General features: G+C 71.8%; 36 protein-coding genes and 1 pseudogene (1 of these 37 cut by a window edge). 20 read left to right on the forward strand and 17 right to left on the reverse strand.

The window, feature by feature from the left end; all coding sequences use genetic code 11:
• Together L3Q67_RS34155 and L3Q67_RS34160 are read left to right on the forward strand one after the other, a co-directional pair.
• Positions 1-476, forward strand: partial view of a PI-PLC domain-containing protein gene (locus tag L3Q67_RS34155; protein ID WP_499185532.1) — the 3' portion only. Its footprint begins 307 nt before the window's first position; only the last 476 of its 783 coding nucleotides appear in the window; the start codon falls outside the window, past its left edge; its stop codon occupies positions 474-476.
• Complete coding sequence (locus tag L3Q67_RS34160; RefSeq protein WP_499185533.1) at positions 461-601, forward strand: hypothetical protein; 141 nt, start codon at positions 461-463, stop codon at positions 599-601. Before L3Q67_RS34155 ends, L3Q67_RS34160 begins: the two co-directional genes overlap by 16 nt.
• 88 nt (positions 602-689) lie before the next feature.
• On the opposite strand, the gene L3Q67_RS34165 is transcribed toward L3Q67_RS34160, so the two are convergent.
• Positions 690-1,322 (reverse strand): transglycosylase family protein, encoded by a 633-nt coding sequence (locus L3Q67_RS34165; protein ID WP_499191714.1) that lies wholly within the window; start codon positions 1,320-1,322, stop codon positions 690-692.
• Positions 1,323-1,533: 211 nt separating this feature from the next.
• Here L3Q67_RS34165 and L3Q67_RS34170 point away from each other — a divergent pair, with 211 nt between their 5' ends.
• The 4 genes from L3Q67_RS34170 to L3Q67_RS34185 all read left to right on the forward strand — a co-directional run bounded on the left by L3Q67_RS34170 (position 1,534) and on the right by L3Q67_RS34185 (position 5,084).
• A complete protein-coding gene (locus L3Q67_RS34170) occupies positions 1,534-2,958 on the forward strand; it encodes an MFS transporter (RefSeq protein WP_499185534.1) in 1,425 nt (474 codons plus the stop codon).
• A 150-nt stretch (positions 2,959-3,108) separates the two neighbouring features.
• A complete protein-coding gene (locus L3Q67_RS34175; RefSeq protein WP_499191715.1) occupies positions 3,109-3,750 on the forward strand; it encodes a thymidine kinase in 642 nt (213 codons plus the stop codon).
• Between the two features lie 225 nt (positions 3,751-3,975).
• On the forward strand, positions 3,976-4,323 hold the full coding sequence (locus L3Q67_RS34180; protein WP_113691811.1) for an RNA polymerase-binding protein RbpA: 348 nt from the start codon (positions 3,976-3,978) through the stop codon (positions 4,321-4,323).
• Positions 4,324-4,463: 140 nt separating this feature from the next.
• Positions 4,464-5,084, forward strand: a complete 621-nt coding sequence (locus tag L3Q67_RS34185) for a carbonic anhydrase (RefSeq protein ID WP_499185535.1) — start codon at positions 4,464-4,466, stop codon at positions 5,082-5,084.
• A 383-nt stretch (positions 5,085-5,467) separates the two neighbouring features.
• Here L3Q67_RS34185 and L3Q67_RS34190 read toward each other — a convergent pair whose 3' ends face one another.
• The 3 genes from L3Q67_RS34190 to L3Q67_RS34200 are packed head-to-tail and all read right to left on the reverse strand — an operon-like array spanning position 5,468 to position 9,440.
• Entirely contained in the window at positions 5,468-6,241 is a 774-nt protein-coding gene (locus tag L3Q67_RS34190; protein ID WP_499185536.1) for a polyprenol monophosphomannose synthase, read from the reverse strand.
• 3 nt (positions 6,242-6,244) lie between these two features.
• On the reverse strand, positions 6,245-7,831 hold the full coding sequence (lnt, locus tag L3Q67_RS34195; protein ID WP_499185537.1) for an apolipoprotein N-acyltransferase: 1,587 nt from the start codon (positions 7,829-7,831) through the stop codon (positions 6,245-6,247).
• Between the two features lie 4 nt (positions 7,832-7,835).
• Positions 7,836-9,440, reverse strand: a complete 1,605-nt coding sequence (locus L3Q67_RS34200) for an amidohydrolase (protein WP_499185538.1) — start codon at positions 9,438-9,440, stop codon at positions 7,836-7,838.
• A 132-nt stretch (positions 9,441-9,572) separates the two neighbouring features.
• On the opposite strand from L3Q67_RS34200, the gene L3Q67_RS34205 reads away from it, so the two are divergent.
• Positions 9,573-10,973: a KamA family radical SAM protein gene (locus L3Q67_RS34205; protein WP_499185539.1), complete on the forward strand. Its 1,401-nt coding sequence runs from the start codon at positions 9,573-9,575 to the stop codon at positions 10,971-10,973.
• A gap of 79 nt (positions 10,974-11,052) precedes the next feature.
• On the opposite strand, the gene L3Q67_RS34210 is transcribed toward L3Q67_RS34205, so the two are convergent.
• The 5 genes from L3Q67_RS34210 to L3Q67_RS34230 all read right to left on the reverse strand — a co-directional run bounded on the left by L3Q67_RS34210 (position 11,053) and on the right by L3Q67_RS34230 (position 14,115).
• Positions 11,053-11,508, reverse strand: a complete 456-nt coding sequence (locus L3Q67_RS34210) for a hypothetical protein (protein ID WP_499185540.1) — start codon at positions 11,506-11,508, stop codon at positions 11,053-11,055.
• A 104-nt stretch (positions 11,509-11,612) separates the two neighbouring features.
• Complete coding sequence (locus tag L3Q67_RS34215; protein WP_499185541.1) at positions 11,613-12,806, reverse strand: RNA polymerase sigma factor; 1,194 nt, start codon at positions 12,804-12,806, stop codon at positions 11,613-11,615.
• A 6-nt stretch (positions 12,807-12,812) separates the two neighbouring features.
• On the reverse strand, positions 12,813-13,166 hold the full coding sequence (locus L3Q67_RS34220) for a YciI family protein (protein ID WP_499185542.1): 354 nt from the start codon (positions 13,164-13,166) through the stop codon (positions 12,813-12,815).
• Positions 13,167-13,273: 107 nt separating this feature from the next.
• Positions 13,274-13,570, reverse strand: coding sequence for a hypothetical protein (locus L3Q67_RS34225; protein WP_499185543.1), 297 nt, complete (start codon positions 13,568-13,570; stop codon positions 13,274-13,276).
• 41 nt (positions 13,571-13,611) lie between these two features.
• The gene (locus L3Q67_RS34230) at positions 13,612-14,115 is read right to left on the reverse strand and encodes a nucleoside 2-deoxyribosyltransferase domain-containing protein (protein WP_499185544.1); all 504 of its coding nucleotides are present in this window, start codon (positions 14,113-14,115) and stop codon (positions 13,612-13,614) included.
• 150 nt (positions 14,116-14,265) lie between these two features.
• Between L3Q67_RS34230 and L3Q67_RS34235 the strand changes: the two genes are divergently transcribed.
• The gene (locus L3Q67_RS34235; RefSeq protein ID WP_499185545.1) at positions 14,266-14,835 is read left to right on the forward strand and encodes a ClpP family protease; all 570 of its coding nucleotides are present in this window, start codon (positions 14,266-14,268) and stop codon (positions 14,833-14,835) included.
• A gap of 27 nt (positions 14,836-14,862) precedes the next feature.
• Here L3Q67_RS34235 and L3Q67_RS34240 read toward each other — a convergent pair whose 3' ends face one another.
• On the reverse strand, positions 14,863-16,461 hold the full coding sequence (locus L3Q67_RS34240; protein WP_499185546.1) for an MFS transporter: 1,599 nt from the start codon (positions 16,459-16,461) through the stop codon (positions 14,863-14,865).
• 31 nt (positions 16,462-16,492) lie between these two features.
• Positions 16,493-16,945 carry a MarR family winged helix-turn-helix transcriptional regulator gene (locus L3Q67_RS34245; RefSeq protein WP_499185547.1) on the reverse strand — a complete coding sequence of 151 codons (453 nt, stop codon included), beginning with the start codon at positions 16,943-16,945 and terminating at the stop codon, positions 16,493-16,495.
• A 111-nt stretch (positions 16,946-17,056) separates the two neighbouring features.
• On the opposite strand from L3Q67_RS34245, the gene L3Q67_RS34250 reads away from it, so the two are divergent.
• From L3Q67_RS34250 to L3Q67_RS34260, 3 genes and pseudogenes are all read left to right on the forward strand, one after another.
• Positions 17,057-24,325, forward strand: coding sequence for a type I polyketide synthase (locus L3Q67_RS34250; RefSeq protein ID WP_499185548.1), 7,269 nt, complete (start codon positions 17,057-17,059; stop codon positions 24,323-24,325).
• A gap of 134 nt (positions 24,326-24,459) precedes the next feature.
• Positions 24,460-24,804: a hypothetical protein gene (locus L3Q67_RS34255; protein WP_499185549.1), complete on the forward strand. Its 345-nt coding sequence runs from the start codon at positions 24,460-24,462 to the stop codon at positions 24,802-24,804.
• Between the two features lie 42 nt (positions 24,805-24,846).
• Positions 24,847-25,483: pseudogene (locus L3Q67_RS34260) on the forward strand (LLM class flavin-dependent oxidoreductase); the annotation flags it as partial.
• A 39-nt stretch (positions 25,484-25,522) separates the two neighbouring features.
• Here L3Q67_RS34260 and L3Q67_RS34265 read toward each other — a convergent pair.
• The gene (locus tag L3Q67_RS34265) at positions 25,523-26,284 is read right to left on the reverse strand and encodes a class I SAM-dependent methyltransferase (protein ID WP_499185550.1); all 762 of its coding nucleotides are present in this window, start codon (positions 26,282-26,284) and stop codon (positions 25,523-25,525) included.
• Between the two features lie 121 nt (positions 26,285-26,405).
• Here L3Q67_RS34265 and L3Q67_RS34270 point away from each other — a divergent pair, with 121 nt between their 5' ends.
• From L3Q67_RS34270 to L3Q67_RS34280, 3 genes are read left to right on the forward strand one after another with little or no spacing between them, the layout of a single operon-like run.
• Positions 26,406-28,961: an ABC transporter permease family protein gene (locus L3Q67_RS34270; protein WP_499185551.1), complete on the forward strand. Its 2,556-nt coding sequence runs from the start codon at positions 26,406-26,408 to the stop codon at positions 28,959-28,961.
• On the forward strand, positions 28,954-29,622 hold the full coding sequence (locus tag L3Q67_RS34275; protein ID WP_499185552.1) for an ABC transporter ATP-binding protein: 669 nt from the start codon (positions 28,954-28,956) through the stop codon (positions 29,620-29,622). Before L3Q67_RS34270 ends, L3Q67_RS34275 begins: the two co-directional genes overlap by 8 nt.
• Complete coding sequence (locus L3Q67_RS34280) at positions 29,619-30,278, forward strand: ABC transporter ATP-binding protein (RefSeq protein WP_499185553.1); 660 nt, start codon at positions 29,619-29,621, stop codon at positions 30,276-30,278. Before L3Q67_RS34275 ends, L3Q67_RS34280 begins: the two co-directional genes overlap by 4 nt.
• A gap of 147 nt (positions 30,279-30,425) precedes the next feature.
• Here the strand turns inward: L3Q67_RS34280 and L3Q67_RS34285 are convergent, their stop codons facing one another.
• Genes L3Q67_RS34285 through L3Q67_RS34295 form a run of 3 tightly spaced genes read right to left on the reverse strand, consistent with a single transcriptional unit; the run spans position 30,426 to position 41,383 of the window.
• Positions 30,426-32,114 carry a fatty acyl-AMP ligase gene (locus L3Q67_RS34285; RefSeq protein WP_499185554.1) on the reverse strand — a complete coding sequence of 563 codons (1,689 nt, stop codon included), beginning with the start codon at positions 32,112-32,114 and terminating at the stop codon, positions 30,426-30,428.
• On the reverse strand, positions 32,107-32,319 hold the full coding sequence (locus tag L3Q67_RS34290) for an MbtH family protein (protein WP_209667183.1): 213 nt from the start codon (positions 32,317-32,319) through the stop codon (positions 32,107-32,109). The genes L3Q67_RS34285 and L3Q67_RS34290 overlap by 8 nt, the downstream gene beginning before the upstream one ends.
• A gap of 19 nt (positions 32,320-32,338) precedes the next feature.
• Positions 32,339-41,383, reverse strand: coding sequence for an amino acid adenylation domain-containing protein (locus tag L3Q67_RS34295; protein ID WP_499185555.1), 9,045 nt, complete (start codon positions 41,381-41,383; stop codon positions 32,339-32,341).
• Between the two features lie 239 nt (positions 41,384-41,622).
• Here L3Q67_RS34295 and L3Q67_RS34300 point away from each other — a divergent pair, with 239 nt between their 5' ends.
• From L3Q67_RS34300 to L3Q67_RS34320, 5 genes are read left to right on the forward strand one after another with little or no spacing between them, the layout of a single operon-like run.
• Positions 41,623-42,405: an aspartate/glutamate racemase family protein gene (locus tag L3Q67_RS34300; RefSeq protein ID WP_499185556.1), complete on the forward strand. Its 783-nt coding sequence runs from the start codon at positions 41,623-41,625 to the stop codon at positions 42,403-42,405.
• Positions 42,341-44,818 carry a non-ribosomal peptide synthetase gene (locus tag L3Q67_RS34305; RefSeq protein WP_499185557.1) on the forward strand — a complete coding sequence of 826 codons (2,478 nt, stop codon included), beginning with the start codon at positions 42,341-42,343 and terminating at the stop codon, positions 44,816-44,818. Before L3Q67_RS34300 ends, L3Q67_RS34305 begins: the two co-directional genes overlap by 65 nt.
• Positions 44,815-52,113: a non-ribosomal peptide synthetase gene (locus L3Q67_RS34310; RefSeq protein ID WP_499185558.1), complete on the forward strand. Its 7,299-nt coding sequence runs from the start codon at positions 44,815-44,817 to the stop codon at positions 52,111-52,113. Before L3Q67_RS34305 ends, L3Q67_RS34310 begins: the two co-directional genes overlap by 4 nt.
• A 1-nt stretch (position 52,114) precedes the next feature.
• Positions 52,115-53,389: an MFS transporter gene (locus tag L3Q67_RS34315; protein WP_499185559.1), complete on the forward strand. Its 1,275-nt coding sequence runs from the start codon at positions 52,115-52,117 to the stop codon at positions 53,387-53,389.
• 19 nt (positions 53,390-53,408) lie between these two features.
• Positions 53,409-54,479 (forward strand): SGNH/GDSL hydrolase family protein, encoded by a 1,071-nt coding sequence (locus tag L3Q67_RS34320; protein ID WP_499185560.1) that lies wholly within the window; start codon positions 53,409-53,411, stop codon positions 54,477-54,479.
• Here the strand turns inward: L3Q67_RS34320 and L3Q67_RS34325 are convergent.
• Positions 54,476-54,811 carry a winged helix-turn-helix transcriptional regulator gene (locus tag L3Q67_RS34325; protein WP_499185561.1) on the reverse strand — a complete coding sequence of 112 codons (336 nt, stop codon included), beginning with the start codon at positions 54,809-54,811 and terminating at the stop codon, positions 54,476-54,478. The genes L3Q67_RS34320 and L3Q67_RS34325 overlap by 4 nt on opposite strands.
• A 68-nt stretch (positions 54,812-54,879) precedes the next feature.
• Here L3Q67_RS34325 and L3Q67_RS34330 point away from each other — a divergent pair, with 68 nt between their 5' ends.
• On the forward strand, positions 54,880-55,734 hold the full coding sequence (locus L3Q67_RS34330; RefSeq protein WP_499185562.1) for an NAD(P)-dependent oxidoreductase: 855 nt from the start codon (positions 54,880-54,882) through the stop codon (positions 55,732-55,734).
• Between the two features lie 425 nt (positions 55,735-56,159).
• Here L3Q67_RS34330 and L3Q67_RS34335 read toward each other — a convergent pair whose 3' ends face one another.
• Positions 56,160-57,632, reverse strand: a complete 1,473-nt coding sequence (locus L3Q67_RS34335; RefSeq protein ID WP_499185563.1) for an MFS transporter — start codon at positions 57,630-57,632, stop codon at positions 56,160-56,162.
• Positions 57,633-57,671 lie beyond the last annotated feature (39 nt).

The raw sequence follows: 57,671 nt of genomic DNA on the forward strand, positions 1-57,671 counted from the left end.
TGGAGGAGTTGCCGGAGACGCGGTTCAACGTCGATCTGAAGACCGACGCGGTGGTGGAGCCGTTCGTGCGGGTGCTTCAGCGGATGGACGCGTTCGACCGGGTGGCCGCGGCGTCCTTCTCGGACGCGCGGCTGGCCAGGGTGCGGCGGCTGGCGGGGCCGCGGTTGCTGACGGCGCTGGGGCCGCGGTCGGCGGGGGTGTTGTGGGCGAACGGCTGGCTGCCGTTCCTGCGGCTGGGGTTCCTGAGCCGGGGTGCGATGGCGCAGGTGCCGGTGCGGCAGGGGCGGTTGACGGTGGTGGACCGCTCGTTCGTGCGGGCGGCGGGGTATGCCGGGGTCGAGGTGCACTGCTGGACCATCGACGACGCCGAGGAGATGCGGGCGTTGCTGGACCTCGGGGTGAAGGGGCTGGTGACCGACCGGCCCGATGTGCTGCGTGAGGTGCTGGTCGACCGTGGCGTGTGGGAACCGGCTTAGAGGACTTTGCGGAGTCGTTCGGCGAAGTCGGCGGGGTGGGTGGTCAGGCCGACGTGCCCGCCGGGGAAGTGCTCGAGTCCGGTGCCGAGGTGCTCGGCCAGGTGGTAGGTCAGCTCGCCGAGTGAGCGGAGGCGATCAGGGCTTCCCTGCCAGCCAGTCCGGCCATGGCTTCGGCGATGCGGATGGTCTTCTCGTCGGCCGCGAGCAGGGCGGTCAGCGTGGTGGCTTGCCTTCCCAGGCGGCGTCCCAGGTCTTCGGGCCGAGCAGGCCGGAGTCCTTGATGCCGTTGGCGCGCTGGAGGTCGAGCACGGCCTGCTTGGTCTTGTCGAGGTAGCAGCCGGTGCCGGTGAAGCCGTAGCCGAAGTTGTTCATCCGCAGCTGGAAGGTCTTCAGCGGCTCGGCGCAGTCGCCGTAGTCGTAGACCACGCCCGGCCACGGCGGTTTGACGTTGGGGTCGGGCGCGGGTGGCGGGGTGCCGGAGCCGCCCATGTAGGCGGATTCGGCGTAGGTGGGCTTGCGCTTGCTCTTGGCGTCGGCGTCGGCCTTGAGCCCGAGCTTGGTGGCGCACTCCCACGGCTGCCAGCCGCGCATGCGGTAGAGGTAGAGCGCGCGGTAGTCCTGTTCGGCGGGGGCGGCCTGGTCGGGGCGGCCCGCTCCCCCGACGCTGCGCCAGGTGGGCAGGTCGAACTGGTAGGCGCCGTAGTAGCCGTTGCCGGTGTTGGTCTCGTAGCGGTCGCCGGACTCGCACATGCGCAGCTTGGCCCAGGAGTTCGCGGGCGGGTCGGCGGCGGCGGACGGGCTCAGTGCCGGCTGCAACGCGAGCACCGCGGCGACGAGCACGGCCATCCGGCGAATCGGTCTGCCCATGCGCTGAACAGTAGGTATCGACGCTGCGTAACCACAAGCGTCACAGCCGGAACACCAGCCACTCGTGCACCCATCGGGTTACCCCGTCGCGATCCGGACACATTCCCCGGATCCCGCCCGCGCCCGGTGACGGGAGGCCATAGCCTGCCCGCGAAACGACCCCTTCGCACGCCTGGAGTCCCCGCAAGCCATGAGCACGACCTCCCCGGACACCACGCCGGCCGATCCGGTCCGCGACCGGCGCCGCGAGCAGCGCGGCTGGTACTTCTACGACTGGGCCAACTCGGCTTTCTACACCACGGTGATGGCGGTGTTCGGCTCGATCTACATGAGCTCGGTGGCCGCCGCCGACGCCAGGACCGACCTCACGCGCAACGGCCCGACGCCGTGCGTGGACGCGGGCGGAGCCGAGTCGACGCTGGTCAACTGCGACATCAGCCTGCTGGGGCTGACCTTCCCGGCGGGTTCGCTGTGGGGTTACCTGCTGTCGGTGGCCACGGTGGTCCAGGTGGTGGTGCTGCCGGTCAGCGGCGCGATCGCCGACCGCAGCCAGTACAAGAAGCGGTTCCTGGCCGGGTTCGCCTTCCTCGGCGCGGTGTCCTCGGCGCTGCTGTTCTTCATGGCGGGCACGAACTGGCAGATCGGGATCTTGTTCTTCATCCTGGCCAACATCGGCTACGGCGCCTCGATCGCGATCTACTACTCGTTCCTGCCGGGCATCGCCACCCCCGACGAGCGGGACGCGGTCTCGACCAAGGGCTGGGCGTTCGGCTACCTCGGTGGCGGGGTGGCGCTGGGCCTGCAGCTGGCGTTCTACCTCAACCACGAGGCGCTGGGCGTCGAGGAGCCGATGGCGGTGCGGATCTGCTTCCTCACCACGGGCCTGTGGTGGGCGGTGTTCACGCTGATCCCGATGTTGTGGCTGCGGGAGACCCCGCCGGCGCACCGCGAGCCGGACGGCCGGTCGGTGCTCACCGCGGGCTTCGCCGAGCTGCGGCACACCTTCCGCTCGGCCAAGGCGTTCCCGCTGACGCTGGCGTTCCTGGGCAGCTACCTGATCTACACCGACGGCATCTCCACGGTGGTGACGATCTCGGCGCAGTACGGCAAGGAGGAGCTCAAGCACCCGACCGAGGTGCTGATCGTGACGATCCTGGTGATCCAGTTCGTGGCGTACTTCGGCGGCATGGCGCACGGGCTGCTGGCGCGGCGGATCGGGGCGAAGAAGACGATCATCGTCAGCCTCGCCGCGTGGATCGTGGTGCTGGGCGGGGCGTACTTCGTCCAGGCCGGGCAGGCGGTGCAGTTCTACCTGGTCGCGGTGGGGATCGGGCTGGTGCTGGGTGGGACGAACGCGTTGTCGCGCTCGTTGTTCAGCCAGATGATTCCGGCGGGCAAGGAGGCCCAGTACTACGCGCTGTACGAGGTCGGCGAGCGCGGCACCTCGTGGCTGGGCCCGCTCGTGTTCGCCGCGGTCGGCCAGGCGACCGGGTCGTTCCGGCTCGGTGTGCTGGCTCTGGTGGCGTTCTTCGTGGTCGGGATCGTGCTCGTGGCGCTGATCCCGGTGCGCCGGGCGATCGCGGCGGCGGGAAACCGCGAGCCCGCGATCGTGTGAACGAGCCGACCGATAGGGTCGAATTTTGTGACTGTGCCATCAACGCCCGTGCCGGCGCCCGACCCGACCGACGCTCTCTCGTCGGTGCCGGTGGCCGGGTTCCGGCGGAACACCCCGGCCGCGGGGAAGCTGAAGTTCTGCTACGGCCCGATGGACTGCGGCAAGTCCACCCTGGCCCTGCAGATCGACCACAACCACGCGCGGCAGGGCAGGCGCGGACTGCTGCTGGTGCGCCACGACCGCTCCGGGGCGCCGCAGATCTCCAGCCGCATCGGGATCACCCGGCGGGCGGTGGAGGTGGGTGAGCGGACCGATCTGCGGTTACTGGTGCGGGATCAGTGGGTACAGGGACAGCACGTGGACTACCTCATCGTCGATGAGGCCCAGTTCCTGTCGCCGGAACAGGTCGAACAGCTCGCCGAGCTGGCCGACGACGCGCAGCTGGACGTCTACTGCTTCGGGATCGCCACGGATTTCCGGAGCCTGCTGTTCCCAGGTGCCCGGCGGCTGTTCGAACTGGCCGACGAGCTGCAGCCGGTCCAGGTGGAGGTGTTGTGCTGGTGCGGGCTGCCGGGCCGGTTCAACGCCAGGGTGGCCGACGGGGAGGTGCTGCGTGCCGGGGACACCGTGTTCGTCGCGGATACCGATCAGCCGAAAGTTGAAAATTCACCCTCGGCACACGATCATCCCGACGCGATCACTGTGCGTTACCAAGTATTGTGCCGCCGCCACTTCCGGCACGGGGAACTGGGCCCGCGTGCCGGTGAGCACGGCCAGCTACGGCTGACCTGAATGGCACCAACCTAGCCCAATCGGGGGATATCCCCAGAAAGAAGGCCGAATGCGCGTCACATCGGCGCGCCGGCCGACTCCCTTGAGAGTAAGCCGTTGACGACGGGTGACCCACCTCATCGTGAGCGACGACATGCCAGTCCGGGAATCCTGCGGACCGGTCCGTCGTTGCATAGGGTGAGCATCGCCCAGGCTCCACCCGGAGCCGACTGAAAGGACCCCATCATGGCCGATCGTGTACTCCGAGGAAGCCGGCTGGGAGCCGTCAGCTACGAGACCGACCGGAACCACGACCTGGCGCCGCGGCGCGCGGTGCGTTACTCGTGTCCGAAGGGGCACGAGTTCGAGGTTCCGTTCTCCGACGACGCCGAGATCCCCTCGGTGTGGGAGTGCCGTCTGCACGGCAGCGAATCCGAGATCGTCGACGGCGGACAGCCCGAGCAGAAGCAGGTCAAGCCCCCGCGCACGCACTGGGACATGCTCTTGGAGCGCCGGTCCATCCCGGAGCTGGAGGACCTGCTCAACGAGCGGCTCGAAGAGCTGAAGGGACGGCGGACCACCCGTTCGGCCTGATCCCCCGCCGGTCTCCGGACCTCCCCACCACCGAAAGCCCCCGTGTCCTCCCGCCACGGGGGCTTTTCGCTGCGCTCGTGTGGGTGAGGTCACCGCGTCCTGACCTGAGGGAGGGCACCGGTTGGGGAAGAATTCCGCGCATGACCGAGAACGCCCTGAGCCCCGACGAAGCCTTGGCCATGCTGCTCGACGGAAACCGCCGGTTCGTCGACGGGACGCGTGAACACCCCCACCAGGACGCGGACTACCGGACCGCGATCGCACCGGCGCAGCACCCGTTCGCGGTGCTGTTCGGCTGCTCCGACTCGCGGCTGGCCGCGGAGATCATCTTCGACCGCGGCCTGGGTGACCTGTTCGTGGTGCGCACCGCGGGACACGTGCTCGGGCCGGAGGTGCTGGGCAGCATCGAATACGGCGTCGAGGTGCTGGGCGCGCCGCTGGTCGCGGTGCTCGGGCACGACTCGTGCGGGGCGATCGCGGCCGCGCAGCAGGCGATGGACTCCGGCTCGCGCCCCACGGGCTTCACCCGTGATGTGGTGGAGCGGGTGATGCTGAGCGTGCTGGCCGCGCGGGACGGTCTCACCGACGGCGACACGGCCGTCGAGGAGCACACCCGCTACACGGTGGACCTGCTGGTGGACCGCTCGCACGCGATCGCCAAGCGGGTGGCCGACGGCTCCTGCGCGGTGGTGGGCCTGACTTACCGGCTCGGCGAAGGCAGCGCTCGCGTCATCGCCAGTAAGGGTTTGAAGACGGACTGAGTCCGCCCCGGTTTTTGATTGTGACTATGGCGAAGACCCCGATGTCAAGGCGGGAAAGATGCCTTGACATCGGGGTCTTCGCCGTGTTTTTGGCTGGGGACCGGGGCGGGGTGGGGGGTCTGGGCGGGTGTCCTGGTGAGGTGCCCGGCCGCTGGTCGCGTTGGTGGTGGCGGATGCCGTGAAAGCCACATTCACGGCACTGCCCGGGGTCCCAGGGGGCCGCGAGTGTGGGGCTCGGGTGCGCGAGTGTGGGGTTCGGCTGCCTGAGTGCGGGACACGCCGGGATGCGGCGACGGCCGGGCGAGTCCCACGTTCCTGCAGCCGAACCCCACGTTCAGGTAGCCGAACCCCACGTTCAGGTAGCTGAACCCCGCATTCAGAGGTCAGGCGCGGCGGCGGCTGAAGAGGCCCCGTAGTTGCTGCCAGCGGTGCTTGACGCCCCAGATGCCCACGCGCAGGATCGCCTCGAACACGATCGAGCTGCTCATCTTCGAGTCGCCGATTTCGCGTTCGGTGAAGGTGATGGGTACCTCGACCACTTCGAAGCCCTGCTCGGCGGTGCGCCACGCCAGGTCGATCTGGAAGCAGTACCCGGCCGAGGCGATCTCGTCGAGCGGGAGCTTCTGCAGCACCTCGCGGCGGTAGGCGCGGAACCCGGCGGTGATGTCCTTGATGCCCGCGCCCAGGCAGATCCCGGCGTAGACGTTGGCCAGCTTCGAGAGCAGCTGGCGCCGGAACGGCCAGTTCACCACGTGGCCGCCGGGCACGTACCGCGAGCCGAGCACCAGGTCGGCCTCGCCCAGGGCCTCGAGCACGCGCGGGAGGTCTTCCGGGGCGTGCGAGCCGTCGGCGTCCATCTCCACGATGGTGTTGTAGTCGCGCTCCAGGCCCCAGCCGAAGCCCGCGACGTAGGCCGCGCCCAGCCCGGCCTTCTCCGTGCGGTGCAGCACCCGCACCCGCTCGTCCTTCTCGGCCAGCTCGTCGGCCAGCTCACCGGTGCCGTCCGGGCTGCCGTCGTCGACGACCAGCGCGTGTACCCCGGGCAGGGCCGTGTGCAACCGGGTCAGGAGCGGTGCCAGGTTCTCCCGTTCGTTGTAGGTCGGGATCACCACCAGCACCGGTTCGATCGGCTGTGCCCCCCGTGGCGCCTGCGCCATCCGCTAGTCCTCCGTGTTTCCGCTTGTCCCGGCGTCGGCACGCCGGGTCCGTAGCCGGACGATGCCGCCGGCCAGCACCCCTGCCACCGCCAGCCCGGTCACCCCGGTGTCCGGCCACGCTCCGAGTTGATCCGACAGCGTAGTCTGCCGCCGCAGCGGCACGCGCTCGACCAACGAGGCCGCGGTGAACAGGCTGGTCGAGCGCGTAACGCCACCGTCGGGTCCGACGATAGCGCTCACCCCGCTGGTGGCCGGCACCACGACCGCCCGGCCGTGTTCCACCGCACGCAACCGCGACATCGCCAGCTGCTGGTAGCTCATCTCGCTGAACCCGTACCAGGCGTTGTTGGTCGGGGTGAACAGCACTTCGGCACCGGCGAGCACCGCTTCGCGCGCCGGGTGGTCGAAGGCGACCTCGTAGCAGATGGTGGTGCCGAAGATCAGGCCGCGGCTGTGCAGCGCGGGTGGTTCGCCCGTGCCGGGCAGCATGTCGCCGGTGTCGTCGACGAACGGGGTGACCAGCCGGGCGAGGTCGCGGGCGGGCACGTACTCGCCGAAGGGCACCAGCTGCTGCTTGGAGTACCGCTCCCCCGGCCCGGTCTCCGGGTCCCACACGATCATCGAGTTCTGGGCGTCGCCGCCGGCGGTGCGGTAGACCGCGCCGACGAGCATCGGCACGCCGAACTCGCGGGCGAGCCGGTCGAGTTCGGGGTCGCGGCGGCCTTCGACGACGTCGGTGGCGGTCTCCGGCCACACCACCACGTCGGGCTTGGGCACGCGTCCGGCGCGGATGTCGGCGAGCAGGCGTTCGCTCTGCAGCAGGTGGTTCTCCCGCAGCTCGCGGCGGCGGCCCTGCAGCGCCAGCCCGACGTTCGGCGCGTTGCCCTGCACGATCGCGACGGTCACCGAGCCCTGCTGGGCGTCCGTGCCGATGGACGGCCACACCGCGAGCCCGGCCACCAGCGGCAGTACCGCGGCCAGCACGGCGGTCACCACCAGCCCGCGGCTCCGGGCGCGGATCAGCGCGGCGAGACCGAACCCGGTCAGCACCACCGCGAAGCCCACCAGTGGTGCGCCGCCGATCGACGCGAGCGACAGGTAGGCGCCTTCGGGCTGGGTGAAGGCCACCCGGCCCCAGGCGAACCCGCCCATCGGCCACACCGACCGCGGCAGCTCGATCGCGATGACCACCAGCGCCATCCACACCGGCGCGCCGGGCAGTCGCGCCACCCAGGTGTTCAGCCCCCCGCACACGCCGATGAACGCGGCCAGCACCGCGGAGACCCCCAGCCACGGGTACACGCCGAAGTCGTCGCCGAGGAAGTCGTTGAGCCAGGTGAACAGCGGGACGAACCAGCCGAGGCCGAACACGAAGCCGTAGCCGAACCCGCCCCAGAACCGGCGGCCGTGCGCGATGAGCGCCCAGCCGGCGAAGGCCAGGGGCGCCAGCCACCACAGCGGCCGGGGCGCGAAGCTGAGGTAGAGCAGCACCCCGGAGGCGGCCGCGCCCAGCAGGCGCAGCAACCAGGGCCGCCACGCGCGGCGTGCCCGGCCCGGGACCGGCTCGGCGGCGGTCGCTGTCACGGTCATGACCTTAGGCACCGGAGGTGAAGTCGTCGTGGATGATCCGTCCCGCGCGGACGGTCCGCAGGCAGCGCGGCAGTGCCGCCCCGGGGTCCAGCGGCGGCAGTGACGGCACGCCGGAGCGCGGATCGGTGGACCAGCGCTGCACCCGGGAGTCGGCGGCCGGGGCGACGAGTTCACCGGCCGCCCAGAACGCGTAGTGCGCGGGCGCGCCGGGCTGCAGCGTGCCGCTGACGCCGTCGTTGACCCCGGCGGCCCGGTGCCCGCCGCGGGTGTGGGCGTTGAAGGCGGCCCTGGCCGAGAGCCCGGAGCCCGGCGTCCGGTGGTGCACGGCCGCGCGGACCGCCGCCCACGGGTCGACCGCGGTGACCGGGCAGTCCGAGCCGAACGCCAGCGGCACGCCCTTGGCGGCGAGCATCGAGAACGGGTTGAGCGCGGCGGCCCGCTCACCGAGGCGGCGGGAGTACATGCCGTGCTCGCCACCCCAGCACGCGTCGAACAGCGGCTGGACCGACGCGGCGATGCCCCAGCCCGCCAGTGCCTCGGCCTGCTCGGCGGTGACCATCTCGAGGTGTTCGAGGCGGTGCCTGCGCCCGCTCAGCGCGCGCCTGCCCACCTCCTGCTCGGCCAGTTCGAACCCGCGCACCACCTCGGCCGCCGCGGCGTCGCCGATGACGTGGAAACCTGCCTGCAGCCCGGCTTCGGTGGCCGCGACCAGGTGGGCGGCGATGCTCGCGGCGTCCTGGTAGAGCGAGCCGCGGCCGGGGTCGTCGGCGTAGGGCTCGTGCAGGGCGGCGGTGTGCGAACCCAGCGCGCCGTCGACGAACAGGTCACCGGCCAGCCCGCGGGCGCCGACGCGGCGGGCGACCTCGACCGCGCCGGGTTCGCCCCAGTAGCCGACGACCTCGGGCAGTCCGGGCTCGGCCGAGAGCGCGAGCAGGTCGGCGAGGTCCTGTTCGCCGGAGATGTCCGGGCCCGCGCATTCGTGGACGCTGACGATGCCGCGGGCCGCGGCGGTGCGCAGGAACGCCTCCTGCGCGCGGCGGCGCTGCTCGCCGGTGATGTGCTCGCGCATGGCCTGGCGGGCGTGGTGGTGCGCGGCGCGGGTCAGCGGCCCGGCGCCGGACCAGCCGTCGGCTTCCTTCGCCGCGGGCACCAGGTCGATCAGCGCGGTGGAGACCAGCGCGGAGTGCACGTCGACGCGGCTGAGGTAGACCGGAGCGCCCCCGGCGGCTTCGTCCAGCTCGGCCCGGCTCGGCAGGCGCGGGTTCGTCCAGTCCGATTCGTCCCAGCCGTGCGCGATGAGGACCTCACCGGGCCGGACGGCGCCGCGGATCGCGGCGAGCAGCTCGCCGGCGTCGTGCACCGCGCTCAGGTCGAGGCCGTCGAGGTGCAGGCCGGTGGCGGTGCTGTGCACGTGCGCGTCGACGAAGGCGGGGGCGACGAAGGCGCCGTCGAGCCGGACGAGTTCGGCGTCCGGGTGCAGTGCCCGGCCGGGGCCGTCCTGGCCCACCCAGACCACGGTGCCGTCGGTGACCGCCATCGCGGTGGCGTCGGGTGAGCCCGGTGTGTGGATCCGTCCGCCGAGCAGGAGCGTCGTGCTGCTTTCCGTCACGGACCCAGAGTCTGCCCGGTGCGCCGACCAGGCGAACACCCAGGGAACCACCCAGCGCGCGACAGGATATTTTACGTTTGATTGAGCATATGACAGGATAATTTAACGTGTTTCCGACGACGAGGAGTACAAGTGACTGCGACCCAGGAACCTGTGGCCCCCGCCGATGCAGCTGACGCCGCTGTCGAGCAGCCCTACGCCTACGCCCGCGAGGAGCTGGTCGAGCCCGACTGGCGGCGCTTCCCCGGCTGGCGGGACGTGACCGATGCCGAGTGGCGCGATCCGCAGTGGCAGCGGGTCAAGTGCGTGCGCAACGTCAAGCAGCTGCGCCTGCTGATGGGCGACCTGCTCGAAGACCGCTTCTACGAGGACCTGCTCGCCGACCAGCGCGAGATGGCCACCATGTCGATGCTGCTGCCACCGCAGATGCTCAACACCATGGCGCCGCACGCCGGGGTCGACCCGGCGAAGTTCACCGAGGCCTTCTACGCCGACCCGATCCGGCGCTACATGCTCCCGGTGCGCAGCGACCGGCACCCGGTGTGGCCCTCGCACCCGCATTCGGAACGCGACTCCCTGCACGAGGCGGAGATGTGGGTGGTCGAGGGCCTGACCCACCGCTACCCCACCAAGGTCCTCGCCGAGCTGCTGTCCACCTGCCCTCAGTACTGCGGGCACTGCACCCGGATGGACCTCGTCGGCAACTCCACCGAGCTGATCGACAAGCACAAGCTCACGCTCAAGCCGGTCGACCGGCAGGACGCGATGATCGGCTACCTCAAGCGCACCCCGGGCGTGCGGGACGTGGTGGTCTCCGGTGGTGACGTGGCCAACGTGCCGTGGCACCAGCTCGAGTCGTTCCTGATGCGGTTGCTCGACATCGAGACCGTGCGCGACGTGCGGCTGGCCACCAAGGCGCTGGCCGCGCTGCCCCAGCACTGGCTCGCGCCCAAGGTGGTCGAAGGCCTGCAGCGGGTCGCGCTCACCGCGCAGCGGCGCGGGGTCAACCTGGCGATCCACACCCACGTCAACCACGCGCAGTCGGTGACCCCGCTGGTCGCCGAGGCCGCCCGGACCGCGCTGGACGTCGGCGTGCGGGACGTGCGCAACCAGGGCGTGCTCATGCGGGGTGTCAACGCCACCCCCGCGCAGCTGCTCGACCTGTGCTTCGCGTTGCAGGGCGAGGCGAACATCCTGCCGTACTACTTCTACATGTGCGACATGATCCCCAACGCCGAGCACTGGCGGGTCTCGGTCGCCGAGGCGCAGGAGCTGCAGCACGCGATCATGGGTTATCTCCCCGGTTACGCGACCCCGCGCATCGTCTGCGACGTGCCCTACGTCGGGAAGCGCTGGGTGCACCAGCTCGCGGACTACGACCGCGAGAAGGGCATCTCGTACTGGACCAAGAACTACCGCACCGGCATCGAACTCACCGACGCCGAGGCCCTGCGGCGGCGCTACCCCTACTACGACCCGATCGACACCCTGCCCGAAGCCGGCCGTCGCTGGTGGACCGAGCAGCACGCCTGACCCCGGACTCTCGCGATACCGGGCATACGCAACGGGCGGCTTCCGTGGGGAAGCCGCCCGTTGCGTGTTTTCGGTCCGCTCAGGCGCGAATGGTGATGCAGGCGTAGTCGCCGTTGTACGGCCTGCCCGCGGCGGTCGACACGCCCACGCACAGCAGGGAGTTGGGCTTGAAGAAGCCGTTGCCGGGACCGAAGTACCAGTCGACGTACGGCGCGGGGCCGCAGCCGGCGCGCTGCTCGTTCTCCCAGTGCCTGCCGCCGGTGTCGACACCGAACAGCTTGAAGGTGATGTCGCAGTAGATCATCGGCGGCCCGGTGAACACGCCCTGCGCGCGGTCCACGTGGCTGCCCACCCCGGCCACGTTGATGCACAGCTCGTGCGCGAGAAGCGGTCCGCTGGTGAACGCGCACCCGCGCGAGTCCAGCGTGCCGACGTCGGTCGCCGAAGCGGTGGTCGCTCCGGTCAGGGACATGGCCGCCGCGGCCGCGAGCGCGCCCAGTGCGGCGCCGAGCTTGCGTAGCGTTCCGGCTCTCATGGGACCTCCAGGAATGGGTTGGTTCGTTGAAGGTAGAACCACCGGGCGGTTAATTGCCCACCATTCATCGACGCGTGAAAGGCACTACCAGCACCGGAGTCCGGTCAGTCGCCCGGGATCAGGCTCGCTCGCCGCGCTCGCAGGAAGGCCCGTTCGGTGTCGTTGGTGGCCAGGCCGAGCGCCTCGTCGTAGGCGGTGACGGCCTCAGCGGTGCGGCCGAGGCGGGTGAGCAGGTCCGCGCGGGTGGCGGGCAGCAGGTGGTAGCCCGGCAGGTCCAGCTCCTCGATGGTGGCCAGCGCCAGCGCCGGGCCGTGCACCTCGGCGACGGCGACCGCGCGGTTGAGCACCACGATCGGGTTCGGGGCGTGTTCCAGCAGCTGGTCGTAGAGCGCCAGCACCTGCGCCCAGTCGGTCGCCCGGCCGTCGGTGTGCACGGCGTTGATCGCGGCCTGCAGCTGATACGGCCCCGGCTGGTCGCGGCGCAGGCACCACCGCACCAGCTCGTGGCCCTCGGTGATGAGTTCCCGGTTCCACAGTGACCGGTCCTGTTGGGCGAGCACCACCAGCTCACCGGCAGGTCCCACGCGCGCCGGGCGCCGGGCCTCGGTGAGCAGGAGCAGCGCCAGCAGCCCGATGACCTCCGGCTCGTCGGGCATCAGCTCGGCGAGCGCTCTGGCGAGCCGGACGGCTTCGGCGCACAGGTCCGTTCGCAGCAGCTCACCCGACGTGGAGGTGTAGCCCTCGTTGAACACCAGGTAGAGCACGGTGAGCACCGAGCCCAGCCGGTCGGGCAGTTCCGCGGCTTCGGGCACCCGGTAGGGGATGCCGGCGTCGCGGATCTTCTTCTTGGCGCGGACGATCCGCTGGGAGATCGTCGCTTCCGGCACCAGGTAGGCCCGCGCGATCTCCGGCACCTCCAGCCCGCCGAGCAGCCGCAGGGTGAGTGCGGTCCGCGCGAGCGGCGAGAGCGCCGGGTGGCAGCAGGTGAAGATCATGCGGAGCTGGTCGTCGCGCACCGGCCCGGCCTCCTCCGGTTCGGCGGGCTGGTGCAGCAGCAGGGCTTGCGCGTGGCGGGCTTCGCGGGTGGATTCCCGGCGCAGGCGGTCGATGGCCCGGTTGCGGGCGGTGGTGACGATCCACGCGCCGGGATTGGCGGGCGGCGCCTCGGCCCACTTGCCGACGGCCACCGCGAACGCGTCCTGGACGGCTTCCTCCGCGAGCCCGATGTCACCGAGGAGGCGGGTCAGCGTGGCCACGCACCGGCCGTACTCCGCCCGGTAGACGCTGTCGAGATCCATGCGGGCTCAGTCTTCCGCCCCGTCGTCGAACGGGCGCACCTCGATCGGGCGCCCGCACGCCAGCGCGCCCTTGTCCGCCCAGGCCAGCGCCTGGTCGAGGTCCTCGCACTGGATCACCCAGAACCCGCCGAGCTGCTCCTTGGTCTCGGCGAACGGGCCGTCGGTCATCGTGGTCGTGCCGCCGCCGGGGCGGACGACCGTGGTGGCGTGCGAAGGCCGCAGACCGCCGGAGAACACCCAAGCACCGGCGGCCCGCATCTCGTCGGTGACCTGGCCCGTCCGGGCCATCTGCGCCCGCGTCTCCTCTTCGGTCTCCGGCACGCTCTCGTCGATCTGGACGGCGAGCAGGTACTGCTTCATGGCGAACTCCCTCGAACGGCGGTCCTGACCTCGCAACGAAGGGACCAGCCGCCATTCGACACCACCGCGGGAGGAAAATCTCGCGGATCTCGAGAGTCCTCGGGTGCTCAGCAGGTGAATTCGCGCTCCGGGGGGTTCAGGTTGCGCCACGGCGTGTCCGGGCTGGTGACCTGGATGTGGTAGCGGCCGATCCAGACCAGGCCGCCGTTCGGGGTGTACCGGTAGAGGAAGCGGTATTCGAAGGTGAACGGCCCGGAGGTCCGCTGGAACCGCCCGGTGGGGCAGTTCTGCCCGTCCAGGCTCGGGGGGATGAGATCCGCTCGGGGACCGCGTACGTCCGCGGCGGCGGTTCCGGTCAGCAGGGCGAGCGCGGTGATGACCACCAGCAGTAATTTTCTCAGCACGCCGGGAAGTTATCGGCTCCGCGCACCCGGCACGCCACATTTCACGGCTCGGTGAAAGCGCCCGGCTCGCTCGTCTTGCGGTCCACCAGTTCGAGCGCGGTTTCCACGGTGTCTTCCAGGGTTTCGCACACCGGGACGCCGTAGTGCCGGGCCAGGTGGATCAGGTACTTGTTCCGCCGCGGGTCGGGGCAGTCGGGTGGGCAGCCGAGCACGACCCGGCCGCCGGCGACGTCGTGGCCGAATTCGACGTTCGTGGTGAACCCGGGCAGCGCGCGCAGGTCGCGGGGGATCCAGAAGAGGATGACCGTGGCCATCGCCCTGGCGGTGGTCTCCCAGGCGAACTGGTCGTCGTAGTCCTCCGCGAGCACGCCGCCCCGGGATTCCGGGGTGAGCACGGTCAGCGGCCCGGTCCGCAGGCGGTCGATGACCTCGAGCGCGGCGGGCCGCCAGGACGGGACCGGCCGGTCGCTGCGCGGGGTCGGCCCCGCGAGGAACAGCGTCGGGCCCGAGGCGGGCAGGGGTTCGCGTGCCCAGACGAGTTTCATGCGGCGGCCAGCGCCCGCGGTTGCCGAGACCCCATGTCCATGATCGGCATGCTACGCCCACGGCGAACCGAGGCGGGAAATTGCGTTCCCTTCGCTAGCCTGACCGCACAGTCGAAAACACAGTGAAAAACACGGGAAAGGCGGAAATTGGTGCGCAACGAGCTGAACAGCGGTGTGCCGCTGACCGATTCGGTACAGGAACGACTCCTGGATTCCCGGATCGTGGTGCTCGGCTCGGAGGTGGCCGAGGAGTCGGCCAACCGGATCACCGCGCAGCTCCTGCTGCTGGCCGCGGCGGACGACTCCGACATCACCCTCTACATCAACTCCCCCGGCGGCTCGATCCCGGCGGGGTTCGCCATCTACGACACGATGCAGTTGATACCACCGGATGTGCGCACCATCGCGATGGGGCTGGCCGCATCGATGGGCCAGTTCCTGCTGTGCGCGGGCGCGCCGGGCAAGCGGTACGCGCTGCCGCACGCGGCGGTGATGATGCACCAGCCTTCCTCGGGCATCCGCGGCACCGCCTCCGATATCGCGATCCAGGCGGAAATGTCGGGGAAGTGGAAACGGGAAATAGCCGAAATCACCGCCGAGCGCACCGGGCAGCCGGTGGAAAAGGTGCTCGCCGACGGCGAACGCGATCATTGGCTGACCGCGGCGGAAGCGAAGGAATACGGAATGGTCGACCACGTGCTCACACGTGAACAGGGGTGAGCCACCCGGGGTGGCCCACCCCTGGGGTCAGCGCGCGGCGACCTGTTCGGCCGGGGCGTCCTCCCCGGCGGCCCGCTCCAGGCCGGTGCTGGTCTGCAGCGGGATTTCCTTGATGGCCACGATCGCCACCAGGGTGATCAGCGACAGCGCGCCGGCGATCAGGAAGATCAGCGCGGTCCCGTCCCCGTAGGCGGCGCGGACGATGTCCCCGATCACCGGGGGCAGTTCGTTCAGGCTGCCGATGCCGACCTCACCCGAGCCCGGCGGCACGGCGATGCCCGCCGCGCCGAGTCCGTCGGTGGTCCGCTGGGACACCTGCGAGGCGAGCACCGCGCCCAGCACCGAGACCCCGACCGTGCCGCCCAGCGACCGGAAGAAGGCCACGGTGGAACTGGCCGCGCCCAGGTCGGTGACCGCGACGGTGTTCTGCACCGCCAGCACCAGGTTCTGCATGGTCATGCCCATCCCGGTGCCCAGCACGAACAGGAACACCCCGAGCAGCACCATGTCCGTGGTGTGGTCGATGGTGCCGAGCAGGCCGAACCCGCCGGTCATGGCGATGGCACCGGCCACCAGGAAACCCTTCCAGCGGCCGTACTTGGTGATCAGCAGGCCGGAGGCGGTGGAGGAGACCATCGAGCCGATGATCATCGGCAGGGTCAGCAGCCCGGCCGCGGTCGGGGAGTACCCGCGGGCGATCTGGAAGTACTGGCCGAGGAACACCGCGCCGCCGAACAGCGCCGTGCCGACCGCGATGCTGGCCACGGTCGCCAGCGCGGTGGTGCGCTCCCGGAACAGGCGCAGCGGGATGATCGGCTCCTTCGCGCGGCTTTCCACCAGCACCGCCAGTGCCAGCAGCACCACTCCGAGCGCGACCAGCAGCAGCGAGGTGCCCGAGCCCCAGCCGAAGCTGTTGCCCGCCAGCGTCACCCAGATCAGCAGGGTGGACACCCCGCCGGCGATCAGGCCGGCGCCGAGGTAGTCGACCTTGATCGGGCGCTTGACCACCGGCAGGTTCAGCGTGCGCTGCACGACCACCAGCGAGATCACCGCGAGCGGCACGCAGACGTAGAAGCACCAGCGCCAGCCCAGCCACGAGGTGTCCACGATGAGCCCGCCGAGCAGCGGGCCCGCCACCGTGGCCACCGACATCACCACCGAGATCGGGCCGGTGTAGCGGCCGCGTTCACGCGGGCTGATCATCGCCGCGATCACGATCACCACCAGCGACTGCAGCCCGCCAAGGCCCAGGCCCTGCACCGCGCGCCAGGCGATCAGCGTCTCCAGCGACTGCGCCAGCCCGGCCAGCACCGAACCGGCCGCGAACACCGCGATCGCCAACTGCACCAGCAGCTTCTTGCTGACCAGGTCGGCCAGCTTGCCCCAGATCGGGGTGCTGGCGGTGGAGGTGAGCAGCGTCGCGGTGATCACCCAGGTGTACTGGCTCTGCGAGCCGTGCAGGTCACGGATGATCGTGGGCAGCGCGTTCGACACGATGGTCGAGCTCAGGAACGCGGTGAACATCGCCAGCAGCAACCCGGACAGTGCTTCCAGGACCTGGCGGTGGGCCATGCGCCCGCTCTCCTCGGCGGAGACGGGCGCGGCTGAAGACGTGGGCGAAGCCACTGGGTGTTTCTCCTTGATGCGTGAAGGGATTTCAGGGGGCGACGAGGGCGCGGACGGCGCGGACGTCGGTGGTGAGCCGTCGCAGGCCGCCGATGAGGGCTTCGGCGTCCTCCTCGGCCCAGTCCGCGAGCGCGGTGGCCACCAGTTGCGCCCACCGCTCCTGGTGGGCGCACAGGTAGCGGGCGCCGTCGCCGGTGACGGCGAGCAGCCCGGCGCGCCCGTCGTCCGGGTCGGGGCGGCGGCGCACCAGCCCGGCGCGTTCCAGCGGGGTGACCTGCCTGCTGATCACCGACGGGTCCACGTCGAGCCGTTCGGCGATGCGCCCGAGCCGCTGCTCCCCTTCGCGGTGCAGCAGCGACAGCAGGGCCACGGCGCCGGGCGGCAGCTGTTCGTGCAGGTAGGCGTGCTGCTGCACGGCCTTGCCCGAGCGGATGACCGCACGCAGGGCGTCCACCAGCTCGGCTGCGGTCGCCGCTGTGATCACGTTCGCCTCCGGAATGCTTGCTCGATACAACCTTACGATACTTGCTTAGGTAAAGCAAATTTCCGGTACGAGTAAGTTGGTCCCAGCTGAGGCCTCGCAGGGGGACGACACATGGCGCAGGGCACGCGGATCCGGTCGATCGCCGGGACGCTGCGGGACAACGCCGGCCGGCTCGCGGGCAAGATCGCCTACCGCGACGCCCGCCGGTCGATCGGCCACGCCGAACTCGCCGAGCGCACCGGGCACCTCGCCGGGCACCTCGCCGGGCTCGGTGTCGGCCGGGGCACGCGCGTCGCGCTGCTGCTGGGCAACTCGATCGAGGCCGTCGAAGGGCTGCTGGCGATCACCCGGGCGGCCGCGATCGGTGTGCCGCTCAACCCGCGCGGCTCCGACTCCGAGGTAGAGTTCCAGTTGCGTGACTGCGCACCGGTGCTGATCATCACCGACGCCGCGCACGAACCGCAGGTCCGCCGGGTCACCGACCGGCCGGTGCTGGTCACCGGGGCCGCCTTCGAGGAACTGGCCACCACCCCTCCCCCGGAACCACCCCGCGACGATCTCCCGCTCGACGCCCCGGCGTGGATCCTCTACACCTCGGGCACTTCCGGCGAACCGCGCGGCGTGGTCTCCAGCCAGCGTTCGGTGCTGTGGAACATCGAGGCCTGCTACGAATCGGTGCTCGGGTTCGGCGAGCACGACACCCTGCTGTGGCCGCTGCCGCTGCACCACGCCTTCGCGCACACCTTCTGCGTGATCGGAGTGGCCGTGGTCGGCGCGAGCGCCCGCATCCTGCCCGGGTTCACCGCCGAGGAGACCCTCGGCGCGTTGCGCGAGGGCGGGTTCACCGCGCTCGGGGGCGTGCCCGCGACCTACCGCCAGCTCGTGGCCGCCACCGACGGCACCGTGCGCGGCCCGCGGGTCTGCATCACCGCGGGCGCGCCGAGCAGCCTGGAGCTGCGCGACGCCTTCGCCGAGGCCTTCGGCACCCCGCTGCTCGACGGGTACGGCAGCACCGAGGCCTCCGGCAAGATCACCATGGCCGCACCGGGTGATCCGCGGTCGGCGGGCAGCGCGCTGGTCCCCGGGCAGGAGGCCCGCATCGTCGATCCCGACACCGGCGAGACCCTGCCCGCCGGCGCCGAGGGCGAGGTGTGGTTCCGCGGTCCGAGCCTGATGCTGGGCTACCACGGCGTTCCGCCGCTGGAGCCGGGTGACTGGTACCGCACCGGGGATCTGGGCCGGTTCGTCGAGCACGGGCACCTGGAGATCACCGGGCGGCTCAGCGAGCTGATCATCCGCGGGGGCGAGAAGATCCACCCGGCCGAGGTCGAGCGGGTGCTGGCCGCGCTGCCGGAGGTCGCCGACGTGGCGGTGGCCGGGCGGTCGCACGAGGTGCTCGGCGAGGTGCCGGTCGCCTACGTGGTCGCCGAGCCGTTCGAACCGGACCGGCTGCGGGCCGCCTGCCGCCGCGAACTGGCCGCGATCAAGGTCCCGGCGGAGTTCCACCGGATCGACCACGTGCCGCGCACCGGCTCGGGCAAGATCCTGCGCCACCAGCTCGGCTCGGCCGCCCCCGACCTGCTCGACCTGGTCCTGCGGGAGACCGCGGCCGCGGCCGGGCTGACCGAGCACGACGTGCTGTCCCCGGACCGGCCGTTCTCCGAACTCGGCATCACCTCGCTCAGCGCGGTCGACCTGCGCACCCGGCTCAGCGAACGCACCGGCCTGCCGCTGCCCGCCACGCTCGTGTTCGAGTTCCCGACGCCCGCGCGACTGGCGCGGCACCTGCGTGAAGCCGAACCGGCCCAGCGGCCGCCGGTCACCGCCGAGGCCGCCGAGCCGATCGCGATCATCGGCATGGCCTGCCGCTACCCCGGCGGGGTGCGCTCGCCGGAGGACCTGTGGCGCCTGCTCGCCGGCGAGGTCGACGCCACCTCCGACTTCCCGGACGATCGCGGCTGGGACCTGGCCGGGCTCTTCGACGACGATCCCGACCGGACCGGGCACTCCTACGCCCGCCGCGGCGGGTTCCTGCACGACGCCGCCGAGTTCGACCCGGCGCCGTTCGGCATCTCACCACGCGAGGCGCTGGCGATGGACCCACAGCAGCGGCTGCTGCTGGAGACGGCGCTGGAGGCGTTCGAACGGGCCGGGATCGACCCCGCTTCGCTGCGCGAGAGCGACACCGGTGTGTTCGCGGGCCTGATGTACGACGACTACGCCGCCCGCATCCGGCACGTGCCCGGTGAACTGGAAGCGCAGCTGGGCCTGGGTTCGGCGGGCAGCGTGGCCTCCGGGCGGATCGCCTACACCTTCGGCCTGCGCGGCCCGGCGATCACCATCGACACCGCGTGCTCGTCGTCGCTGGTGGCGCTGCACTGGGCGGCGGCGGCGCTGCGGGCCGGGGACTGCTCGCTGGCGCTGGCCGGCGGGGCCGCGGTGATGTGCACGCCGAACTCGTTCATCGGGTTCAGCCGCAGCCGCGGGCTGGCCCCGGACGGCCGGTGCAAGCCGTTCTCCGCCGACGCCGACGGCACCGCCTGGGGTGAGGGGGTCGGGCTGCTGGCGCTGGAGCGGCTGTCCGACGCCCGCCGCCACGGGCACCCGGTGCTGGCCGTGCTGCGGGGTTCGGCGGTCAACTCCGACGGCGCGTCGAACGGGCTCACCGCGCCCAGCGGCGCCGCGCAGCAGCGGGTGATCCAGCGCGCGCTGGCCGCCGCCGGGCTGCAGCCGTCCGATGTGGACGCCGTGGAGGCACACGGCACCGGCACCACGCTCGGCGACCCGATCGAAGCCAGGGCGCTGATCGCCGCCTACACCGCGGACCGCCCCGCCGACCGGCCGCTGCAACTCGGCTCGATCAAGGCCAACCTGGGGCACACGCAGGCCGCGGCCGGGGTCGCCGGGGTGATCAAGATGATCGAGGCGATGCGTCACGGCGTGCTGCCGAAGACCCTGCACGTGGGCACGCCCACCTCGCACGTGGACTGGTCGGCCGGGGTCGAGATCGCCGACAGCGCCCGACCGTGGCCCGACACCGGCAGACCGAGGCGGGCGGGGGTGTCCTCGTTCGGGATCAGCGGCACCAACGCGCACGTCATCCTCGAACAGGCACCGGCGCCCGGCCGCGAGCCGGCCGGGACCCCCGCCGGACTGCCGTGGTTGCTTTCCAGCGCGACCGATGTGCGCGCCCAGGCCGCGAAACTCGCCGACGCCGTCACGGAACTGCCTGCCACCGAAGTGGGGCGCGCGCTCGCCCGCCGGCCCGTGTTCAGCCATCGGGCCGCGGTGCTGGATCCCGAAGCCCTGACCTCCCTCGCCGCGGGGGAGCCCGATCCGCGGGTGATCACCGGCACCGCCGCCGCCCGGGGCCGGCTGGCGTTCCTGTTCAGCGGCCAGGGCGCGCAGCGCCTCGGCATGGGCGAGGAGCTGCGCGCGTTCCCGGTGTTCGCGACCGCCTTCGACCACGTCTGCCGGTTCCTCGACCCGCTGCTCGAGCACCCGCTGCGATCGGTGATCACCGGGACCGACCGGGCGCTGCTCGACCGGACCGATTTCGCGCAGGCCGCGTTGTTCGCCTTCGAGGTCGCGCTGTACCGGCTGCTGGAGTCGTGGGGCATGCGCCCGGACCACCTGGCCGGGCATTCCATCGGGGAGCTGGCCGCGGCGCACGTGGCCGGGGTGCTGTCCATCCGGGACGCCGCTGAGCTCGTCGCCGCGCGCGGGTCGCTGATGCGTGATCTGCCGCCGGGCGGGGCGATGGTGGCGATCGAGGCCGGTGAACGCGAGGTGCTGGCGAGCCTGGCCGGGCTCGAGGACCGGCTCGCCGTCGCCGCGGTGAACGGGCCCCGGTCGGTGGTCGTGTCCGGCACGGAGGCCGAAGTGCTCGCGCTGGCCGCGGATTTCGCCGCCAGGGGCAGGCGCACCACCCGGCTCGAGGTCAGCCACGCCTTCCACTCCCCGCTGCTCGAACCCATGCTGGGCAAGTTCCGCGCGGTCGCCGAAGGACTGTCCTATCGCGACCCGGTGCTCCCGGTGGTGTCCGGGCTGACCGGCCGGATCGCCGACCCCGGCCTGCTGAGCGGCCCCGACTACTGGGTGCGTCACGCCCGCCGCGCGGTCCGGTTCGCCGATTCGATGCGCACGCTCTCGGACGCGGGCGTCACGCTGTTCGCCGAACTGGGCCCGTCCTCGGTGCTCACCGCGCCCGCGCAGGAAACCAGCGACGGGGTGTTCGCGCCGATGTCGCCCTCGGTGCCCGCGGCGGTGGCCTGCCTGTGGGTGCACGGCGCCGAACTGGACCGGGCGGCGATGTTCGCCGGCACCCCGGTCGCCGACCTGCCCACCTACGCCTACCAGCGCTCGCGGTTCTGGCTCGACGACTCCGGCGAGGACCCGATGCTCTCGGCCGGGCGCCCGATCGCGGGCACCGGGAAGACGCTGTTCACCGGCACGCTGTCGGTGCGGACGCACCCGTGGCTGGCCGACCACCGCATCTCCGGCACGCTGGTGGTGCCCGCGGCGGCACTGGTGGAGATGGCGCTGCAGGCCGCCGACGCCACACTGGCGGAGTTCCTGCTGCGCACCCCGATGGCCCTGCCGGAAACCGGGGAACTGACTGTGCAGGTGCTGCTCGAGGAGACCGGGCAGTTGTCCCTGCACGCCCGGCACGGCGACACCGCGCCCTGGGTGCTGCACGCCACCGGCCGCGTGGCCACCCAGGACGAGCCGCCCGCCACCGACGACTGGCCCGAGTTCGAGTCCGATTTCGACGGGGTCGACATCGCCGAGGCCTACGCCGCGCTCGCCACGCGCGGCTACGACTACGGCCCGGCGTTCCAGGGCGTGCGGTCCATCCACCGCGACGGGGACACCGTCTACGCCGAGGTCCGGGTGCCCGAACCCGGCCGCTTCGCCCTGCACCCGGCGCTGCTCGACGCGGTCGTGCACGCGAAACTGCTCGCCGGTGGCGCGCACGGCCCGATCCAGCTGCCCTTCGCCTGGACCGGGGTCCGCCTCTACGCCACCGGCGCGACGGCCGTGCGGGCCCGGCTCACCCCGGCCGGGCGCGACGCGTTCGCCGTGGCCATCGACGACCACCACGGCAACCCGGTGGCCCGCATCGACTCGCTGGTGACCCGGCCGCTGCCGCCGAACGCGCTGCCCTCGGCCGACGCCGACAGCGCGTTGCTGCGGCCGGTCTGGCAGAGCATCCCGCGTGGCCCGGCCCAGCGCGAGTTCGACGTCCGGGCGCTCACCGACCCGGCCGCGCACGTGGTGGACCGGGCGCATGCGCTGACCACGCGCACGCTGGGCTGGCTGCACGAATCGCTCGACGGGGAGCGGCCGCTCGTGCTGGTCGCCGAAAGCGGTGACCCGGCCACGGCCGCGGCCTGCGGGCTGGTCCGGGTGGCGCAGAACGAGCACCCCGGCCGGTTCGTGCTCGTCGACGGCGACCCGGACCAGCGCGACCTGATCGCCGCCGCGGTGGCCAGCGGCGAGCCGGAAGTGTCCATCCGGGACGGTCAGCTGCGGGTGCCGCGGCTGACCGTGGCCCCGCCGCCGGAGCACCGGCACGCCTTCGACCCCGACGCCACCGTGCTGATCACCGGGGGCACGGGCGCGCTCGGCGGGCTGCTGGCCCGGCACCTGCTGGCCCACCACGGTGTGCGGCGGCTCGTGCTGACCAGCCGCCGCGGCCCGGACGCCCCAGGTGCCGCCGAACTGGCCGGGCTGGGCGCGGAGGTCGTCGCCTGCGATGTCAGCGACCGCGAGGACCTCGCCCGGCTGCTGGCGGAGATCGGGCCGGTGGGCGCGGTCGTGCACGCCGCCGGGGTGCTCGACGACGGCATCCTGACCGCGCTGACGCCCGCCCGGCTCGGCGCCGTCCTGCGGTCCAAAGCGGACAGTGCGTGGTGGCTGCACGAACTCGCCGGTGACGCGGCGACGTTCGTGTTGTTCTCCTCGGCCGCCGGGGTGCTGGGCAACGCCGGGCAGGGCAACTACGCCGCCGCCAACGCCTTCCTCGACGGCCTCGCCCGCCACCGGCGCACCCTCGGCCTGCCCGCACTGTCACTGGCCTGGGGCCAGTGGCACACCGAGCACGGCATGTCCGCGCAGGCCGGTGCGCCATCCATCGTGGCGCCGATCCAGGCCGAGCACGGGCTGGCGTTGTTCGACGCCGCGCTCGCCGGTGACGAACCGGTGCTGGCGCCGGTCCTGCTCGACCAGAGCGCGCTGCGGCCGGGACAGCCGGTCCCGCCGAGGCTGCGTGGCCTGCTGCGGCCGGTGCGCGCGGTCGCCGCCGCCCCGGCCGGTGCCCCGGCACGGCGCCGGGACCGCAGCACCCTCGAACTGGTGCTCCAGGCCATCGCGGACGTGCTCGGGCACCGCGACACCGCCGCCATCGAGCCGGACAAGGCGTTCTCCGGGCTGGGTTTCGACTCGCTGACCGCGGTGGAACTGCGCAACCGGCTGGCCGCGCTGCTCGACGTGCACCTGTCCGCCACCGTGGTGTTCGACCACCCGACACCCGCCGCGCTCGCCGAGCACCTCGCCACCCAACTGGGCACGCCACCACCCGCCCCGGCCGCGGGAACACTGGCGTCGCTGTACCGGCGGGTGTGCGAATCGGGTCAGGTGGTGGCCGCGATGCACATGCTGTTCAGCGCGTCCTTCGCCTCACCGAGTTTCGGTGTGGCCGACCGGGGCGAGCACCGCACCACCCCCGCGACCCTGGCTCGCGGTGACCGGGCGCCCGCGCTGATCTGCCTGCCCTCGTTCAGCCCCGGCCCGGCCGAGTACACCCGGCTGGCGACGTCGTTCGAGGGCGAGCGCGATGTCCACGTGCTGCCGCACCCCGGTTTCGCCGCGGGCACCTCGGTTCCGGCCGAGCGGGAGGCCGTGGTCCGGCTGCACGCGGACGCCGTGCTGGCGCTGGCCGGGGACCGGCCTTTCGTGCTGGCGGGCCGGTCGACCGGCGGAACCGTGGCCCACGCCGTGGCCACCTCGCTGGAAGCGGCGGGCAGGCCGCCGCGCGGGATCGTCCTGATCGACACCTACCACGTCACCCCGGAAAACCAGAACGAAGACTGGCTGCTGCGCCTGCCCGCTCACGGCGCCCTCACCCTCGGCGAAGCCTTCGACACCATCCCGGATCCGGTGATCGCCGCGATGGGTGCCTACACCCGCCTCTTCTGCGACTGGAACCCGGAGCGGACCGCAGTGCCCACGCTGCTCTTGCGCGCCACCGAAGCCGCGGCGGAACAGGACTGGCCCCTGCCGCACGACTGCCTCCGCGTCCCCGGCGACCACTTCACCGTGCTGGACGAGCACACCGCCACCACCGTCGACGCCATCCGCACCTGGGAAGCCCGCTGACCCCCGCCGTCCGGGGACCCGAACAGGGGTTTCATTTCTCGATGAAACCCCTTGGGGAAGGCCTGCCGGCAGCGTTTTGATAGCGGAGCCGAAAACCATTCCGGCTGAGCCACATCGCAGGAAAAGGAGTGCGCATGGAACGCAAGGTCAAGGTCGCGGGCGCCGTCGCCGCGCTCGCTCTGGCCGGTCTGGGCTCCGGGACGACGACTGGTTCCGCCGCACCCGCACCGGCAGGTGGAGGCGTCACGGTCCAGGCCGACTGCCAGTGGCTGGTCATCAAACGGAACCCGCAGGCCTCCGCGTCCGCCACCTGCAAAGTCCTGGACGGCGGTGCCACGAGGTTCCGCGTGGTCATCGAATGCGCGGAGGGCGGTATCTTGTACGGCAATCCGTCGATCCGCAACGGGCTGTCCAGCCAGCGCTGCCCGGCGAACAGCTGGATGACCAGCAACGGACCGTGGATCGAGTTCGTGGGCTGATCAGGGGGCGCGCGAGGGCCACGCGGTACGGGGTCGGCGGATGATTCGGCCGGTCCGTGCCTCGAGGGCTGGGTGACCCTCACCGCGCTCGCGCAGGCCACGAAACGGCTCCGGCTCGGCACGCTGGTCAGCGGAATCCACTACCGCCACCCCACCCTTCTCGCGAACATGGCCGCGACGCTCGACATCGTTTCCGGTGGCCGGTTGGAGATCGGCGTCGGCGCGGGCTGGAACGAAGAGGAGTCCGGCGCGTACGGCATGCGGCTCGGTCCTGTCAAGGAACGGAGCGACCGTTCGAGGAAGCCTGTGAGGTTCTCGTCGGCCTGCTCACCCAGGAGACCACCACGTTCCAGGGCGAGCACTACCAGCTGACCGACGCCCGCTGCGAACGACCGCGAAGTACTCGCAACACTGGAACTTCGTCGGCGGCACGCCCGAGGAGTTCGCCCGCAAGCGTGACGTGCTGCACCGGCACTGCGCGGACATCGGCCGCGACCCGGGCGAGATCACGTTGTCCGCGCACGTCCGCCTCGGGCAGGACGCCGACTGCGCCCAGGTCGCCGCGGACGCCGAAGCTCTCGGTGAAGCGGGCCTCGACCTGGCCATCATCTACCTGCCTCCACCGCACACCCCGGCCGTTCTGGAACCACTGGCGAAGGCGCTCGAGCCGTTGCGGTGACGACCGGGAATCCGGCGATCGCGCCGGCTCATCCCCGGGCTAGCGGCGGGCGGCCAGCAACCGGGCGCCTGGCTGGTGGGTCCACTCACCGGCCGGGGCCAGGCGCAGGAACTCCTCCCGCAACTCCCGCATGAACCGCTCTCCCCGTGCCGTGACGAGCGGGCGCAGCGGGCCCGATCGGGTGTAGGCCTCGAAAACGGTTCCTGCGTCCGGGTGGGTCATGGTGTGGGTGACGAACTCGTCCCGCTCCAGCTCCACTTCGGACAGCGCAGGGACGAGCCGGTCCTCCCACGACCGGTCCGACGGGCTGACGTGCGGGCGCAGCGCCTCCCGCATGACCGCGAACGGGCCGTCGGTTTCGATGGCGCCGGGCCAGTAGACCACCGAGAGCCGGCCGGCCGGGCGCAGAGCCGCCGCCCACGCGGCGAGCGCGAGGTCGGGTTCGGGCAGCTGCTGCAGCCCGAACACCGACACCACGGCCGCGCACCGGCCCGTCCACCGGGGATCCAGCGTGGCCGCGTCCCCTTCGACGACGGTGACCAGGGGGTTCCCGGCGGCTCGGGCCTGGGCCAGGCGCACCATGCCCGCGGACAGGTCGATCCCGGTGATCTCCCGGCCGGGGAAGTGCCCGGTCAGCGCGTCCAGCTCGGGCAGCGTGCCGCAGCACGGCACCAGGATCGGCCCGTCCGGCAGCGGCGCCAGCGCGTCGACCGCCGTGCGGACCCACGGCGCGAATCGCGGCACGAAGTACGCCTCGTACCCTTCAGCGGCTTCATCCCAGGCCCGGGCCAGATCATTCACGAGCCGAGCGTAAAGCGTGCCGCCCCGCGTTTGTCACGAACTCGCCCGACTCCGGCGACGCGGCCGACCTCGCGCGGTAACGTGCACAGCCATGCGAAGGCGCAGGGGAGCAGCCTCGTCCATGCCCAGGACACACCGCGGTGCCAGCCCGTGGCGCAAGGCACCGCGGGCGGCGTGGTCCAGTCCGCTGACCCTGCTCGTCGCCGGGGTCACGGCGCTGCTGTCGTGCTTCCTCGCCGGCGCGGCGGTGCTGCACGCCTCGGCCGCCGGTGGCGCGACGGTGTCCGCGCAGGCCGAGACCTCGTGCCCGGACCTGTACGGGGCGTCGTTCACCCAGCGCGACGTTTCCCCCGCCGCGATGCCGGCGCTGCTGGACTCCGCCCGGCGGCACGCCTCCGCCCACGGCTTCGGCGCACCACGCGCCTCGATGTACACGCCGGATCTGCCCAACGTCGAATTCGGCGGCACGGCCTACAAGACCCGCTTCGGCTACACCGACGGCGGCCTCGACCAGCTCACGCTCTTCGACGGCAGCCGGGCGCCGGGGCTGTGGATGGGCGGTGACCTGTTCTCGCAGGCCGGGCTCGGCCTCGGGGTGCGGGGTGAACGCGGTCAGCTGCCGCCGGTGGTCGGCGTCTACGCGGACCTGGTCAACCCGGCGCCGCGCTGGTGGTGCTCCCAGCAGGCGCTGGCGGTGCAGCAGCGCAAGGTCGACCCGGCCGGTGGGGCGATCGTGTTCGCCACCGACCGCGCGAGCTTCGACACCGCGGTGGCCGCGGCGGGGGTCCGGCAGCTGGAATCGGTGCGGGTCACCTTCGACGCCCCCGCACCGGCGACCGTCGCCGATGCCGAGGACCAGGTGCGGCGGGCCACCGAGCTGGTCGCCGCGGTCCGCGCCGATCTGGGCCCTGGTGCGCGGCTCGACGCCGGGGTGCCGTTCTCCGTCTCCCACGACATCGCGCGCATGGCCCAGGAGAACGTGCGCGACTCGATCCTGCCGCTGGCCGCGCTCAGCGTGCTGGTCGGCCTCGGCGGCATCGGCACCGTCGGGTTGCAGTGGTACCAGCGCCGGTACCGGCACATCCGGTTGCACGTCACGCGAGGTGCCGGTCCGCTGGCGCTGGGTGGGCTCGCGGTGGCCGAACTGGGATCGGCGCTGCTGCTCGGGGGTGCGGCCGGGACCGGGCTCGCGCACGCGCTGCTCGGCGTCTACGGGCCGCCGGGGGCCGCGAGCACACCGGCGAAATGGCTTTCGGTCGCCGTCGCGGCCGGGGTGCTCGTGCTGTCGGTGGCGTTGCTGGCCGGGGTCGTCTCGGTCCGGGTGCACCGCGAGTTCCAGCTGGGCCGGGTCAACGGCGGGCGCGGGCGGCAGGTGCTGTTCTGGCTGCCGTGGGAACTGGGGTCGGCGGCGCTGGCGTTGATCGGCTGGTTGCGGCTGACCGCGCGGCCAGCGCTGACCGCGACCGATCCGGTGCCGCCGATCGACCCGATCGCGTTGACCTACCCGGTGTTCGTGGTGCTCACCGCCGGGCTGGTGGCCGCGCGGCTCGGGTGGCTGCTGCTCGCCGCCTCCCACCGCGCGAGGTTCTGGTCCCGCCCGGCGCTGCAGATGGCGATCCGGCGGCTGGCCGGTGCGCGTGCCCCGGTGACCGGGGTGCTGGTGATCGGCGTGCTCGCGCTGGGCACCCTGGCCGCGGGCAACGGCATCGCCGACGGGCAGCGGAACGCGCTGGAGACGAAATCCGGGGTGTTCGTCGGCGCGAACTCCCGTGCCGACACCGAATCGCCGATCGGCACCGGCGAGGTCCCGCTGCCCGAAACCCTGCGCGGGAACAGCACCGTGGTGGGCGAGCTGACCGGCACCGGCAGCGTGGTGCTCGTGGTCGATCCCGCGTCGTTCACCGAATCGGCCTGGCTCGGCGACTTCGACCCGGCGTTGCTGGACAAGCTCGGCGCACCGGGTCCCGACGGTGTGCCCGCGCTGCGGGTCGGGCACCGGCCGGGGCAGAAGACCGCGCTGCCCGGGTTGCCCGACGCCCACCCGGTCGCCGACGTCGCGCTGTTCCCGATCATCGGCGGCAAACCCGGCTACGTGATCTCCCGTGCCGCGCTGTCCCCGGCCCAGCTCACCACCGTGCCGAAGTGGACGGTGCTGTCCGAGCTGCCGCTGTCCGGGCTGGTCGGCGCGCTGGCGGCGGCGGATCTGGCGCACCCCAACGCGCTCAGCCGGGACGCCGCGCTCGACTCGCTGCCGTTCTTCCTGGTGGAGTGGACCTTCAGTTTCGTGGTGCTGCTCGGCGGGGTGCTGGGGTTGGTCGCGGTGCTGGCGCTGCTGGTGGCGGTGGAGGTCCGGCGGCGGCAGAACGCGCTCGCCGGCGCGCTGGTGCTGCGCATGGGCATGCGCCCGCGCGCGCTGCTGCGCAGCCACCTGATCGAGCACGGCGCGCTGGCCGGGATGGCGCTGGTGACCGGGGTGGCGTGCGGGGTCGCGGTCGCGGCGATCTCGGCGCCGCGGTTCGACCCGGCGCGCTGGCTGGCGCCGCGGTCGGTGCCGCCGGACCCGACGGTGTTCGTGCTCGGCGCCACCACGGCCGCGGTGCTGGTGGTGGCCTTGGCAGGCTGGCTCGCGGTGCGCTCGGTGCGCACCGCCCGGACCGCGGAGTTGCTGCGTGCCTGACGTCCCGATGTTCCAGCTCGACGGGGTCGGTGTCGACTACCCCACCCCGGCCGGTCTGGTGACCGCCGTGCACGACGCCGCGTTCACCGTGCCGCACCGGGAGCTGACCGTGCTCGCCGGCCCGTCCGGGTCGGGCAAGTCGACGCTGCTGCGCGTGCTGGGCCTGGTCGACCGGCCTTCCCGCGGCTCGGTGTGCTTCGACGGCACCGAGACCACCAAACTCGGCCACCGGTCCCGGCGGCTGCTGCGCCGGGACCACCTCGGCGTGGTTTTCCAGCAGCCGTTGGACAATCTGCTCGAATATCTGTCCGTTGAGGACAATCTGCACGCGGCGGCGCGTTCCGCGCGAAGGGGTTGTGACGCGGCGGCGATCCTGGCCCGGCTCGGCCTCGCGCACACCGCGGACTGGCAGCTCACCGCGTTGTCCGGCGGGCAGCAGCAGCGACTGGCCTTCGGTTGCGAACTGGCGCGCGGCTCGGCGGTGATCCTGGCCGACGAGCCCACTTCCCAGCTGGACGAGGCGTCGGCGGACCTGGTCCTGGAAACCCTGGCCGATCTGGTCGCCGACGAGTTCACCGTGGTGGTCGCCTCCCACGACGACCGCCTGATCGCGCTCGGCTCGCACGTGGTGCGGTTGCGGGAAGGGCGGGTGGCGGCATGAGCGAACCGGCACTGCGCGCGGTGGGCCTGCACCGGCGTTTCGCCCATCCCAGCGGGGATGTCGAAGTGCTGCGCGGCCTGGAATTGCAGGTGCACGCGGGGGAGCTGACCACGGTGTCCGGCCGTTCAGGTTCCGGGAAGAGCGCGCTGCTCGCCCTGCTGGGCGGTTTCGACTCACCCGACTCGGGTTCGGTCTATCTGGACGGTGTACTGATCAGTGACGCACCCCCGTGGCACACCTGCGCGGTGCTACCGCAGGCACTCGGCCTGGCGAACGAACTGACCGTGGCGGAGAACGTCGCGCTGCCACTGCGCTTGCGCCCCACCGGCGAAGACATCACCGCCCGGGTGGAGACCCTGCTCGACGCCCTGGGCGTCGGCGCCCTCGCCGACCGCTACCCGACAGAAGTCTCGTTCGGCCAACAACAACGGGTCGCACTGGCACGCGCGGTCAGCGCCCGGCCGAAAGTCCTGCTGACCGACGAACCCACAGCCCACCTCGACAGCGCCAGCATCGTCCCGGTCCTGCGCCTGCTGCGGGAATGCGCGGCCGAAGGCGCCGCCGTCATCGCCGCCACCCACGACGACCGCGTCCACGACATCGCCGACCGCCGAGTCCGCCTACTCGACGGCGTCCTCACCGCCGCCCTCGACTGACCAAAGCGAACAAACCCGAGCGCCCACACTCCCCCTTCCCCGGCTCTGAGTGCTATGAGTGGGGCATTACTTGCAATGGACGCAAGTAATGCCCCACTCATAGCATTCAGAGCGAGCGGTCGGGGGATCGGCAGCTGATCGAGGGCCTCACCAGGTGGGCAGGGTGCCTGCCTCGTGCAGGGCGCGGCTCTTGGCGCGCTGCACCTTCCCGCTCGTCGTGCGGGGCAGGCCGCCCGGTTTCAGCACGTGCACGGCCGCGGCACCGAGCTGGTGTTCCGCGGCGACGGCGTGGCGGATCACCTCGGCCACGGCCGCCGGGTCGTCGACGGGGGCGCCTCGCTGGGTTTCGGCGAGGATGCCCAGGCGGGTCTGGCCGTCCTCGTCGTAGGCGAACGCGGCGCAGCGGCTCGGGTCGAGCAGCGGGTGGCTTTCGCCGACGGTCAGCTCGATGTCCTGCGGGTAGTGGTTGCGCCCGTCCACGATGATCATGTCGTCGAGGCGGCCGAGGACGAAGAGGTGGCCGTCGCGCCGGAAACCGAGGTCGCCGGTGCGCAGCCAGCCGCCGCCGAACTTGGCCTCGGTGGCTTCGGGGCGCTGCCAGTAACCCGCCGCGATGCTCGCGCCGGCGATCCGCACCTCACCTGGACGGTCCGCTTCGGACGGTTCGCCGGTGGCGGGGTCGACGATCCGCACATCCAGGTTCGACGGCACCCGGCCGCACGACACGATCCGGCGGCCCCCCGACGCGGCGTCGACCAGGCGTCCGGACTTCTCCAGTTCCAGCACGTCCAGGTCGACGTAGCGTGGGTCGGCCGGTTTCCGCGAGCCGCTGACGTAGACCATGCCCTCGGCCAGTCCGTAGGCCGGGGTGATCGCCGATTCGGGGAATCCCGCGGGGGCGAACGCGGCGGCGAAGCGCTCCAGGGTGTCGTAGCGGACTGGTTCGGCGCCGTTGACCGCGGCCCGCCAGCTGCTCAGGTCCAGGTCCGCGCGCTGCCGGTCGGTGAGTTTGGTGGCGCAGACGTCGTAGGCGAAGTTGGGGGCGCAGGAGAATTCGCCGCGGTAGTGCGACATGGCCTCCAGCCACACCGCGGGCCGCAGCAGGAACTCCATCGGCGGGATCAGCGCGACCTGGCCGCCGGTGTAGAAGGTGAGCAGCGGCTGCAGCAGCCCCATGTCGTGGAACAGCGGCAGCCAGCTCACCACCCGCAGCGGGTGGTCGGGTTCGACGTGGGCCAGGTGCCAGACCGCGGCCAGGTTCGCGGCGACGTTGGCGTGGGTGATCATCGCGCCCTTGGGTTCCGCGGTGGACCCGGAGGTGTACTGCAGGAACGCGACCTGCTCCCCGGTGGATCCCGGGTCGGTCCACAGGCCGGCCAGGTCCGGGTCGACCTCGGAGATCACCACCAGTTGTGCGGCGCCCAGTTCACCGGCCACTTCGGACTCGGCGATCTCGGTGGTGGTCAGGATCGCGGCGGGGGCGGCGTCCTTGACGATGCTGCGCAGCCGCGCGAGTTGTTTCGCGCCCGCTTCCGGTGGTGGCACGGGCACGCCGATGACCCCGGCGTAGGCGCAGGCGAAGAACCCGACGAGGAAGTCCACGCCGGTCGGGGTCATCACCAGTGCCCGCTCCCCCGGCGCCACGACCTGCTGCAGCAGCGCGGCCAGTGCCCGCACGCGGCGGTCCAGTTCGCCGTAGGTGGCTTCGTCGACCTCGCGGCCTTCGCGGTCGAGGATCACCACCGCTCGCTCGTCGGCGCGGGCGGGCAGGTTGCGCGCGAGCACGTCGGCCAGCGTGCGGTGTCCCTGGTCGGGACGCAGCGCGTGCTCAAGCATTCGCGCGTGCCTCCGTCCGCACCCGCAGGCTCAGCGGCCGCATGTCGGTCCACACCTCGCTGACGAAGGCGAGGCATTCGTCCTTGGTGCCGCTGCGGCCCGCGTCCCGCCACCCGGCCGGGTTCTCGCGGTGCTCGGGCCAGATCGAGTACTGCTCCTCGTGGTTGACCACGACCCGGTACCGGCGGTCGTTCTCGTCGCTCATCGTTGCCTCCTGCGGTGGTTCAGCGGATTTCGGCACAGCGCACGCCGGGGTTCCCGGCCACGGTTTCGAGCAGGCGCACGAACCCGTCGGCGAGGCCGCGTGCGGTCGCCTCGTCGAACAGGTCGGTGCTGTACTCCAGCGAGCCGCGCACGCCGGCGGCGGTGCCGTCCGGCGCGTGGTGTTCACGCAGGCTCAGCACCAGGTCGAACTTCGCGGTGGTGGAGCCGACCGGTTCCTCGCGCATCCGCAGGCCCGGCAGGCCGACGTCGACCTGTTCGGTGTTCTCCGAGACCAGCATGATCTGGAACAGCGGGTGCCTCGAGCGTGAGCGCGGCGGGTTGAGCACGCGCACCAGGTGCTCGAACGGCACGTCCTGGTGGGCGTAGGCGGGCAGGTTGGCTTCGCGCACCCGGGTGAGCAGGTCGCGGAAGGCCGGGTTGCCGCCGGTGTCGGTGCGCAGCACCACGGTGTTGGCGAAGAACCCGATGAGTTCGTCGAGCGCGGTGTCGGCGCGCCCGGCGACCGGGGTGCCGAGCGGGATGTCGGTGCCCGCGCCGAGGTTGGTGAGCAGGGTGGACAGCCCGGCCTGGGCGATCATGAAGAAGCTGGCGCCGCACTCGCGGGCCAGGCCGAGCAGCCGGTCGTGGTGGGCGGCGGCCAGGTCGAACTCCAGGCTGGCGCCGTGCTGGGTCGGGGTGGCGGGGCGGGGCCGGTCGTAGGGCAGGTTCAGCTCGACGGGCAGCCCGGCCAGGTGGGTCTTCCAGAAGGCGAGCTGGCGGGAGACCAGGCTCGCCGGGTCCTTCTCGTCGCCGAGCACGGCGCTCTGCCACACCGCGTAGTCGGCGTACTGGACCGGCAGCGGTGACCACCGCGGCGCGGTGCCCGCGCACCGGGCTTCGTAGGCGGTGGCGAGGTCGCGGGCGAGCTGCCCGAACGACCAGGCGTCCCCGGCGATGTGGTGCAGGGCCACGGTCAGCACGTGCTCGGCCGGCCCGGCGCGGTGCAGCCGCACCCGCAAAGGCAGTTCGTTGACCAGGTCGAAGGCGTGTTCGGCGGCGTTTTCGGGGGTGCCTTCGGCGAGGTCGACGACCGCTTCGGCGGCGGGGTGCACGTGCTGGACGGCGACGCCGTCGATCTCGGCGACCGTGGTGCGCAGGCTTTCGTGCCGCCCGACGACGTCGCCGAACGCCGCGCGCAGCGCCTCGGGTTGCAGGTCGCCGTCGAGCCGGAACGACATCGCGATGTTGTACATCGGGCTGGGGCCGCCGAGCCGGTAGAGGAACCACAGGCGGGCCTGGGCGAACGACAGCGGCACCGGCTTCTCCCGCGGCACGGGGACCAGCGGCGGGCGGGTGTCGGCGTGGCCGGCGAAACGGCCGGCGAGCCCGGCGACGGTCGGGGCGGCGAACAGGTCGCGCACGGTCAGTTCGTGGCCGAGTTCGCCGCGGACGCGGGTGAGCAGCCGCATCGCCGAGAGCGAGGTGCCGCCGTGGGCGAAGAAGTCGTCGTGCAGGCCCGCGGGGTGGCCGAGCACTTCGGTCCAGATGGTCAGGAGGCGGGCTTCGGCGACTGTACGGGGCTCTGCGGCGGAGCTTTCCGCTTCGGGCGGCGCCAGTGCGGCCAGTGCCCGGCGGTCGACCTTGCCGCTGGTCAGCGTCGGGAGCGTGTCGAGCGCCAGGGCCTGGGCCGGGATCATCGAGGTGGGCAGCACGTCCCGCAGCGACCGGACCAGGTGGAGCGGTTCGTCGATGTCCCCGGCCAGGTAGGCGATCAGTTGTTCGTCGCGCACCAGCACGCACGCGTCGTCGACGCCGGGCAGTGCGCGCAGGGCTTCTTCGATCTCGCCCAGCTCGATGCGCACGCCACGCAGTTTCACCTGTGTGTCGGCGCGGCCGAGGAACTCGAGTTCGCCCTCGTCGGACCAGCGCACCAGGTCCCCGGTGCGGTACATGCGGGCGCCGCCGTCCTCGAACGGGTTGGGCACGAACGCGGCGGCTGTCACCTCGGGCCTGCCGAGGTAGCCGCGGGCCAGGCCGATCCCGGCGACGTAGAGCTCACCCGGCTGTCCCGGGGGCACCGGGTACAGGTCGGCGTCGAGCACGTGCACCCGGAAGTTCCACAGTGGACGGCCGATGGGCACGGTCACCGCTTCGACGCCGCGGCGCGCTTTCCAGTAGGTGAGGTCGATCGAGGCCTCGGTGGGGCCGTAGAGGTTGTACAGCTGGGCGCCGAGGGTGTCGAAGCACTGCTCGACCAGTGTGGTGGGCAGCGCTTCGCCCGCGCACATCACGGTCTTCAGGCTGGTGCACCCGGCCGCGCCGGGTTCGGCGAGGAATTCGCGCAGGGTGGTGGGCACGAACTGCACGCAGGTCACGCCGGTTTCGCGGATCAGCGACACCAGGCACGCGGGATCCTTGTGGCCGTCGTGCCCGGCGACGACGAGCGTGGCGCCGGTGAACAGCGGGCAGAAGAACTCGAGGATGGACGGGTCGAAGGTCATCGGGGTCTTGAGCAGCACCCGGTCGCCGGGGCCGAACCCGGCTTCGTGCTGCCACCACTGCAGGGTGTTCGACACGGCTTCGTGGGTGACGACCACGCCTTTCGGACGGCCGGTCGAGCCCGAGGTGTAGAGCACGTAGGCCGCGTTCGACGGCTCGGCGCGCCGGGGTTCGGCGTGCTCGCGGGACACCGAGTCCAGCAGCACAAGACTGTCCACTGTGGGCAGCAGCCCGGCGGTCGCCTCGGTGGCGACGACGATCCGCGCGCCGGAGTCGCCGATGAGCTGGGCCAGGCGGGCGGGCGGCTGGTCCAGGTCGAGCGGGAGGTAGGCCGCGCCGGCTTTGAGCACCGCGAGCACGGTGATCACCAGGTCCGCCGAGCGTGGCAGGGCCAGCACGACGATCTCCTCGGGCCCGGTGCCGAGGGCGGCGAGGTGCCCGGCGAGCCGGTTCGCGCGGGCGTCGAGTTCGGCGTAGGTCAGCGATTCGCCCGCGTGCAGCAGGGCCGTGGCGTCCGGGGTGCGGGCCACTTGGGCTTCGAACAACTCGGGCAGGGTGCCGGGCACCAGGTCGTGGCCGGTGTGGTTCCACGGTGAGGGGTCGAGCTGGTCGAAGTGCGCGTCGGGGCGTTCGAGGAAGGTGGTGAGCAGTTCCTCGTAGGTGCGGGCGTGCCGGTGCACGGTGGCCTGGTCGAACAGTTCGGCGTTGTACTCGAAGGTGACGGTGAGCTGGTCACCGGCGAAGAGCACGTCGACTTCGAGGTCGATCTTCGAGTAGCGCCGGGTGGTGCGCAGCAGGTCGGCGGTGAGCCCGGCGGGCCTCGGCACGGCCGGGGCGCGGTCGATGTTGAAGATGGTGCCGACGACCTGGGCGCGCGGGTCGAGTTTGAGCCGCTCCCCCAGCGCGGAGACGGAGAAGTCGGGGTGGGCGTAGGCCTCGACCAGGGTGCGCTGGAGCCGCGCGACGTACTCGCGCACGGTGCGGGTGCCGTCGAGGCGGCTGCGGATGGGCAGCAGCGTGCTGCAGTTGCCGACGAGCCGGTCGGCGCCGGGGTAGTCGCGCTGGGCCTGCGGCACGCCGATCACCAGGTCGTCCTGACCGGAGAGCTGGTGCATCAGGTGGGCGTAGGCGGCGAAGAGCACGGTGAACGGGGTGACGCCGAGTTCGCGGCTGACCGCGGTGACCCGGTCGGCGGCGAATCGCGTTTCGACGCGACCGCCGCGGCAGGAGGTGCGTGCGTCGCGGGCGCGGTCGGTGGGCAGTTTCAGCGCGGGCAGCCCGTCCGGGAACTGGGCGGCCCAGAAGTCGGCGTCGCCGGGTTTGGCGAGCTGCCGCCGCACGAATTCGCGGTACTGCGGGGCGGGCGGCAGTGCCTCGCCGGTGCGGGAGTACAGCCGGGCGATCTCGTCGAACAGCACCATGAACGACCAGCCGTCGACCACGGCGTGGTGCACGGCCAGGTACAGCTGGTGGTGGTCCGGGCCCAGGCGCAGGATGGCGGCTTTGACCAGCGGGCCGGTGGCCAGGTCGAACACCTCGTCGGCGCGGGCGTCGAACCAGGCCCGCACGGCGTCGCCGGAGACCTCCACCAGCGGCACTTCGAGCGCCAGGCGGGGCAGGACCTGCTGGCGGGAGCCGTCTTTGGCGAACACGGTGTGCAGGCTGTCGTGGCGGGCGACCGCGTCGTCGACGGCGGCGCGCAGGGCGGGCACGTCGAGTTCACCGCGCAGGTCGAACACGGCGCTTTCGTTGTAGGAGCGGGAGTGATCGGCGCTGACCTGGTCGAAGAACCACATTTCGCGCTGGACTTCGCTCAGCGGGTAGCCGTCGTCGTCCTCGGGGGCGGCGGTGGCCAGCGCGGGCCGGGCGCCGGGGAAGAACCCGGCGGCGGTGAGCTGGTTGACCGCGCTGGCGATGACCACCACGATGCGCTCGATGTCGGCGTCGGTGTGCGCGGTGGACAGGAAGCAGTTGCGGCCTTCCCAGATGTAGAGGCCCTGGGCGACGAGCATGGTGTGGAACAGCTCGACCAGTTCCGAGGACGGTGCTTCGTCGAGGAAGCGCAGGCGGAACAGCGAGCCGAACTGCCCGACCCGGATCGGGACCCCGGCCTCGGTGAACATCGCGTCGAGCCGGGTGGCCAGCGCGGCGACCCTGGCGGTGAGTTCCTCCTGCAGCGCGGGGCCGCGGCGGCGCATTTCTTCGAGCACGGCGCGTCCGGCGGCCAGGGCGAGCGGGTGCTTGCAGAAGGTGCCGGAGAAGAAGGTGCGCACCGAGTGCGGGTAGGGGGCGTCGCCGAAGGGCCAGGCGCCGCCGTCGATGGCGTCGAGGTACTTCGCGTCCCCGGCGACCACCCCGATCGGGAGGCCGCCGCCGACGACCTTGCCGTAGGTGGTGATGTCGGCCTGGATGTCCCACAGGCCCTGGACGCCGCCGGGGTGCATGCGGAATCCGGTGATCACCTCGTCGAGCACCAGCGGCACACCGGTTTCCCTGGTCAGCGCGCGCAGGCGGCGGAGGAATTCGACGGGTTGCTGGTCGGGGCGGCGGCTCTGCACCGGTTCGACCAGCACGGCGGCGAGTTCCCCGGCGTGGGCGCGCAGCACTTCCAGGGAGGCTTCGTCGCCGTAGGTGAGCACGAGGGCGTTGCGGCTGACGTCCTCGGGCACGCCGGGGGCGAGCGGCACGGACTCGCCGGAGGGGTCCTGGCGGGCCAGGATCGGGTCGGCCGAGCCGTGGTAGGCGCCGGCGAACAGGGCGATCTTGTCGCGGCCGGTGATGGCCCTGGCCAGGCGGACGGCGACCATGACCGCTTCGGAGCCGGTGTTGCAGAACACCACGCGCTGCTTGCCGGTCATCTCGGTGATCAGGCGGGCCACGTCGTCGGCGAGGCCGGAGTGCGGGCCGAGCTGCATGCCTTCGGCGAGCTGGGCGGTGATGGCGTCGTTGATGAACGGTTCGCCGTGGCCGAAGAAGTTGACGCCGAAGCCCATGGTGAGGTCGATGTACTCGTTGCCGTCGAGGTCCCAGACCCGCGAACCGGCCGAGCGGGTGACCACCAGCGGGTAGCGGGCTTCACGCAGGGTGAGGTAGGGCTGCGGGGCGTGGCGGACGTCGGCGTGGTAGGTGCGTTCGCGGGCGGCCTGGTCCTTGGAGGCCTTGGTGCGCGCGCAGAACCGGGTCACCACGTCCTCGGCGAGCCTGCGCTGCTCCTCGGTGAGGTGCCCGGCTGTTTTCTGTGCCTTCTTCGGGGCGAACGCGACGAAGGTGTCCTGGGGCGCGACCGGGACCACGTCCTTGCGCTTCGGCACCACAGCGGCAGTGGCAGCGGGGGCGGGGGTGCCGCCGCGCATCAGGGCGTAGGCCTGCGCCATGACCTTCTCGTGGACTTCGAGGAAGCGGCCGACCTCGGTCCCGGCCACCGCCGCCATTGCGGAGGTGGGTGCGACTGCGGGTTCGGGGGTGGTGAGCGCGGGGGCCGGGGCGTGGGCGCGGATGTGGTCGGCGAGGCGGTTGAGGGTGTTGAGTTCCTCGAACAGGCGGCTGATCGCGATCGACACGCCGAAGGTGCGCTGCACCGACTGCAGGGTCTGGAACAGGGTCATCGAGTCGGCGCCGAGTTCGAGGAAGGACACGTCGGGATCGATCGGGGCGCCGGTTTCGAGCAGGGTGGCCAGCACCTCGGCCAGCGCCGGCAGCACGGGATCGGTGCCGGGCGCTTCGGTCTTCACGGTGGTGGCGGTGTTCGGGGTGGTCACGGTGTTTCCCCTGGGGTGCCGGTGCGCCTGGCGCTCGAACGGGTAGGTGGGCAGGTCGGTGCGGGTGGCGCGGTGACCGCGGTGGAACGCGGCCCAGTCGAGGTCGCGGCCGTGGGCGTAGAGGCGGGCGGCGCTGCCGGTCAGCACGTCCCAGTCGCCGACCCCCTCACGCAGCGAGGGCACCCAGACGCGGCCGGGCAGTTCACGGCGACCGGCGCCGATGAGCACCTGCTGCGGGCCGACTTCGACGAACTGGGTGCAGCCGAGTTCGCCGAGCAGCCGGATGCCGTCGGCGAACCGGACGGTGTCGGTGAGGTGGCGGGTCCAGTAGCCGGCGTCGGGGTGGTGCAGGCGGCCGTCGAGGTCGCTGACCAGCGCGATGCGGGGTTCGCGGTAGGTGATCGAGGCGGCGGTGGCGGCGAAGGCGTCGCGGGCGGCGGCCATCATCGGCGAGTGGAACGCCCACGCGCTGCTCATCGCCTTGGTTTTCACGCCGCGCCCGGTCAGCGCTTCGGCCAGCGCGGTGATCTCGGCGGGTTCGCCGGAGACGGTGACGTTCCCGGCGCCGTTGACCGCGGCGATGGCGAGTCCGGGGGTGAGGGCGGCGCGCACGGTGGGCTCGTCGGCGAACACCACCAGCATGGCGCCGCGCTCGCTCAGTTCCTGGACCACGCGGCCGCGTTCGGCGACCAGGCGGAGGCCGTCGGCGAGGTCGAACACCCCGGCGACGCAGGCCGCGGCGAACTGGCCGGCGCTGTGGCCGAGCAGGAACGCCGGTTCGGCTCCCCAGTCCAGCCACAGCTGGGCGAGCGCGTATTCGAGGCAGAACAACGCGGGCTGGGTGTAGCGGGTCTCGTCGAGGTGGTCGCCGGAGAACAACACCGCGGTCAGTGGCTTGCCGACGTGGGTTTCGAACAGCTCGGCGCAGTCGGTGAGCAGGCCGCGGAACCGGGCGTGGGTGGCGTAGAGCTGGCGGGCCATGCCCGCGTACTGGGCGCCCTGCCCGCTGAACAGGAACGCGAGATCGCCGGGGCCCGCCGGGCTTTTCTGTCCGATGTGGACGTTCATCGACGGGGTGCCGGTGGCGATCTCGGTCAGCCGGTCGCGGAGTTCGGCGGGGTTGCCCACCGCGAAGGCCGCGCGGTGACGCAGGTGCGCGCGGCCGACATTGGTGGTGTAGCAGAGGTCGCGCAGGTTGGGCTCGTCGAGTTCGGCGTAGCTCGCGGCGAGGGTCCGCAGCGCGGTTTCCGTGCGGGCGCTGAGGGTGCACACGTGCCGGGGGCGCAGTTCGTTGCCGCCCGTGGTGCCGGTTTTCTCCGCTTCACTGACGATCACGTGGGCGTTGGTGCCGCCGAAGCCGAAGGAGCTGACCCCGGCGGTCAGCGGTCCGTGCCTGCTCGCCCAGTCCCTCGCGGTTTCGGGGATTTCGAAGGGCCCGGCGGGGATCTCGGCGTTGCGCTCGCGCAGGTGCAGGTGGGGTGGGACGCGCCGGTGGCCCAGCATGAGCACGACCTTGATCAGCCCGGCGATGCCCGCGGCGGCTTCGGTGTGCCCGATGTTCGTTTTGACCGAGCCGAGCAGGAACGGTGTTTCCCGTCCTTCGCCCAGTACAGCGGTCAGCGCGCGGGTCTCGATCGGGTCGCCGAGGGGGGTACCGGTGCCGTGGGCCTCCACGTAGCCGATGTCGGCGGGGGTGAGCCCGGCTTCGGCGAGGGCGTCGCGGACGACTTCCTGTTGCGCGGCGCCACTGGGCGCGGTCAGGCCGTTGCTGCGCCCGTCCTGGTTGACCGCCGAGCCACGCAGGACCGCCAGCACCCTGTCGCCGTCACGCCGGGCCGCCGACAGGGTTTTCAGCACGACCACGCCGCAGCCTTCGGCGCGGACGTATCCGTCGGCGCCGGCGTCGAAGGTCTTGCAGCGGCCGTCCTCGGCGAGCATGCCCGCCTGGCCGAACACCTCGGTCAGCTCGGGTGAGAGCAGCAGGTTGACCCCGCCGGCGAGCGCGGTTTCGGCTTCACCGCAGCGCAGGCTGCGAGAAGCCAGGTGCACCGCGACCAGTGACGAGGAGCAGGCGGTGTCCACGGCCAGGCTGGGGCCGTTGAGGTCGAGGAAGTAGGACAGGCGGTTCGCCGCGATGCTCAGCGCCTGCCCGGTTCCGCTGTAGGCGCTCAGCGCGGCGCCGGAGCGGGCGTGGTCGCTGGTGCTGATGCCGACGAAGACCCCGGTGCGGGTGCCTGCCAGTGAGGTCGGGGCGATCCCGGCGTGTTCGAGCGCTTCCCAGGCCACTTCGAGCAGCAGCCGCTGCTGTGGGTCCACAGCGGACACTTCGCGGGCGGAGATGCTGAAGAAGTCCGCGTCGAAGCCGTCGACGTCACGCAGGAGCCCGTGGGTGCGCCCGAGGTCCGGCGCTTCGCGGCGTCGCGCGTCGGCGATGCCGTCACCGCCGCGGTCGAGCAGATCCCAGAACTCGGCGGGTGAGTCCGCGCCGGGGAAGCGGCAGCCGAGGCCGATCACCGCGATCGGCTCGTCCGGGGTGACGGCGGCGCGTTCCCGTGGTGCCGGGGCCGGGGCACCTCCGGCGAGGTGGGTGCTCAGCGCCCGGATGGTGGGGTGTTCCCAGAACAGCGTCGGGGAAAGGTCCTTTTCGAGCAGTTCGGCGAGTTCCCCGATCAGGATGACCGCGTCCCGTGAGGACAATCCGTAGCCGGTCAGCGGCGCCTCGCGGTCGACCGTGTCCGGGTCCAGTCCGGTTCGTGAAGCGATCTGCTGGACTAGCCACGATTCCAGGCGGGAGTCGGTCGGCTGCACGGGGATTCCCCTTCGCTCACGGGTCGGTGCGCGAAGCCTGACCACGCCGCCCCCAGCGCTCAACGGATCCGCGAGGTCCATGCATAGCGGCGTGCGCAGGGGGTGGCCAGGGCCACGCGGCACGTCCTAAGGGGATTTCTAAACCCTGCCGCGACCACGCCGGATCGACCTTCGCAAGCGCCACACTCGTCGGCGGTGTCCAGCGGGTTTAACGCGGGCTTGAAGGAAAGGAGCCGGGTGTGGCGGCGGTGCTCGGCATTCTCGGCGGCATGGGGCCCTACGCCTCGGCCGAATTCCTCCGCACGATCTACGAGACCGCGGACGAGCGGCACGGGCCCGCGACCGAGCAAGAGCTGCCGCGCTGCCTGCTCGACTCCGACCCGGCGTTCCCCGACCGCACCGAAGCCATCCGTGAAGGCCGGGACGTGGAGTTCACCGCGCGCCTGCGGCAGCGGTTGCAGTCACTGGCCGATCAGGGCGCCACGCGGATCGTGCTGACCTGCGTCACCGCGCACCACTTCGTCCGGCGGCTCGACCCCGGCCTGCGGGCGAAGCTGATCTCGCTGGTGGACGTGGTGTTCGACGATCTCGAGGTCGGCGGCGACGGCCCGTACCTGCTGCTGGCCACCAGCGGCACCCGCGCGGCGCGGGTGTTCGAGTCGGACCCGCGCTGGCCGTCGGTGGCGCACCAGGTGGTGCTGCCCCCGCCGGGCACGCAGGAGGAGATCCACCGGCTGCTCTACCGGCTCAAGCGCGAACCGGCCGGCGCGGAACTCGCCGCGCAGGTCGAGGACCTGGTCACGCGGTACGGCTGCCGCGGGGTGATCGCCGGGTGCACCGAAGTGCACCTGCTGACCCGGTGGTGGCGGGCGCGGGCGGGCGGGCCGCTGGTGCTCGATCCGCTGCGGACCATCGCCAACGAGCTGCCGAAACTGCTCGAGGATGAGGAGGCCCCTGGTGAACCAGGAATTCTGGACCGATCGGCTGGCCGGCTTCGCCGAGCCGACCCGGCTCGGCAGTGAACGCGCCGCCGGCACCGAGGCCGGTAGCGCCACCGTGGAATGCGAGTCCGCGTCGCTGGCGGGCCTGAAGCAGGCGGGCGCGCCCGCCGGGGTGCCACCGGAGCACGTGGTGGCCGCGGCCTGGAGCCTGGTGCTCGCCGCGCACGCGGGCACCTCCGACGTGGTGTTCGGGGTGCGCCCGGCCGGGGTGGACCGGCCGACGCCGCTGCGGGTGCGCCTGCGTTACGACCTGCCGCTGACCGCGTTCCTCGCGAGCCTGCGCGCCCAGCTCGAAGCCGGGCTCGCGCAGCCCGCGCCCACCGAGGCCGAACTGGCCGCGCTCGCCGGGCTGGCCGAGGGCACCGCGCTGTTCGACAAGGTGGTGCGCTGGGACCACGACACCGGCACCCACCACCCCATGGAACTGCGCCTCGATCTCGGTGAGCCGAACCTGCGGGTGCGCCTGGACTACGCGCGCGACCGGATCAGCGCCGCCGACGCGCGCCGCCTGCTCGACGACCTCGACCGGCTGCTCAACGAGATGGTCCTGCGTTCCGGCGCGACCGCACTGCACGAGTTCACCGTGCTCACGCCCGAAGAGGAGAACCGGATCCTGCGGCGGTGGAACGACACCGCGGTGCGGCGGAACCCGGCCTGCATCCACGAACTGGTCGAAGCGCAGGCCGCCCGCACGCCGGACGCGCTCGCCGTCGTCCAGGGCGAGCACCGGCTCACCTACGCCGAACTCGACGACGCGGCCGGGAAACTCGCGCGCCGGCTCGCCGCCTCCGGGGTCGGCCCCGGCGATTTCGTGGCGCTGCGGTTGCGGCGCAGCGTGCACACCGTGGTCGCGTTGCTCGGGGTGCTCAAGGCCGGCGCCGCGTACGCCCCGATCGAGCCGTCGCTGCCACCCGAACGCGCGCAGACCCTGCTCGCCACCCTGCAAGCACCGGTGCTGATCACCGACCGCGACCAGGTCACCGCCGCCCGCGAACTCGGCGACCGCGAAGTCCTGTGGGTCGGCGAACCGGACGGCACCCCGGGCTGGGCACTGGCCGAACCCGCCCCCGGCGCCCCGCAGCCCCGGCGCGCGCAACCCGACGACCAGGCCTACGTCATCTTCACCTCCGGGTCCACCGGCACCCCGAAGGGTGTGCTGCTGTCCCACGCGCCGGTGGTCAACCTGATCGAATGGGTCAACACCACCCACGGCATGGGCCCGGCCGACCGGGTCCTGTTCCTCACCTCGCTGGGTTTCGACCTGTCGGTGTACGACGTGTTCGGCGTGCTCGCCGCCGGGGGCAGCATCCGGGTGGCCACCGACGAGGAGATCCGCGACCCGCGGCGGCTGCTGTCCATCCTGGACGACGAGCCGATCACCTTCTGGGACTCCGCCCCGGCGGCACTGCAGCAACTGGAGCCGTTCTTCGCGCTGCGCGGCCCGCGGGCGGAACACTCGCTGCGGCTGGTGTTCCTCAGCGGCGACTGGGTACCGGTCACGCTGCCCGACTCGGTCCGCACCGCTTTCGGCGCACCACGGGTGATCGCGCTGGGGGGCGCCACCGAAGCGGCGATCTGGTCGAACTTCTTCCCCGTCGAGCGCGTGGACCCGGGCTGGGCGAGCATCCCCTACGGCAGGCCCATCGACAACGCGCGCTACTACGTGCTCGACGGCGGCCTGCGCCCGGCCGTGGTCGGCGCGCCCGGAGACCTCTACATCGGCGGGAACTGCCTCGCACTGGGCTACCACGGCGACCCGGCCAAGACCGCGGACAAGTTCATCCCGGACCCGTTCGGCGACGTGCCCGGCGCCCGCCTCTACGCCACCGGTGACCGCGCGAAGTACTGGGCCGACGGCACCCTCGAGTTCCTCGGCCGCCAGGACGACCAGGTCAAGCTGCGCGGGTTCCGGATCGAGCTGGGCGAGGTGGAGTCGGCGCTGGCCGCCGGACCCGGGGTGGCCTCGGCCGTGGCGCTGGTGCTCGACGAGCAACTGATCGGGTACGTGGTCCGCTCCCCCGGTGAGGAACCCGACGTCGCCGTGCTGCGCGAGCAGCTCGCCCAGCGGCTTCCCGCCTACATGGTGCCCTCGCAGCTCGTCGTGCTGGACGCGCTGCCGGTCACCCCGAACGGGAAACTGGACCGCCGCGCCCTGCCCGCGCCCCAGCCGCCCGTGCCCTACATCGAGCCGGGCACCCCGGTCGAGAAGGCGATCGCCGAGCTGTGGAGCGAAGTGCTCGGGGTCGAGCGCGTCGGGGTGGTGGACAACTTCTTCGACCTCGGCGGGCATTCGCTGCTGATCACCCAGCTCATGGCCAGGGTCAAAGCCGCACTCGAAGTCGACGTGCCGATGACGGCCGTGCTGGACAACCAGACCCTCGGCGAGTTCTCCGCGGTCGTGGAGGCCGTGCTGCTCGAAGAACTCGACGCATGAGCACGGACACCCGCCTCCAGGCCTTGCTGGACAAGCGGCTCGCGCGGGCGAAGGCACGGACCATCCCGCGGACCACGGGACCGCGCCGGGCCTCGCCCGCGCAGGAACGCATGCTGTTCCTCGAAGAACTGCACCCGGGCGCGGCGACCTACCACGTGCTGTTCCCCTTCCGGCTGGACGGACCGCTCGACGCCGACCGCCTCGAAAACGCGCTGCGCCGCGTCGAACGCCGCCACGAAATCCTGCGCACCGTCTACGAACGCCGGGGCGCCGAAGAGTTCCAGGTCGTCGCCGCGACACCGGTGCAACTGCGGCACGCCGACCAGGAACCCGACCTCGACGCGCAGGTGCTGGCCGAGTTCCGCCGCCCGTTCGACCTGCGCACCGGCCCGGTGTGGCGGGCACTGCTGATCCGCGCCGGGGAGACCAGCCACCACCTGGTGCTCACACTGCACCACATCGCCTTCGACGGCTCCTCGATCGACATCCTGCTGCGCGAACTCGCCGACGGCTACGCCGGCCTGCCCGAACCCGCGCCACTGGCCCTGCAGTACGCCGATTTCGCCGCCTGGCAACGCGACCAGCTCACCGGCGGCGCCTACCGCACCCAGCTCGACTACTGGACCGAACAGCTCTCCGACGCCCCCGCACGACTGCAACTGCCCGCCGACCGGCCACAGGCACCGACCGGCCGCGCGGGGCTGGTCCGCACCCACCTGGACCCCGCGCTCACCGCGGACCTGCACGGCCTCGCCCGCCGCAGCGGCGTCACCTCGTTCATGGTGCTGCTCGCCTGCTTCCAGAGCCTGCTGCACCGCTACAGCGGCCAGTCCGACATCGTCGTGGGCACCTCGGTGGCCGGGCGGACCGTGCCCGAGGCCGAACCGCTGATCGGATTGTTCGTCAACACCGTGGCGCTGCGCTCCCGGTTCGACGGGCGCACCCCCTTCGCCGACCTGCTCGCCCAGGTCCGCACCACGGCCGCCACCGGGTTCTCCCACCAGGACGTGCCCTTCGAAACCGTGGTCGGCGAACTGCCGCTGGACCGCGACCTCGCCGCCACCCCGGTGTTCGGCGTGCTGCTCAACTGGATCACCGTCGACCGCGAGCCGGTGCGCCTGGGCGAGGTGCTGATGACCTACGTGCCCCGCCCCGGCACCGGCCACGCCAAGTTCGAGCTGACCCTCGACGCCGGGGAGGACGCCGGGCGCCTCGAACTGGAACTGGAGTACGGCCGCGACCGCTGGGACGAAACCACCGCCGCCCGCCTGCTCGACCACCTCGAAAACCTCATCCGCGCCGCCGTCGCCGACCCCGCCACCCCGGTCGGGGACCTGCCGCTGATGAGCGCCGCGGAACGCGAACTGGTCACCGGGCACTGGCCAGGACCCGCCGCCGACTACGGCACCCCCACCAACCTCGCCGACCTGTCCGCAGTGGACGGTGACCTGATCGCCCTGTCCGGCGGCGGCGAACAGCTCACCTACCGCGACCTCGGCCGGCGCGCCGACCGCCTGGCCCACCACCTGATCGGCCTCGGCGCCACCCCCGACCGGCCCATCGGCATCCTGCTCGAACGCTCGGCCGACCTCGTGGTCGCCATCCTCGGCGTCCTGCGCTCCGGAGCCCCGTACCTGCCGCTGGACCCCGACAACCCCGACGCCCGCACCACCGGCGTGCTCGAAGACGCCGGCGCCGAACTGGTGGTCACCGACGCCGCCCTCGCCCCCCGCGTGAGCGCCTGCGCCACCCTCGACCTGCACCAGATCCCCGAAGGACCCGGCCACCCGCCCACCGTGCGCGTCGACCCCGACGACCTCGCCTACGTCTTCTACACCTCCGGCTCCACCGGCAGGCCCAAGGGCGTGATGCTCAGCCACCGCGCCGCCCACAACCACATCCGCTGGCAACTGGAGACCTACGGCCCCGCACCCGGCGACGCCGTGCTGTTCAAGACCAACGTCACCTTCGACGTCTCCGTCGCCGAACTGTTCACCGCGCTGCACGGCGGCGCCCGGCTGGTCATCGCCGAACCCGGCGGGCACCGCGACCCGGGCTACCTGCGGCGCCTGATCGCCGAGGAAGGCGTCACCCGCGCCCACTTCGTGCCCACCATGCTGACCGCGCTCGTCGCCGCCGACGGCGGCTCACTGGACTCGCTCGACCTCGTGCAGAGCGCGGGCGAGACCCTGCCACCCGAACTGCGCGACAGCTTCCTGTCCACAGTGGACGCCACGCTGATCAACGCCTACGGCCCGACCGAGACCACCGTGCTCGTCACCGCCGGCGACACCCACCACGGCGAACCCGGCGTCCCCATCGGCAGGCCCATCGCCAACACCCGCTGCTACGTCCTCGACGAAGACCTGCGCCCGCAACCCATCGGCGTCCCGGGCGAAATCTGCGTCGGCGGCGTCCAACTCGCACGCGGCTACCTCGGCCGCCCCGACCGCACCGCGGAAAGCTTCGTCCCCGACCCGTTCGGCGGCGACCGCCTCTACCGCACCGGCGACCTCGGCCGCTGGCGCGCCGACGGGCAACTCGACTGCCTCGGCCGCATCGACCACCAGGTCAAACTCCGCGGCCACCGCATCGAACTCGGCGAAATCGAAGCCGTGCTCGCCGAACACGACACCGTGGACCAAGCCGTGGTCGTCGTCCGCGGCGACCAGCTCGCCGCCTACGTCACCGCCCCCACCCCACCCGAACCCGGGATCCTGCGCGACTGGCTCGCCACGCACCTGCCCGCCTACATGGTCCCCGCCTCCTACACCCACCTCGACCGCATCCCGCAGACCTCCAGCGGCAAAACCGACCGCGCCAAACTGCCCGCCCCCGGCGAGAACAGCGCCGTCGCCAAGCCCTACCTCGCCCCCGAAACCCCCGCCGAACAACGGCTCGCCGAAATCTGGGCCGAAGTGCTCGGCGTCGACCAGATCGGCCGCGACGACGACTTCTTCGCCCTCGGCGGGCACTCCCTGCTCGCCGTGCAGGTGGCCAGCCGCGTCCGCGAAACCCTCGGCGTCCCCGTCCCGCTGCGCACGCTGTTCGAAGCCACCACCATCGCCCGCCTCGCCACCCGGCTCACCGAGGCGACCGGCCCCGCCCTGCCCGAGGTCACCCCGGCCGAAGACCGCACCACGCTCTCCGCCGCCGAAGCCCGCCTGTGGTTCGTCGACCAGCTCGACCCCGGCGACCCGGCCTACAACCTCCCGGCCATCTGCCGCCTCCACGGCCCACTCGACACCGACGCCCTCACCACCGCCATCCACACCCTCGCCGCGACCCACGAAGCCCTGCGCACCGCGTTCCCCGCCACCGACGGCCGCCCCGGACGCGCCCTCATCGAAACACCGATCCCGGTGACCACCGTGACGGCCACCCCCGGCGAACTCGACGCGATCCTCGCCGCCGAAGCCGCCCACCGCTTCGACCTGGCCACCGGACCACTCGCCCGCGCCGCCATCATCACCCTGGGCGACACCGAACACGTGCTCGCCCTGACCTTCCACCACGCCATCGTGGACGGCTGGTCGATCAAGGTGCTGCTCGACGACCTGCGCACCGCCTACACCGGCACTACCCCGCCCCGGCGCCGTCTCGCCGCCGCCGACTACGCCGCCTGGCAGAACCGCCTCGACCACACCGGCGCACTGGACTACTGGCGCACCCAGCTCGCCGACCTGCCACCCGTACCCGGCCTGCCCGCCGACCACACCGACAACGGCGGCTCGGCCGGGGCCGCGCACCACTTCACCGTGCCCGCCGACCTCACCACCCGGCTGACCGCGCTCGCCGCCGACGAAGGCTGCACCCCGTTCATGGGCCTGCTCGCCGCCTACGCCGCCCTCCTCAGCCGCTACACCGGCCACGACGACCTCGTGCTCACCATGCCGGTCGCCGACCGCGCCCGCCCCGAACTCGAGGACGTCGCCGGCCTGCTGCTCAACACCGTCGTCCTCCGCCTGGCCACCACCGGCACCTACCGCGAACTCCTGCACACCGTCCGCGACACCGTGCTCGCCGCCTACGAACACCGCACCCTGCCCTTCGACCGGCTCGTCGACGACCTCGGCCTCGACGGCGCCGCCCTCACCCGCTACAGCGTCACCATCGACCCGATGCCGGGCACCACCCACTTCGCCGACGACGTCGTCCTCGAACCCGAACCCTTCGTGCCCGCGCACTCCAAAGCCGACCTCAACCTGCTCTTCGACGAAGACGGCACCAGCGGCTGGCTCGTCCACCGCACCGCCAAATTCGAACCCGGCCGCGTCGAACGCCTCGCCGGGCACCTGCTCACCCTCCTCGGCGGTGCACTGGCCGACCCGGACAAACCACTGACCGAGCACACCGTCCTCACCACCGCCGAACGCACCGCACTCACCCCCGGCACCACCACCGGCGACCCCCGTACCCTGCCCGAACTCTTCACCGCCCAGACCACCCGCACCCCCGACGCCCCCGCCGTACCGGGCCTGACCTACCGCGAACTCGACGAACACGCCAACCGCTTCGCCCACCACCTGCTCACCCGCGTCCATCCAGGACAGCTCATCGCCCTGTGCCTGGAACGCGGCCCGGACCAGGCGATCGCCATCCTCGGCACCTGGCGCGCCGGCTGCGCCTACCTCGCCCTCGACCCGCACCACCCACCAGCACGACGCCACGAACTCGTCGAAGACAGCGGCGCCGCACTCGTCGTCGACCAACTCACCTTCACCGGAAACACCGAACCACCCCAGGTCACCATCGACCCCGACGACCTCGCCTACCTCGTCTACACCTCCGGCTCCACCGGCAAACCCAAAGGCGTCCGCACCCCACACCGCGCCGCCGCCGAATACCTCGCCGACTACCTCGGCACCCACTTCGGCCTCGGCCCCGGCGACACCGTCCTCCAACTCGCCGCCCTGCCCTTCGACGCCGCCATCCGCGACCTCTTCGGCCCCCTGACCACCGGCGCCCGCGTCGCCCTGCTCGACCACGACCAGGCCGCCGACCCCGAAGCCATCCTCGAAACCATCGACCGCGAACAGGTCACCTGCCTGCTCAGCGTCGTCCCCACCCTCCTGCGCGCCATCCTCGGCGCCGCCCGAACCGGACACGGGGAACACCTGCGCCTCGTCCTCACCGCCGGCGAAGCACTCGACCTCGCCGACTGCGCCCGCACCCGCGCCACCTTCGGCGGCAAGCCACTGGTGGTCAACCAGTACGGCCCCACCGAAGCCACCATGACCACCACCAGCCACCCCATCACCACCGGCACCGAAGGACCCGCACCACTCGGCCTCCCCGCCGCCGGCGCCCGCCTCTGGATCGTCGACCGCCACGGCGACCTCGCCCCCCTCGGCGTACCCGGCGAAGTCTGGATCGGCGGCAGCCGCCTCGCCCAGGGCTACCACCACCGGCCCGCCCTCACCGCCGAACGCTTCGTCCCCGACCCCTTCGCCGGCGAACCCGGCGCCCGCGCCTACCGCACCGGCGACCTCGCCCGCCGCGACCACGACGGCACCCTCCGCTTCCTCGGCCGCCTCGACGACCAGGTCAAGATCCGCGGCAACCGCGTCGAACCCACCGGCATCGAAAACGTGCTCCGCGGCCTGCCCGGCGTCACCGAAGCCGCCGTCCTCGCCACCGGCACCCCCGCACACCTGACCGCCTACGTCACCCCCGCCACCCTCCACGGCACCGCCCTGCGCGACGAACTCCGCGGCCTGCTGCCCGAATACCAGATCCCCTCCCGGATCCACGCCCTGCCCGCACTCCCCCGCACCGCCAACAACAAGGTCGACAAGAAAGCCCTCGCGGCACTCGAAACCCCCGCCGAACACACCCCCGGCACGGCCAAGTCACCCACCGAAGCCGTGCTCGCGTCCCTGTTCGACGAACTGCTCGACCGCGACGACACCGGCCGCGACGACGACTTCTTCACCCACGGCGGCCACTCACTGCTCGCCGCCCAACTCGCCGCCCGCATCCGCCGCGCCTTCGGCCACTCACTGCCCCTGCGCACCGTGCTCGACACCCCGACCGTCGCCGGACTCGCCGCCTGGCTCGATGCCCGAACCGGCCCCACCACCGAACCGTCGCCGCTGAGGGAATCCACCACCGAACTCACCCCGGCCCAGCGCGCCATCCTCGCCCACACCCGCGAACACCCCGGCACCGCCGCCTACCACATCGGCTTCGCCGCCATCCTCGACGGCCCACTCGACGAGATCGCGCTCGCCCGCGCCGTCGACGCCACCGTCGCCCGCCACGAAATCCTGCGCACCCGCTTCACCGACCGCGCCCACCTCGAACCCCACGTGCTCATCCGCTTCCACCGCGGCACCGCCACCACCGAAGCCGAAGCCACCGCCCAGGCCGAAACCGAACTACGCACCCCGTTCGACCTCGCCGGCGAGCCACCCATCCGCGCCGCCCTCATCCGCTTCGGCCCCGGCAAACACCTGTTCGCCCTCACCGTGCACCACATCGCCGCCGACGGCTGGACCCTCTCCATCCTCCAACGCGACCTCACCGAGTACTACAACGCCCAACTCGCCGACCGCACCCCGCAACTACCCCCGGTCACCCGCTACACCCCCACCCAGGAGTCCGATGTGGACTTCTGGACCCACCTGCTCGACCGCACCCCACCACGACTCGACCTCCCCACCGACCACCCCCGCCCGCACCGGCCCACCCTCGACGGCGCCACCCGCTACTTCGACATCGACCCCACCACCGCCCACGCCGTCCACACCCTCGCCACCGAAACCGGCACCACCGAATTCATGGTCCTGCTCGCCGCCACCCAACGCTGGCTCCACCAGCAAACCGGCCAGGACCGCTTCCCCATCGCCGTCCCCGTCAGCAACCGCCCCGACCCCGCCAGCGAACACACCGCAGGCCCCTACGCCAACATCCTGTCAATCCCCGCCGACCTCCACGGCCACCCCACCTTCCGCGAACTGCTCACCCGCGTCCGCCACACCGTGCTCGAAACCTGGGAACACCAGCACACCCCCTACGAACTACTCCACCGCCCCCGCTGCCAGGTCATGTTCGGCATGCAGAACCTCCCCACCCCCACCGCCGACCTCACCGGCCTCACCACCACCCCCACCACCCTCGACCGCGGCACCAGCCGCTACGAACTCCACCTCCGCTGCTACCGCACCCCCCACGGCCTGTCCGGCTGGCTCGAACACAACACCACCCTCTTCACCCCCGACGGCATCGAACGACGCCTGCGGGACTTCCTCACCACCCTCCACCACGCCGTGACCGAACCAGAAGGACGCTGACGTGCGCGTGTTCAACCTGATCTGGGCAGGCCAAGGCGTCTCCCTCATCGGCTCGGCGATGACCACCTTCGGCATCGGCGTCTGGGTCTTCCTCGACACCGGCTCCCCCACCTACTTCGCCACCCTCATCCTCGCCGCCTCCCTCCCCGCCCTCCTCGTGCTCCCCGTCGCCGGCGCACTCGTCGACCGCTGGGACCGCCGCCGCGTCATGCTCCTGTCCGACACCGGCGCCGCACTCGCCCCCGCCGGCGTCGTCCTCCTGCACACCACCGGCACACTCCAGCTCTGGCACATCTACGTCCTCGTCGGCACCGGCGCGATCTTCAAAGCCTTCCAATGGCCCGCCTTCTCCGCCCTCGTCCCGCAACTGGTCACCAAGGACGACCTCGGCAAAGCCAACGGCCGCGTCTCCCTCATCGAAGCCGCAGGCCAGGTCTTCGGCGCCCTGCTCGGCGGCGGCCTCTACGCCCTCGTCGGCCTCCGCGGCCTGCTCGCCATCGACCTGCTCACCCTCGCCGCCGCACTCGGCACCCTCCTCTACTCCTTCCGCTGGCTCCCCGCCGAACCCCGCCACCCCAGCACCGACCACACCACCACCTCCCACCGCGACGAACTCCTCGAAGGCTGGCGCTTCATCCGCCAGCGCCCAGGACTCCTCGGCCTCCTGCTCTTCTTCGCCGCCAACAACCTGGTCATGGAAATGGCCATCGTGCTCGTCCCCCCACTCGTGCTCAGCACCCACACCCCCGCCGACCTCGGCATCGTCAACGCCATCGGCTGGACCGGCATGACCATCGTCAGCCTCCTCATCAGCACCACCCGCGGCCCCCAGCGACTCATCCGCGCCATCCTCACCGTCGCCACCTGCCACGCCGTCCTCGTCCTCGCCATGGGCCTCGAACAATCCGTCTGGATGCTCGCCGCCGGCATGTTCGGCATCCTCGGCGGCTACGCCGTCACCAACGCCGCCACCTCCACCCTCTGGCAACTCAAAACCCCCCAGGACAAACAAGGCCGCGTCTTCGCCATCCGCCGCATGGTCGCCTGGTCCGCCGAACCACTCGCCTACGGCCTCGCCGGACCCGTCGCCCAGCTCTTCGGCACCCCCATCGCCCAGAACCTCGGCCTCGGCCAAGGCGGCGGCATCGCCGTGGTCTTCCTCCTCGCCGGACCGGCACTCCTGCTGGTGATCACCACCACCTACCTGCGCCCCCGCGTCCGCCACGTCGAACGCGAACTCCCCGACGCGGTCGCCTTACCCGTGGCACAGACCTGATCTCCTAGACTGGGCCACGATGCGACGGTCTCGGTGGTGGATGAGCGCGGGCGCGCTCGCGTTCGTGACGGCCCTGGTGGCGATCTTCGTGCTCGCCGGACCCGAATCCCAGCCCGGCAGGCCACTCGAACCCCCCGGCCCACCCGGCACCGGCCCCCTCACCCTCGTCACCCTCGGCGACAGCACCCTCTCCGGCGAAGGCGCCGGCCTCTACACCCCGGACACCAACGGCCTCAACGGCAACTGGTGCCACCGCTCACCCAACGCCACCGTGTACGAGACCGAGGTCCCCGGCATCGAGGCGAAGATGAACTTCGCCTGCTCCGGCGCCCCCTCCGCCCAGGTCGGCTTCGGCGACACCAAGCAGTGGACCGAAACCTCCCAAGCCCAGCGCCTCGGCGAACTCACCACCACCCACCGCGTCGCCGCCGTGGTCATCGCCGTCGGCGCCAACGACGAACCCCACTTCTCCCAGCTCATCTCCGAGTGCTTCCACTCCTGGTTCGACATCCGCGCCGCCCCCTGCAGCGAACGCCTCAAAACCGAATGGCAGCCCCGGATCGACGCCATGGTCCCCCGCGTCGTGACCGCCGTCGCCGACGTCAAGAAAGCCCTCGCCGACCGCGGCTACGACCCCGAGGACTACGACCTCGTGCTCCAGTCCTACGCCGCCCCCATCGGCCCCGGCATCCCCGAAGAATTCCGCAACCTCAACGGCTGCCCCTTCCGCACCGAAGACCTCGACTGGGTCGCCGGCCCCGGCATCACCCAGCTCACCGAAGGACTCCGCACCGCCGCCACCCAGACCGGCGCCCGCTTCCTCGACCTCTCCCGCGCCGGCGCGGGACACGAAGCCTGCAGCGGCGGCCCCAACGCCGCCCACGAGTGGTTCAGCCGCCTCACCGTGCAGTGGACCGACCTGTCCTCAGTGGACCGCGCCAACCACGCGATCCAGGAATCCTTCCACCCCAACGCCGCAGGCCACGCCCAGTTCGGCCGCTGCCTCAGCGAATTCCTCTCCGGCGAAGCCCCCGCCGCCGCCTGCCTCAAAGGCGAAGACGGCAACCTCCACGCCACGATTTCCCCCTAATCACGGGGTAAAGTCTCCAGCGCCGCCATGTTCTGCTCGCCCCATTCGCCGAGCGGCACCATGGCGGCGAGCAGCGAACGGCCGAACCCCGTCAGCGAGTACTCGACCTTCGGCGGCACCTCCCGGTAGTCCTCCCGGTGCACCAGCCCCGCGGATCCCAGCTCCCGCAACGACAGGATCAACATCCGCTCACTGATCCCCGGCACCTCCCGCCGCACCTCGGCGAAGCGCAGCGGACCATCCTGCAACGCCCACAAGATCAGCGCCTTCCACTTCCCGCCCATCACATCCACCGCCGCGTCCAGGCCGCAGGTGTAGCTCCGCCGCTTCATCGAATCCCCCCATACGAACAAAAATGTAGGTACTTCCCCGAAGGTACGCGCCCGGCGAAGATCAGCACATGCACAGCACAGACGTCACCGTCGCCGGCCTCGGCGCGATGGGAGCAGCGCTCGCCCAGGCACTCATCGACGGCGGGCACTCCGTCACCGTGTGGAACCGCACGCCCGGCCGCGTGCCCGCACTCGCCTCCCGCGAAGTACCCGACATCGACCGCGCCGTGGCCGCCAGCCCACTCACCATCGCCTGCCTCACCACCTACGACGCCACCCTGACCGCGCTCGAACCCGCCGCCGGCGCGATCACCGGCCGCACCCTGATCACCTTGAACAGCGGAACCCCCGCCGGCGCCCGCGAAATGGCCGCGTGGGCCGCCAAACACGGCGCCGACTTCCTCGACGGCGCGGTCAAGAACGTGCCGGACGCGGTCGGCGAACCCGGCACCCTGCTCTACTACAGCGGCGAGAAGGCCGTGTTCGACCGGCACGCCGAACTCCTGCGCGCCCTCGGCGGCGACACCGTGTTCCTCGGCACCGACGTCGACCTGGCCGCGCTGTACGAATCGGCCGTCGGCGGCACGCTGCTGCCCGCACTGCTCGGCTTCTTCCAGGGCGCGGCGCTGGTCACCGCGCGCGGCCTGCCCGCCGCCTCACTCGTGCCGTACACGGTGAAGTGGCTGGAGATGATCGGCGCCGTGCTGCCCAGCCTCGCCGAGCACATCGACACCGGCGACTACTCCCGGCCCGCCTCCTCCCTCGGCCTGTTCTACGAGGGCATCGCGCACGACCACGAACTCGCGCAGGAGTCCGGCGTCGACTTCTCCTGGAACACCCCGATGCACGACCTGCTCACCCGGGCCGTCGAACAGGGACACCGCGAGGACAGCATCGCCGTCCTGACCGAACTGCTGCGTTGACTTCTGTGCTGTTCTTTTTGGCTTTGATGGCATTTTCGTAAAAAGCGCTGTCGTATAGGATGTTATACACCAGAATTGTCGGTGGCCTCCGGTTGGCTGTCGATCATGAACCTCACCTCTCGGCGGTTGCCGAACTCCTCGACGAAGTGGCAGCCACGGTGACCAGACCGGACACCTGGATCAAGGTCTGCGCCACACGGGAAGCCGTGCGCGCCGCCCTCTCCCACGCGTGGACCTTCGACATCCCCGGCCATCTGATGACCACTCCCCTGCGCAGCTCGGCCGTGCGCCCGATCCCGGAGCCCTACCACCGCGGCGTGCTCGTCGCCACGGACGATGGCCTCGTGCTCTACAGCGGTCTTGGGTGGACGCTCACCGCGCCGGTGACCGGTGTGCATTTACCGAAAGCGTGGCTGAATAGGGCGTTATACAGTCGTCAGTGTCGCCGGTTTCGGGATCCAGCGCAGGGCGAGCGCGCCGAGCGCCAGGTGCAGGACCGCGGCCACCACGGCGACCGTGTGCAAGCCGTTGACGAAGGCGGCCTTCGCCTCCTCCCCTACCCCGGCCGCCAGAGGAAGCGCCAGTGTTTCGTCCAGCGTGGGCGCGAGGCCGGGTCCCTGGATCCGGAAGATCAGGGCGGCGAGCGAGCCGAGCAGCGCGATGCCGAGTGCGTTGCCGATCTCGTTGCTGGTCTCGGCGATCGCCCCAGCCGCCCCCGCCCGCGACGGCGGTACCGCGCCGACCGCGGTGTCGGCCACGACGGCGAACGAGATGCCGTACCCCAGACCGGCGACCACAGTGGACGCGACGTACCAGCCGATCCCGCCCGTGGTCGCGGTCAGCACCAGCAACAGCAGGCCGGCCGCGACGGAGAAGTGGCAGGCCACGAGCGCGGCTCGCTTGCCGATGCGATCGACCACCATCGGCGTCACGACGCAGGTGAGCGTGAGCACCGCGGCGCCGGGCAGCGCGAGCAACGCCGTGCGCAGGACCGGCAGGTCCAAAACGGACTGGAGGTAGACACCCGCCAAGTACGCGGCCGCCGACCACGCCGCCAGCGGCAGCAGTCCGGTGATGACCGCCACGGTGAAGACGCGGTCGCGGAACAGCTTGAATTCCACCAGCGGGTGTTCGAGCCACCGCTGTCGCCGGACGAACCACCCCAGCAACGCCAGGCCCGCGATCCCGGCCAGCACCGGGACGACCGCCAGCCCTTCGGCGGCGGCGTGCTTGAGGGCGTAGACCACGAGCAGGAGCCCGGCCGCCGAGGTCACCACGCTGATCACGTCGACGCGACCGGGGCGGACCGCCCGCACCTCGCGGAGCAGGATCGGCGCGAGCACCAGGAACAGGGCGAGCACGGGCAGGTTGATCAGGAAGACCGAACCCCACCAGAACCGTTCCAGCAGGACACCGCCGAGCACCGGGCCGATCGCGAACCCGGCGGCGAACGCGGCGGCGAAGATGCCGATGGCCTGCGCCCGCCGCCGCGGATCGGTGAACAGCTCGCTCAGCACGGCCAGCGCCGACGGCAGCAGGGTCGCCCCGGCCACGCCCATCAGCGCGCGGGCGGTGATCAGCAGTTCCGCGTTCGGCGCGAAGGCCGCGGCCGCCGAAGCGAGACCGAAGACCGTCGTGCCGATCATGAGCAGCCGCAGCCTGCCGTACCGGTCGCCGAGGTTGCCGAAGGCGATCAGCAGGGAGCCGACCGCGAAGCCGTAGCTGTCCAGGATCCACAGAGCCTGATCGGCGCTCGGGGCGAGCGCCTGGCCGATCCGGGGCATCGCCAGGAACAGGATCGAACCATCCATCGAGACCAGCAGGACCGGGCCGAGGATCACCAGTAACCCGGCCCAGGCTCGCAGGCCGGGCGGGTTGTGCGTGTGCTGTGGGGACATGCCGCCGAATCTCCGGCAGCGCGCGACGGCCAGCCACCC

It is taken from the genome of Saccharothrix sp. AJ9571 (assembly GCF_021725495.1).
Lineage (GTDB): Bacteria > Actinomycetota > Actinomycetes > Mycobacteriales > Pseudonocardiaceae > Amycolatopsis > Amycolatopsis magusensis.

Excerpts from the sequence above, each read along its gene's own strand:
- L3Q67_RS34330 (WP_499185562.1), top strand. The coding sequence starts at position 54,880 with ATGCACAGCACAGACGTCACCGTCGCCGGCCTCGGCGCGATGGGAGCA.
- L3Q67_RS34190 (WP_499185536.1), bottom strand. The coding sequence starts at position 6,241 with ATGGCGCAGGCGCCACGGGGGGCACAGCCGATCGAACCGGTGCTGGTG.
- L3Q67_RS34255 (WP_499185549.1), top strand. The coding sequence starts at position 24,460 with ATGGAACGCAAGGTCAAGGTCGCGGGCGCCGTCGCCGCGCTCGCTCTG.
- L3Q67_RS34175 (WP_499191715.1), top strand. The coding sequence starts at position 3,109 with ATGGACTGCGGCAAGTCCACCCTGGCCCTGCAGATCGACCACAACCAC.
- L3Q67_RS34335 (WP_499185563.1), bottom strand. The coding sequence starts at position 57,632 with ATGTCCCCACAGCACACGCACAACCCGCCCGGCCTGCGAGCCTGGGCC.
- L3Q67_RS34210 (WP_499185540.1), bottom strand. The coding sequence starts at position 11,508 with ATGAGAGCCGGAACGCTACGCAAGCTCGGCGCCGCACTGGGCGCGCTC.
- L3Q67_RS34180 (WP_113691811.1), top strand. The coding sequence starts at position 3,976 with ATGGCCGATCGTGTACTCCGAGGAAGCCGGCTGGGAGCCGTCAGCTAC.
- L3Q67_RS34220 (WP_499185542.1), bottom strand. The coding sequence starts at position 13,166 with ATGAAGCAGTACCTGCTCGCCGTCCAGATCGACGAGAGCGTGCCGGAG.
- L3Q67_RS34320 (WP_499185560.1), top strand. The coding sequence starts at position 53,409 with ATGCGACGGTCTCGGTGGTGGATGAGCGCGGGCGCGCTCGCGTTCGTG.
- L3Q67_RS34215 (WP_499185541.1), bottom strand. The coding sequence starts at position 12,806 with ATGGATCTCGACAGCGTCTACCGGGCGGAGTACGGCCGGTGCGTGGCC.
- L3Q67_RS34165 (WP_499191714.1), bottom strand. The coding sequence starts at position 1,322 with ATGGCCGTGCTCGTCGCCGCGGTGCTCGCGTTGCAGCCGGCACTGAGC.
- lnt (WP_499185537.1), bottom strand. The coding sequence starts at position 7,831 with ATGACCGTGACAGCGACCGCCGCCGAGCCGGTCCCGGGCCGGGCACGC.
- L3Q67_RS34270 (WP_499185551.1), top strand. The coding sequence starts at position 26,406 with ATGCCCAGGACACACCGCGGTGCCAGCCCGTGGCGCAAGGCACCGCGG.
- L3Q67_RS34185 (WP_499185535.1), top strand. The coding sequence starts at position 4,464 with ATGACCGAGAACGCCCTGAGCCCCGACGAAGCCTTGGCCATGCTGCTC.
- L3Q67_RS34280 (WP_499185553.1), top strand. The coding sequence starts at position 29,619 with ATGAGCGAACCGGCACTGCGCGCGGTGGGCCTGCACCGGCGTTTCGCC.
- L3Q67_RS34285 (WP_499185554.1), bottom strand. The coding sequence starts at position 32,114 with ATGCTTGAGCACGCGCTGCGTCCCGACCAGGGACACCGCACGCTGGCC.
- L3Q67_RS34250 (WP_499185548.1), top strand. The coding sequence starts at position 17,057 with ATGGCGCAGGGCACGCGGATCCGGTCGATCGCCGGGACGCTGCGGGAC.
- L3Q67_RS34170 (WP_499185534.1), top strand. The coding sequence starts at position 1,534 with ATGAGCACGACCTCCCCGGACACCACGCCGGCCGATCCGGTCCGCGAC.
- L3Q67_RS34325 (WP_499185561.1), bottom strand. The coding sequence starts at position 54,811 with ATGAAGCGGCGGAGCTACACCTGCGGCCTGGACGCGGCGGTGGATGTG.
- L3Q67_RS34230 (WP_499185544.1), bottom strand. The coding sequence starts at position 14,115 with ATGAAACTCGTCTGGGCACGCGAACCCCTGCCCGCCTCGGGCCCGACG.
- L3Q67_RS34310 (WP_499185558.1), top strand. The coding sequence starts at position 44,815 with ATGAGCACGGACACCCGCCTCCAGGCCTTGCTGGACAAGCGGCTCGCG.
- L3Q67_RS34290 (WP_209667183.1), bottom strand. The coding sequence starts at position 32,319 with ATGAGCGACGAGAACGACCGCCGGTACCGGGTCGTGGTCAACCACGAG.